Below are 43,366 nucleotides of genomic sequence, written 5' to 3'. Positions count from 1 at the left end.
CATCGACTGAGCTACCAGCTGATCGCTCGTCTCGGGCAGTGCCCCTGCTGCGGAAGGGCGGGCGTAAAGCTACTCTTGTGACACAGTAAGACTAGAATTCGTTGTCGCATGCACGGGTGTCTCGGCCAGCTGCGAATATTTGATTGCCGAGGCCATGTAGAGGAACACCATGTACAAAAACCTCGTGGGCCGCGCCGTTCTGGCGTGGACGACCACCTGTTTTTTCAGTCTTTCATCCCCTGCCTTCGCGCAGAGCCCGGCACCCCAGGTGCCGCTGAAGATCGGCTTCGTCTACGTCACGCCGGTCACCGACGCCGGCTGGGTGCGCCAGCATGAAGACGCCCGCAAGGCCGTCGATGCGGCGCTCGGCGCCCGCGTGAAGACCACCTACGTCGAGAACGTGGCCGAAGGCGCCGACGCCGAGCGCGTGATCCGCGACCTTGCGCAGCAAGGCAACAAGCTCATCTTCACGCCCAGCTTCGGCTACATGGAGCCGACGATGAAGGTGGCCAAGGACTTTCCCGACGTGAAGTTCGAGTCGGTCACCGGTTACAAGCTGGCGCCCAACGTCGCGACCGCCAACGCGCGCTACTACGAGGGCCGCTACCTCGCGGGCATCGCGGCCGGCCGCATGACCAAAACCAACGTGGCGGGCTATGTCGCGGGCTTTCCGATTCCCGAGGTGCTGCAGGGCATCAACGCCTTCACGCTCGGCATGCGCTCGGTGAACCCCAACGCCAAGGTCCGCGTGGTGTGGCTCAACGAGTGGTTCGATCCGCCCAAGGAGCGCGATGCGGCCATGGCGCTGTTCAACCAGAACGCCGACGTGGTGGCCTTCCACACCGGCTCCACGGCCGTGATGGCGGCCGCGCAGGAGCGCGGCAAGATGGCCATTGCCTACCACTCCGACATGCGCAGGATCGCGCCCGACGCCCAGCTCGTGGCCGTCACGCACCAGTGGGGCGGCTACTACACGCAGCGCGCCAAGGCCGTACTCGACGGCAGCTGGAAGAGCGGCAACGTGTGGGGCGGCGTGAAGGAAGGAATGATCCGCGTCGGCGACTTCGGCACCAAGGTGCCCAAGGCCGTGCAGGACGAAGTGCTCGCGCGGCAGAACGACATCGCCGCCGGCAAGCTGCAACCGTTTCGCGCGGTGGCCGCCGACGTGCGCGACAACGAAGGGCACGTGGTGATCGCCAAGGGCGCGCAGCTGAGCGACGAGCAGATCCTGAAGATGAACTGGCTGGTCGAGGGCGTGCAGGGGCGGGTGAGCCGCTAGCCAGCCTGCAGGCGCTGCGGCCGATGACGTCGCCAGCTGCCGCGGTTCAGATCTCGCTGCGCTGCAACAGGTAGCCCAGCCCGCCGACCCTGAACCAGCGGTAGCCGTACGGCTCCAGCAGCATGCAATGCCGGCCCTTCTTGTCGGCCTCGCTGTGCGCCTCGGTCAGCAGGTTGATGAGCCGCGCGCCCTCGGTCCCGATTTCTCGCGCCGGCAACTCGAACTCCAGCGGCTCCTGCGCCAGGTTGTGCACGAACAGCACCGAGTTGTTTCGCCAGTCGTAGCGCATCACCAGCACCTGCGGCGACGGATGCGCAAGCACCTCGAAGTCGCCCCAGCCCACTTCGGGAATCTCCTTGCGCATGCGCAGCGCGCGCTCCATCCAGTTCATCAGCGACTCGGGGTCGCGCCGCTGCGCCGCCACGTTCACGTGCTCGAAGCCGTAGGCGCCGCCGCTGATCACCGGGCGCACCGGCTTGCGCGCCGCGGTGAAGCCGCCGTGCGGCTCGGTCGACCACTGCATGGGCGTGCGCGCGCAGTTGCGCTCGGGCAGGCTCAGGTCGTCGCCCATGCCGATCTCGTCGCCGTAGCGCAGCACCGGCGTGCCGGGCAACGTGAGCATCAGGCTGTAGGCGAGTTCGAGCCGGCGCCGGTCGCTGCCGAGCATGGGTGCGAGGCGGCGGCGGATGCCGCGGTCGTACAGCTGCATGTCCTTGTCGGGCGCGAAGGCGGCGAACACGCGCTCGCGCTGCGCGCGCGTGAGGCGCCCGAGGTCGAGCTCGTCGTGGTTGCGCAGGAACATGCCCCACTGCGACGTGGCGGGGCGCGGCCGCGTGGCCGCCAGCGCCTTGGCCAGCGGCCGGCTGTCGCCGCTGGCCAAGGCGTAGAACAGGTTCTGGTTGACCTGGAAGTTGAACATCATGTGCAGCCGCTCGCCTTCGTCGCCGAAGTACTGCATGTCGGTCTTGGGCAGCACGTTGGCCTCGCCCAGGATGACGGCGTCGCCCTTGCGCCATTGAATCAGCTCGCGGAACTGGCGAAGCATGTCGTACTGCTCGGGCGCGCCCTTGACGTCGGCGCCCTTCCTGGCGATGACGAAGGGCACCGCGTCCATGCGAAAGCCCGACACGCCCAGCTGCGTCCAGAACCCCATGATCTTCAGGATCTCGGCCTGCACCATCGGATGGCTGGTGTTCAGGTCGGGCTGGAAGTCGTAGAAGCGATGAAAGTACCAGCGCCTGGCGAGCTTGTCGTAGGTCCAGGTCGATTTCTGCACGCCCGGAAACACCACGCCGTCGTCCGCGCGCGCCGGCTTGCGGTCTGCCCACACGTACCAGTCGCGGTACTTCGAGCCGGGGTCGCGCCTGGCCTCCTGAAACCACGGATGCTGGTCGGAGGTGTGGTTCACGACCAGGTCGATCAGCACGCGCATGCCGCGCTGCGCCGCGGCGTGGGTGAACTCGACGAAGTCGCCCAAGGTGCCGAAGCGGGGGTCGACGTTGTAGTAGTCCGCCACGTCGTAGCCGTCGTCGCGGCCCGGCGAGGTCTGGAAGGGCATCAGCCAGATGGTGGAGACGCCCAGCCCGTTGAGGTAGTCGAGCCGCCGCGTGAGGCCTTCGAAGTCGCCGCAGCCGTCGCCGTTCGCATCCATGAAGGTCTCGACCGACAGACAGTAGACGACCGCGTTCTTATACCAAAGGTCTTTGATCATGCATTCCTGCTTTCAGGGAAGGACTCGCACATATGGACACCAGACAACAACAACCCGCACCGCCCGACGGCTGGTGGAAGAACGGCATCGTCTATCAGATCTACCCGCGTTCGTTCCAGGACAGCGATGGAGACGGCATCGGCGACTTGCGCGGCATCCGGCAACGGCTCGATTATTTGGTGTCGCTCGGCGTCGACGCTGTCTGGATTTCGCCGATCTACCCCTCACCGATGGCCGACTTCGGGTACGACATTTCCGACTATTGCGGCATCGACGCGCGTTTCGGCACGCTGGCGGACTTCGATGAACTGGTGCGCAGCGCGCATGCGCGCGGCCTGAAGGTCATCCTCGACTTCGTGCCGAACCACACGTCCGAGCGGCACCCCTGGTTCACGCAGAGCCGTTCCTCGCGCCAGGATCCGAAACGCGACTGGTACCTGTGGCGCGACCCCGCGCCCGGCGGCGGCCCGCCGAACAACTGGCTCAGCAACTTCGGCGGCCCGGCCTGGACGCTCGACTCGCGCACCGGCCAGTACTACCTGCACTCCTTCCTGCGCGAGCAGCCCGACCTCAATTGGCGCAACCCCGAGGTGCGGGCCGCCATGTACGAGGCCCTGCGCTTCTGGCTGCGCCGTGGCGTCGACGGTTTTCGCATCGACGTGCTGTACCACCTCGTGAAGGACGCCGCGTTCCGCGACAACCCCGCCAATCCGGCGTTCGTGCCCGGCGGGGACCCGTCGCACAGCCTGCTGCCGCTGTACACGGCAGACCTCCCCGAGGTGCAGGAGATCGTGCGCGAGATGCGCGGCGTGGTCGACGCGTTCAGCGACGCGCAGGGCGACCGCGTGCTGATCGGCGAGCTCTACCTGCCGCTGGCGCGCCTCGTGGCGTACTACGGGCTCGACAGCCAGGGCGTGCTGCAGGGCGTGCAGCTGCCCTTCAACTTCCAGCTCATCGGCGCGCCATGGCAGGCCGGCGTGATCGAACGCCTGGTGCGCGACTACGAAGCCGCGCTGCCGCCCGGCGCGGCGCCCAACTGGGTGCTCGGCAACCACGACAAGCCGCGCATCGCAAGCCGCGTCGGCTCCTTGCACGCCAGGCTCGCGGCGATGCTGCTGCTCACCCTGCGCGGCACGCCGACGCTGTACTACGGCGACGAGATCGGCATGACCGATGCAGTCATTCCGCCCGGCGAAGTGCAGGACCCGTTCGAGAAGAACGAACCGGGCAAGGGCCTCGGCCGCGACCCGCAACGCACGCCGATGCAGTGGAGCGCCGCCCCGCACGCGGGCTTCAGCCAGGGCAAGCCCTGGCTGCGGCTGGGCGACGACTGGGCCACCCGCAATGTCGAACGGCAGCAGGGCGATGCGACGTCGATGCTTGCGCTGTACCGCCGGTTGATCGCGCTGCGGCGCGCCGAGCCGGCGTTGCATGCCGGCGCGTGGGCGCCGCTCGACCTTGGCGCGGACATCCTGGCCTATGCACGCACGCTCGGGCAGCGGCGGCTGATGGTGCTGCTGAACTTCGCGGATGCGCAGAGAGACATCGGCAGCGCGGTGTCGGGTGGGGTGGTCGGCGTGCTCGCGAGCACCCACGAGGGGCGAGAGGGCCTCCAGGCGGAGCCGCTGTCCCTGGCGGCGCTGGAAGGCGTGGTGCTGGCCGTGCAGGGCCCGGCATCGGCGTGAACTGAGGAGCGCCGGCGCCACGGCGGTCGTGGTGATCTTGGCGATCTTGGCGAACGTGCGGTGGCCGACGGTCCCTCCGATCTCCGTCCTTTGAGCGGGCGATCGACCACGCGTCAGCCCGCTGCCTTGGCGCTCCCGTGGACCGGCGCGCGCCTGCTGGTAACCCTAGTACTTTGAGCCTACCTTCGAAACATCGGTTACTCCCCGATGCAGTTCGCGGCTGACGACGTCATCGCGCGCTTTCACGGCCCCACGCTGGTGGAAAGCCATTGCCAAGGCCTGCGTTAGGTACCCGTTATCAGGCATATCGCCAGTTGCTACGCGTGCTTACATTTTTACCTTGCATTTCGCAAATCACGGTATGCGGAGGGCACGCCAGTGCCACCGCATGTGGGCGCCTGCCCGGTCAGGTAACGAAGCAACAGGTAGAGGCGATGAACAAGATCTTTCGGACACTCTGGAATCCCGCGCTCGGCACTTGGGTGGCCGCTCCTGAAACCTCGCGCGGCCACGCGCGCTCATCGTCGAGCACGCGTGCCGGCAGCGGCGTCGGCAGAAGCGCCATCGCGGTCGCCATCGCGGTGGCGCTGCTGTCCGCAGGACCTGCGATGGCGGCCGGCGGCGCGGGCGGCCAGCCGGTGGGCGATCCGCTGCTGCATGCAGGGGCCGGCGGCAGCGACGGCAACGGTGGCAGCGGCGGGCTCAACGACTCGAACCTGGGTGCCAGCGGCGGCAGCGGCGGCGCCTCGACACCCGCCGGCGCGACGGCCGGCAGCGACGCCGCCATCGGCGGCTTCGCAGGCGCCACGCCCGGCACCGGCGGCGCGGCGGGCACCACGAGCAATCTCGTGGGCCCGGGCGCGTTCCGGGGCGACGACGGCCTTGCGGGCCAGTCGCAGACCGGCGGCGCGGGGGCCGGCAACGGCTATGGCGGCGGCGGTGGTGGCGGCTTCCGGGGCGGGGCGATTGCCAACAACGTCAGCGCGTCCAACGAAAGCCGGACCGGCGGCAACGGCGGCGCGGGCGGGCAGGGCTACTGGGCCGCGGGCGGCGGCGGTGCGGGGGGCTACGGCGCGATCCTCGATGGCCCGCTCGGCAACTACACGTCGTTCGCGCCGTCGGTCGGCGGCGCGGGCGGGGCGGGCGGCGACGCTTTCTCGCAGGCCGGCGGTGGCGGCAGCGGCGGGGGCGGCTTCTACCTGAACGCCGTCACGCCGGGGCTGGCCTTCAGCAACATGTGCACGATCACCGGGGGCGCGGGCGGTGCCGGCGGCTCCAGCCTGCTGCCAAGCGAGCTCAACGCCTCGGGCGGCGGCGGCGGTGCGGGCGGCATCGGGCTCACGCTGGTCGGCAGTTCGATTGCCGCGAGCAACGCGGGCGTGATCACGGGCGGCGCCGGGGGCGCGGGCGGCAACGGCGGCGGCGGCGCCACGGGCACGGGCGCACCGGGCGCGGGTGGCGGCGGCGGCGCGGGCGTGTCGTCCACCGGCAGCGCGGCCGGCATCGCGAACACCGGCAGCATCACGGGCGGCGCCGGCGGTGCGGGCGGAGTCAACAACAACGGCGGCGCCAACGGTGCGAACGGCGCCGGCGGTGTCGGCGTCTGGGGCTCGAACCTGGCCGTGACCAACACCGGCACCATCTCGGGCGGGCTGGGCGGCGACGGCGTGACCCGAGCGCCGGCCGTCGAGTTCACCGCCGGCAGCAACAGCCTCACGCTGAACACCGGCGGCGTGCTGATCGGCGCCATTGCCATCGACCCCGGCGCCACCGGCCGCGTGATCGCCGGCGACGACGGCCTGAGCGTGCCCAACGCGCTGATCCTGGGCGGCGCCGGCACCATCGACACCAACGGCCACGACCTGGCCTGGACCGGAACCATCTCCGGCGCCAGCGACCTGGTGAAGGCCGGCGCGGGCGTGCTCACGGTCAGCGGTGCCAACACCAACAGCGGTGCGACCAGCGTCGCGGCGGGCACCTTGCGCGCCGGCGTGGCCAACACCTTCAGCAGCGCGAGCGCCTTCAACGTGGCCGCGGGCGCCACGCTCGACCTGGCCGGCCACAACCAGACCATCGCGTCGATGGCCAACAGCGGCACCGTGTCGCTGCTGGGCACCGTGCCCGGCACCACGCTCACCGTGACTGGCCCGTGGGTCGGCAACGGCGGCACGCTGCGCCTGGGCACCTCGCTGGGCACCAGCGCGAGCGTGAGCGACCGGCTCATCCTGAGCGGCGCCACCGCCATCGCGAGCGGCACGACCAACGTGCAGATCACCAACATGGGCGGCCTTGGCGCGCTCACCGCCGGCAACGGCATCGAGGTGATCAGCGCCATCGGCGGCGCGACCACCACGGCGCAGACCACCAGGAATGCCTTCGTCCTGGCGGGCGGCCACGTCGATGCGGGCGCCTACGAGTACCGGCTGTACGCGGCCGACGCCAGCGGCGCGGGCGAGAACTGGTACCTGCGCTCCACCACCACCACGACTGTCACGCCGCCGGGGGGCGGCACGGGCACCGGAACCGACCCGGGAACAGGCACCGGCACCAGGGACGCCGCAGGCAACGTCGCGGTCACCGCGGGCGCCGGCGCAGCGGCCGTGGGTGCCATCGTCGTGCCCACCTATCGCGCCGAAGTGCCGCTGTACGCGGCGCTGCCCGAGCAGCTGCGCCAGGCCAACCTCGCGATGGTGGGCAACCTGCACCAGCGCGTGGGCGACGACGGCCCCTCGGGTGCCAACATCGCCACGCCCGAGCAGGGCTACCGCCAGGCCTGGGGCCGCATCATCAGCGTCGACCGCACCATCTCGCAGAGCGGTACCGTGAGCCCCACCAGCGAGGGCCGCCTGACCGGCTTCCAGGCTGGCACCGACCTGTGGGCCGACCCCCACTGGCGCGTGGGCGTGTACGTGGGCCAGCTCGACGGCGACATGCGCGTGACCGGCTTCGCCAGCGGTGTGCAGAACCTCGCGGTGGGCACCAACAACCTGAAGAACCAGTACCTGGGCGCCTACGCCACCTGGAAGAACGACGACGGCCTGTACGTCGACAGCGTGCTGCAGGCCGGACGCCACCGCTACACCGTGTCACCCGCGCTGGGCCTGGGCACCTCCGGCAAGGGCAACAGCCTGCTGGCTTCCGTCGAAGTCGGCCAGGCCTTCGCCATCGCGCCCAACTGGACCATCGAGCCGCAGCTGCAACTGGTGCACCAGCGCGTGAACCTGGACGACACCGGCATCGCCGGCGCGCTGGTGCAGCAGAACAGCCACAACGGCTGGCTGGTGCGTGCAGGCGTGCGGGTCAAGGGCGAGATCGCCACCGGCGCCGGCCTGCTGCAGCCCTACGTGCGCTTCAACGTGTACCGCAGCGGCAGCGGCACGGACATCACCCGCTTCGTCGGCCCGGCCGCGTACACCGACATCGCCACGCGCACCGGCGGCACCAGCACCGAGCTGGCCGGCGGCGCCACGCTGCAGCTGACCGAGAGCACGAGCCTGTACGCGGAAGTGGGCAAGCTGTGGGCCTCGGGCGGCGACACGCGCACGAAGGGCGGCGTGCAGGGCAGCGTGGGCATGAAGGTGCGCTGGTGAACTGCCGCTGACCGCCGCGATCGCAGGGGGGCTGACCTGTGGCCTATGTCCTATGGCGCGCGAGGCTGCCCCGCGCGCGTTCCCCTGTTCAGGGGATGACGTGCGGCTTCGATGCGTTCAAGATCGCGGCCCGTGCGGATGCACGCAGAAAGCGAGGCTCCCATGGCGAGTACGACGGCTGTAACCATCCCCGGCGACGACCATCGCGGCTTCCCGGCCATCACGATCGACAGGTTGATCAAGGGCGCCCGCTTCGTCTCCGGCAGCGCGCGGGTGCTCGGCCTGGTGCTCGTCGGCGCCGCGGCGATCCTGCTGCTGATCCAGTCCATGCTGTATGTGCGCACCGGCTGGGGCGTCGAGGACTTTGCGGGCTGGGCCGACGACGGCGCCGCGGGGCCGGCCGCCGCACTGCTCGAGCTGTGGCGCCGCTGCCAGCTGGTCTGGCTGGCCCAGGCCTATTTCGCGCTCGACAGCGCGCTGTTCGTGCCGCTGTATGCCGCGTTCTTCCTGAAGACCGGCCGCGTGATCGCCACCGCATTGGACGAGGACACGGGCCAGGCCAGCGAGGCCGGGCGCCGGTGGTTCGTGCTCTTCTGGGTTCCGGTGCTGATGCTGGTGGCCGTCGACCTGCTGGAAAACATGATGGCGCTCGGCCGCACGGGCGGCTGGGGGCCGAGCATCGGTGTCGGCGTGCTGCTGCTCGGGCTGCTCGGCGTCGGGCGGCTCGCCAACCTGGACGCGTGGCAGGTGCGCGCGCACCCGCGGGCCGTCGCGGTGGGGGTGGTGGCGCTCGTCGCGCTGGTGGCGGCCATGTACTTCAGCGCCGATGCTTGCGCCGCTGCGGAGGGCGCCACATGGCGCGGCCGGCTGGGCTGCGCCGCGCACCAGGCCAAGTGGCCGCTGACCGGTGCCGTGCTGCTGGTGCTGGCGGCCGGCGGCGCCTGCTGGCTGTTCGGCGTGGTGCTGTCGATTCTTCCGGACCGCCCGAACAATGCCCACCGCTGCGAGTTGCGCGCCGACCTGCGGGCAGCGATCTTCGACTGCATCGTGCGCAGCCGCTACGTGCTGGCCGCGCTCGCGCTGCTGGCGGGGCTGACCGTGGTGATGGACCAGTCGCGGGACATCATTGCCTCGACCGCTTCCTTCGTGCCGCGCTTCCTCACGATGGTCCATGTGGACTGGGGCGGCGCGCCGATGCCGCCGCCCGGCACCCCGATCGACTGGGGCGCCGCCGCCTGGCTGCTCGCGGGCTCGGTCACGGTCTTCGCGGTCTCCGTGCTGGCGCTCGCGATGCTCGTGTTCGCCTGCTGGCTGTGGACGCGCAGCGTGTGCCACCTGCGGCGCTCCACCGGCCGCATCCGCCACGACGACGGGCTGGGGTATGTGCCGGTCGGCAAGCGCCACGAAGACTTCTTCGCGCGCGACTGGGCCCGTGTGCTGGCGCTGGTGCCGGTGCTGCTGGTGGTGGTGCTGTGCGCCAACGTGCTGCAGGACCTTTCGAAGGCGCAGGTGGGCACGGCCGCGCACGGCGGCGGCCATGCCGGCTGGCCGAGCTGCCTGGTGCCGAGCCTCGGCGTGGTGGCCTTCGCCGTGCTGGCCGTCTTCGCGGGCGGCGGCTTCATCTGGCGCCGGTCGGAGAAGGCGTCCACCGGCGGCTACTACGACTGCATCGACTGGAAGGAGTGGAGCGAGCGCTTCGGCCTGCTCGACGCAACGCCCAAGGCCCCCGGGCCGGGTGAGCCTTCCTACGAGGCGCCCAGGATCGTGAAGTACAACTTCCTCGGCAAGCTCACGCCGTACCTGCTGCCCCTCGCGGCGCTCGCGCTGGTGCTGGCCTGCCGGCTGGTGGACGTGCTGCCGGGGCGCAGCGGCGATTACTTTCCCTCGATGGCCTTTCCGGTCATCCTGCTGTCGCTGACCTTCTGGCTGTGCGTGTTCGGCTGGCTGTCGCTGCTGGAGGTTCGCACGGCGGTGCCGTGGGTGCTGGTGTTCTTCGCGTGGGTCGGCGTGCTCGGCGTGGCGGGCCTCACCGACAACCACATCGTCTGGCCGGGGCCGTTGCCGGGCGAGTACAGCCGCTGGGGCGGCATCCGCATGCTGGTCTGCACGGCGCTGCTGGCCTGCGTGCTCGCGGTGGCCTACCGGTGGGCCATGGCGCGGGTGCGCGCGTCGACCGGCGCCAGCATGCTCAGGGTGTACTGGCCGCTGATCCTCACCTTGCCTGCATTGGCGATCGTCATCGTGGCCGGCAACCTGCTCGCCACCGCGCGCCGGCCCGGCGATGCGGCGCAGGCGCCCGTCATCGCGGGGGTGGCGCTCGACGCGGCCCTGGCGCAATGGCTGCGCGGCCTTTGCCACGCGCAGAACGACCAGGCCGCGTGCAACCCGCAGTTCCCGGCCAACCCTGCCAGCGGCGGCCAGGACGTGTATTTCGTGTCGACCGAAGGCGGGGGCATCCGCGCGGCGATGTGGACGGCCATGGCCCTGCACAGCCTCGAAGCGCAGGACCCGAGCTTCGCGCAGCGCAGCTTCGCGATCTCCGGTGTCTCCGGCGGCGCGGTGGGCGCGGCGGTGTACCGCGCCTGCGGCGGGCCGCTCGACGCCGCCGCGCGCGAGCGCTGCATCATGCGGTTCGCCCAGACCGATCTGCTCTCGCCGCTGCTGTCTTCGTGGATGTTCGAAGACCTGCTCGGCCGCGTGGTCCCCAGCGGCGTGTGCAAGACGCCGGGGTGCGGCTTCATGTCGCGCGGCGCCTGGTTCGAACAGACCATGGAGGTCGGCGCGCCGCGGCTGCGCAAGGGCATGCGCGAACTGCACCGCGACGACGCGGGCAGCGGCAACGACGTCAGGCACGTGCCCTACCTGCTGCTGAACGCCACCTGGGTCGAGACCGGCGAACGCGCCATCGCCAGCGAGCTGCGCGTGTCGCAGGCCGACTTCCCCGGCAGCAAGGACCAGCTTGGCCTCGTGGGTGCCGACATGCCGCTGGGCGCCGCCGCGCACAACGCGGCGCGCTTTCCCTACGTGAACGCCATCGGCGGGCTCAAGACGCCGGCCTACCTCTGCGACCACCGCGGCGCGGACGTGCCCGCGGTGCCCGACAAGACCTCGCCTGCGGCCGCGACGAAGATCTGCGGCCACCTGGCCGACGGCGGGTACTTCGACAACGGCGGTGCGCAATCGACGGCCGACCTGGTGCGCGCGCTGAGCGCCTGCCTGACCGTCAGCAAGGGCGGACCCGCGGCGTCCTTGGGGCCGTGCGAGGCGATACCGGCCGAGCAGCGCAAATGGCTGCGCGAGAACCTAGTGCCGCGCGTGCTGATGATCCGCAACGAGTCCGACCCGGGCGCCGCGACCGCCAAGGGCTGCGGCGAGACCGGGCCGCCGACGCGCGCGCAGGTCATTCCAGCGGACAACGCCGCCTGCACCACGGCCATCGGCGAGCGCTACCAGCCGGCGCGGCCGGTCTGCGCGCGCGGCAAGACGCCCTACCTCGACCTGATCGGCCCGTTGCTGGCGGTGATCAACACCAGCGGCGTCGGTGCCGGCGGGCGCCTCGCCGAGGCCCGCGAGGGCGACGCCGTCATGCAGGCCCGGCTGGCGATGGGCGGCAAGGCCGCCACGGCCCGCACGGAGCCGGTGACCGCCATCGACCTGCTGCCCAAGGGCGTGCACTTTCCGCTCGGATGGCACCTGTCGCATGCCGCGGTGGACAGCATGAAAGAGCAGGCGGGCATGTGCAGCCTTGCGCTGCCGGCGGCCAAGCCTTGAGCTGAGCGGCAGCGGTCGACGCGGGCAGGCCGCGGTTCTTCAACCCAGCCGCTCCACCACGAAATCCACGAAGGTCCGCAGCTTCGCGCTCGGCCGCGCCTCCGGCATTCGCATGATGTGCACCTGCCGCGTGGGCAGTTCCCATTCAGGCAGCAACTGCACCACCTGGCCCGAGGCCAGCGCGGGCCCGAGCAGCGCGTCGGCCTGCACGATCACGCCCACGCCGGCCATGGCGGCGGCCAGCAGGGCCTGGCCGTTGTTGGTGGTGAGCGGGCCGCGCACCGGCACGTGCACGGTCCGGCCGTTGCGCGTGAAGCGCCACGCGTGGTCCGGGCCCCAGCTGGCGAAGCCGAGCAGCGGGAAGGCCTCGAGCTCGGACGGGTGCTTCGGCTGGCCGTGGCGCGCCACCCATTCGGGGCTGGCCACGGCGAACATGCGCGCCAGCGCGAGCGGCCTGGCAATGAGCCGCTCGTCGACCGCGGCGCCCGAGCGGATGCCGCAGTCAAAGCCTTCCTCGGCGAGGTCGACCACGCGGTCGTTCAGGCTCAGGTCGACCTTCACCTGCGGATAGGCAGCGATGTAGTCGCTGATCACCGGCGTGAGCCGGTGCGCGCCGTAGGCCACGGGCGCGGTGACGCGCAGCACGCCCTGCGGCATGGCGCGCAGCGACTCGGCCACGCCGTCGGCGGTGTGCACGCTGGCCAGCACGTCGCGGCAACGCTCGAGGTAGGCCGCGCCGATCTCGGTGAGCGCATGGCGGCGCGTGGTGCGCTCCAGCAGGCGCGCGCCAAGCTGCGCCTCGAGCTGGCGGATGTGCTTGCCGACCATCACGGCCGACAGGTCGAGCGCCTCGGCGGCAGCGGCGAAGCTGCCCGCGTCCACCGTGGCGACGAAGACTTCCATGGCGCGGAGCTTGTCCATATTAAGAACCAATAGTTTTGAATGAGAGAACTGGATGCCAATTTATCAAACGGAAGGTTCGCAAAACAATGGCCGCTTGTTGAATCCATCCGGAGAGGTTTCTTATGAGAGTTCTGGTTGTGGGCGCCACGGGCGCCGTTGGCAGCGCGGTGGCGCAGGCGCTGGCCGAGCGCGGCCACGAGGTGATTCGCGCGGGCCGCACGCGCGGCGACCATCAGGTCGACATCACGAGCGATGCGAGCGTCGAGGCGCTGTACGCGGCCGTCGGGCGCGTCGATGCGATCGTGTCGGCGGCGGGCGGCCTGTTCTTCGGGCCGGTGAGCGAGATGCGCCCGGCCGACTTCAACACCGGCCTGCAGGACAAGCTGCTCGGCCAGGTGCGCCTGGCGCTGCTGGGGCAGCACGTGCTGGCCGACGGCGGCTCGATCACGCTGACCACCGGCATCGTGGCGCAAGAGCCCATTCGGCAGGGCGCCAACGCGACGGCGGTGAATGCGGCGGTGGAAGGCTTCGTGCGCGGCGCGGCCATCGAACTGCCGCGCGGCCTGCGCATCAACGCGGTGAGCCCGACGGTGCTGACGGAGTCGCTGCCGTCGTACGGGCCGTTCTTTCCGGGCTTCGAATCGGTGCCGGCCGCGCGGGCTGCGCAGGCCTACGTGCGCAGTGTGGAAGGGCCGCAAACGGGGCGGGTGTACCGCGTGTGGCAATGAGCGCGCGGGGCTTGTTCGCGGGTGCGTCGCTGGCGCTGGCTGCGGCCGTGACCGTGGCCGCGCCGCCCGCGGTCCAGCTGCTGCCCGAGGACTGGTATCCGGAAAGCGTCGCCATCGGGCCGGACGGCGCGTTCTACGTGGGCAGCTGGCGCCAGGGGGCGGTTGCGCGCCTGAAGCCGGCAAAGTCGGCTGGGGCACCGAAGGCCGAGGTGCTGGTGAAGCCCGGCGCCAACGGGCTGGCCAACGGGCAGGGCGTGCTGGTCGATGCGACGCATGCAGCGCTCTGGGTCTGCTCGGGCAGCAGCGGGTTCACCACGGTGCCGCAGACACCGAGCGCGCTCAAGCGCTACGACCTCGCCACGGGCGCGCCGCGCGCGAGCTACGCGATGCCCGACGACGGCTACTGCAACGACCTTGCGCAGGACGCGCACGGCAATCTCTACGTGACCGACTCGTATCACCCGCGCGTGCTGAAGCTCGCGCCGGGCGCCAAGGCGCTCACGGTGTGGAAGGAAGACGAGGCCCTGGCAGGCGCCGGCCCGTACAAGGGGCTGAACGGCATCGCCATCGACGGGCAGCGCGTCTATGTGAGCCTGGTGGCGGCAGCGCCGTACCTGCTGCGCATCGGGCTTGGCGCCGACGGCCGGGCCGGTGACGCGGTGCGCATCGAGGCGCCGCGCGTGCTGAAGAACGTCGACGCGATCCGCGCGTGGAAGCCCGGTCGGCTCGTGCTGTTCGAGAGCAATGCCTTCGGCGACGGGCCCTGCGGCGGGCAGATCACCGTGGCACGCACAGGCAGCAACACGCTGGGGCTGCAGACCGTGGTGACGGGGCTGAACGATCCGTCGTCCGGCGCGGTGCTGGGCGACCGCGTCTACTTCATCGAGTCGAAGTACGGGCTGCTCACCAAGCGCAAGGACACCGGCGGGCCGGTGCCCACCGGCGTGCCCTTCGACATCCAGTCGCGCGCGTTGCCGCATTGAGGCCAGGGGGCAAGGGGGCGCAGGCAGAGGGGGTGCGCAAGGCATATAGCACTCATATGCGCATGGAAATTGCGGGGCGGCAGGGCTGGATTACCCTCCGCATCCACGATGAAAAAAGCCTACCGCGCCTCCCTCCTGCGATTCGACGCCGCCGGCCAGCCCGTTTTCGATGAAGACGGCCTGCTGGTGATCGCGCCCGACAGCACCGGCCGCCAGCGCGTGCTCGATGCCGGCAGCCATGCCGCCGTTGCGCCGCGCCATGCCGACGCCGAAGTGACCCACCTGCCCGGGCGCATCCTCGCGCCGGGCTTCGTGGACATGCACATCCACTTTCCGCAGACCGACATCATCGGTTCACCCTCGCCGGGGCTGCTGCCCTGGCTCGAGAACTACACCTTTCCGGCCGAAAGCAAGTTCGCCGACCCCGCGCATTCGAACGAAGTGGCCGGCGTGTTCTTCGACGAACTGCTGCGCAACGGCGTCACCACCTCGCTGACCTTCGCCACCTCGCACGTGGCCTCGGTCGATGCCTTCTTCGAGGGTGCCCAGCGCCGCGGGCTTCGCATGATCACCGGCAAGGTGCTGCAGGACCGCAATTCGCCCGACGGCGTGCGCGACCAGACCGAGCAGAGCCTGGTCGACACCGAGGCGCTGATCCGCAAGTGGCACAACGTCGACCGGCTGGGCTATGCCATCACGCCGCGCTTCGCACCCGCGAGCACCGACGCGCAGATGCGCGGCGCGGGCGAGCTGGCCGCGAAGTACGCCGACACCTGGATCCAGTCGCACGTGGCGGAAAACCGCGACGAGGTGGCGTGGGTGCGCGAGCTGTATCCGCAGTCGCGCTCGTACCTCGACGTTTACGCCGGCTTCGGCCTGATGCGCGAGCGCGCCGTCTACGCGCACTGCATCTACCTGGACGACACCGACCGCGCGCTGCTGCGCGACACCAAGACGGCGGCGGCCGTCAGCCCGACCAGCAACCTGTTCCTGGGCAGCGGCTTCTTCGACTTCGGCGCGGCCGACCGCACGGGCTATCCCTACGGCCTGGCCAGCGATGTGGGCGGCGGCACCAGCTTCAGCCCCTTCCACACCATGATGGCGGCGTACTACGTGGGCCGCGAGGGCCAGACCAAGGCCGGCCTGAGCATCGCGCCTTCGGAACTCTGGTGGCGCCACACCGGCGGCGCGGCGCGCGCGCTGGGGCTCGACGGCGTGGTCGGCAACCTGCAGCCGGGCTGCGAGGCCGACTTTCTGGTGCTCGATCCGGCGGCCACGCCGCTGCTGGCGCGCAAGACGAAGCTGGCGAACACGCTGGAGGAAATGCTGTTCGCGATGATCGTGCTGGGCGACGACCGGCTGGTCGAGCGGACGGTGATCTCGCAGGCGGGCTGAACCGCGCCCGGGGGAGGGTGCAGGGGCGCCCATGCCACAATTCGCCCCCGATTCCCCCGCAGCAGCAGCGAGCGCATATGAGCATCAAGAGCGACAAATGGATCCGGCGCATGGCCGAAAACGAAGGAATGATCGAGCCCTTCGAACCGGGCCAGGTGCGCGAATCCGCGGGCCACAAGATCATCAGCTACGGCACCTCGAGCTACGGCTACGACATCCGGTGCGCGCCTGAGTTCAAGGTCTTCACCAACATCCACAGCACCGTGGTCGACCCGAAGAATTTCGACGAGAAGAGCTTCGTCGACATGCACGGCGACTACTGCATCATTCCGCCGAACAGCTTCGCGCTGGCGCGCACCGTGGAGTACTTCCGCATCCCGCGCAACGTGCTGACCATCTGCCTGGGCAAGAGCACGTACGCGCGCTGCGGCATCATCGTCAACGTGACGCCCTTCGAGCCCGAGTGGGAAGGCTACGTGACGCTGGAGTTCAGCAACACCACGCCGCTGCCCGCCAAGATCTACGCGGGCGAAGGCTGCGCGCAGGTGCTGTTCTTCGAGAGCGACGAGGTCTGCGAGACCAGCTACAAGGACCGCGGCGGCAAGTACCAGGGCCAGCGCGGCGTCACTCTGCCGAAAACCTGACGGATCCGCGGGCCGGCCGCTGACGGGCGCTGACGCCCGGTTACCCCGGGCGGGCGCCGGGGCAAGTACCATCCTGCGAACACCGGCCAATACTCCTGCAAACAGGCCGGCAAGGAGAGCGCGATGAGATGGGAAGGCAACGAACAATCGGACAACGTCGAAGACCGCCGCGGTGAAGGCGGTGGCGGCGGTGGTGGTGGCGGCTTCATCGGCGGTCGCGGCATCGGCATCGGCACCATCGCGGTCGCGCTGATCGCGGGCTGGGTCTTCGGCATCAACCCGCTCACCGTGCTGAGCCTGTTGAGCGGCGGCGGTGGCCCCGCGCAGGTGCAGCAACAGCAGCAAGGCCCGGCGCCCAAGCCGCCGTCGGGCGACCGCGAGGCGGCCTTCGTCTCCACGGTGCTCAAGAACACCGAAGTGGTCTGGACGGGCATCTTCAAGCAGAACGGCGGCACGTACCACGCACCGCGCCTGGTGCTGTTCCGCAATGCCACGCCCACGGCCTGCGGCACGGGCCAATCGGCCATGGGGCCGTTCTACTGCCCGGGCGACCAGAAGGTCTACATCGACCTGGGCTTCTACGACACCCTGAAGAACCAGCTCGGCGCGCCGGGCGAGTTCGCGCAGGCCTACGTCATCGCGCACGAGGTCGGCCATCACGTGCAGGACGAGCTCGGCATCACCGCCAAGGTCGACGGCATGCGCAACCGGCTGAGCCAGACGCAGAACAACGCGATGAGCGTTCGCGTCGAGCTGCAGGCCGACTGCTTCGCGGGCATCTGGGCCCACCATTCGCAGGAGTCGAAGAAGTGGCTCGACCCGGGCGACATCGAGGCCGCGATGAACGCCGCGCAGAAGATCGGCGACGACGCGCTGCAGCGTTCCGCGGGCCGTGCCGTGGTGCCCGACAGCTTCACCCACGGCTCGAGCGCGCAGCGCCAACGGTGGTTCGGCGCGGGGTATCAAAGCGGCGACATCAAGTCGTGCGACACCTTCAATGCACGCAGCCTTTGAGCTGCGTGGCCTTGAAGCGCGCATGAGCGCTGCGTTCGATGCTATTGAATAAATAGCAATTCCGCCATCGCGGACGTTGTCACGCCGCAGTCACTGCCATTTTTTGCGGCAGTGCGACAATAGCGGGCTCAATGACAAGCTCCTTCTCCAATCTGATGCTGGCGGAACCGCTGGCGCGCGCCGTGGCCGAAATGGGCTACGAGACCATGACACCCATCCAGGAGCAGGCCATTCCGGTCGTGCTTTCGGGCCAGGATGTGATGGGCGCCGCCCAGACCGGTACCGGCAAGACGGCGGCGTTCTCGCTTCCGTTGCTCCAGCGCATGCTCAAGCACGAAAACGCCTCCACCTCGCCCGCGCGGCACCCGGTCCGGGCCCTGGTGCTGCTGCCCACGCGCGAACTGGCCGACCAGGTCGCCCAACAGGTCAAGCTGTATGCCAAGTACACCAACCTGCGCAGCACGGTCGTGTTCGGCGGCATCGACATGAAGCCGCAGACGCTGGAACTGAAGAAGGGCGTCGAAGTGCTGGTCGCCACGCCGGGCCGGCTGCTCGATCACATCGAAGCCAAGAACGCGGTGCTCAACCAGGTCGAATACGTCGTGCTCGACGAAGCCGACCGCATGCTGGACATCGGCTTCCTGCCCGACCTGCAGCGCATCCTGAGCTACCTGCCCAAGCAGCGCACCACGCTGCTGTTCTCGGCCACGTTCTCGCCCGAAATCAAGCGCCTCGCCGGCAGCTACCTGCAGAACCCGGTCACCATTGAAGTGGCGCGCCCGAACGAAACGGCCTCCACCGTCGAGCAACGCTTCTTCAGCGTGAGCGACGACGACAAGCGCCGCGCACTCTCCCAGATCGTGAAGCAGCGCGGCATCACGCAGGCCTTCGTGTTCGTCAACAGCAAGCTGGGCTGCGCCCGCCTTGCGCGCTCGCTCGAACGCGACGGCCACCGCACCACCGCACTGCACGGCGACAAGAGCCAGGACGAACGCCTGAAGGCGCTCGCCGCCTTCAAGGCCGGCGAGGTCGACCTGCTGGTGTGCACCGACGTTGCGGCCCGCGGCCTCGACATCAAGGACGTGCCCGCGGTCTTCAACTTCGACATTCCGTTCAACGCCGAAGACTACGTGCACCGCATCGGCCGCACGGGCCGTGCCGGCGCCTCCGGCCTGGCCGTGAGCTTCGCCAGCGGCGGCAACGACGCGCGCCTGGTGGCCGACATCGAGAAGCTGATCAAGAAGAAGATCGAGCTCGAGCCGGTCGAGTTCGAGGAAGACCGCCCGCGCGGCCGCATCAACGACGGACGCCGCCACTGGCGTGAAGAAGGCGAAGCCGGCGACGCACGCGACGTGCTCGACCAGCCGCGCGAACGCAGCAGCAGCCTGAGCGGCAGCGACGCCCGCCGCGGCGGTGGCGGACGCCCGCACCGCGCGCCTTCGGCGCCGCGCGACCCGTTCTTCGACAAGCCTTACGAGCCGGGTGCGCCGGCCGACGCCACGCCGGCGTGGGAAGCCACCGCAAAGGCAGCGCCCGCACGCGGCGTGTCGAGCAACATCAAGAGCAAGCGCAAGGTCGCTGCGCTGTTCAAGAGCGCCGAGCCGAGCTGATCTGCCCGGTGAACCGCGGCGTCATGCGCCGCAGTTCTCAAGCTCTAGGCATTACCTCCAGCCGCGGTGCCAGCCGGACTGGGGGTGACGCCAGCCCCACCCGAATCGCGGGTGATAGGCCCACACGAACCCGACACCCGGTGACACATAGGTAGGCGCCACGTAGGCCACGCCGGGCGGCGCTGCGTACACCGGTTGGGCCGGTGCAACCACGCAGCCGGTCAGGGTCGCCGCCAGCGCGGCGGCGGACAAGGCGAGAAGCAGAGGGGATCTCATGGCGAAGCTCCTGGGAGTTGTTGTCGGTATGCACAACCAACGCCCCGCCTGCCTGCCGGATGACGCCCTTTACCCGCGCGCAACAGTGTGACCGGCCCGTTGCAAGCGGGCACGCTGCGCAGCCTTTCAGGCGGCTTTCACCGACCGGCTTTCGCCCACCGCGCCCACCGCGCCCACCGCGCCCGCTATGCGGCGGGCAGCGCCACCTGATCGACCTTGTAGTCGAAGAGCCAGTCATACCGCTCGCGGATGCGCGCTTCGCTCCACTCCTTGTCGACATACGCGACCGCGCCTTCCGCCGATGCCAGCGCCGGGTTGTGAAAGCGCCGCGCGTTCTCCGAAGAGCCGCGCACGATGCGCGAAGTGCGTTCGGTCCGGGCCTGCTCGTAGCGCACCAGGGCCCGCTCGACATCGGCCGCGCCGGCATCGATGCATCGCGCGAGCATTGCGCCGTCCTCGATCGCCATGGCCGCACCCTGCGCGAGGAACGGCAGCGTGGGGTGGCACGCATCCCCCAGCAGCGTGACCCGACCGACCGACCACCGGTTCATGGGCTCGCGCTGCATCAACGCCCATTTGTACGGCGTCTCGATGCTGCGGATGAGCGTCTGCACGTCTTCATGCCAGCCCGCGAAATCGCCGGCGCACTCGGCCACGGTGCCCGCGGTGGTCCACGACTCCTGGGTCCAGTCGCCGCGCTCGACGATGCCCACGAAGTTCACGAGTTCGCCGCGCCGCAGCGGGTAGTGAATGACGTGCCCGCCGGGCCCGATCCAGTTGGTGGCCACGGGCCGGCGCAGCCGCTCGGGCAACCGCTGCGCCGGAATGACGCCGCGCCATGCCAGGCAGCCGGAGAACGCGGGCGCATCGCCGCCGAAGAGCTGCGCGCGAATGCGCGAATGCACACCGTCCGCGCCGACCAGCAGGTCGCCTTCGATGCGCCGGCCACCGGCAAGCTGTAGCGCCACGCCCGTGCTGGTGCCGGTACTGGTGCTCTCGAAACCTTCACAGCGCGCACCGAGCACGATGGCGCCGGGCTGGGCGCTTGTCACCGCGTCGACGAGCACCTGGTGCAGGTCCGGGCGGTACATCGTGTAGTAGGGGTGCCCGTATTGCGCGATGGATTCCGCGCCCAGGTCGAACAGCTTCCAGGTCTGCCCGGTGTTCCACAGCCTCACTTCCTTGCCCGCGGGTTCGCTGGCCCGCTCGCGCAGTGCCTGCGCCACGCCCAGGTCGGCGAAGATGCGCGTTGCGTTGGCGCTGAGCTGCAGACCCGCGCCCACTTCGCCCAGCGCCTGGGCCTGCTCGAACACGTGCACCTCGTGGCCGCGGCGGATCAATGCCAGCGCCGCGGTCAGGCCGCCGAGCCCCGCGCCGGCGATCAGGATCTTTTGCTTCATGGTCTTGCCCTCGGTGCCCATGTCAGTCGTCCGCGCGCACGTTGGCGCGCGTGATCAGGGCGGACCACTTGGCAAAGTCCGCCCCGATGACCTTGGCAAATTCCGCCGCGCCGGCCACGCCGGGCTCCACGCCCGTGGCGGCCAGTTCGCGCCGCACCTCGTCCGACTGCGCCGCCTTGGCAAAGGCCTGCGACAGCTTCTGCACCACCGGCGCGGGCGTGTTCGCGGGGGCCACCAGCCCGAACCACGAATAGGCCTCGTAGCCGTCGACGGCCGATTTCATCAGCGCAACCTGCGGCAGCGGCGCATAGGGCTGCGCGCCCGTCACCGCGTAGGCCTTGAGCTTTCCGCTCTTGATATAGGGCGCGAGCGCCGCCGCCGTGTCGAACACCAGGTCGATCTGCCCGCCCAGCGCATCGGTGATGGCAGGGCTGCCGCCGCGGTACGGCACGTGGGTCAGCGGAATGTGCGCGCGCTCCTTCAGGTACTCGGTGGCCAGGTGCCCGATGGAGCCGTTGCCGGCGCTGCCCACGGTCAGGGCCTGGTCCTTCGCGTACTTGAGCAGCTCGGGCAGCGTGTTGGGCGCCAGGCCTTGCCGGCCCGCCAGCATGAGCGGGCCACGCAGCGCCATGCCCACCGGAATGAACGACTTGGCGTCGTACTTCAGGTTCTTGTAGAGCTTGGGCGCGACGGCCAGCGTGCTGGTGCCGCCCCAGAGCAGCGTGTAGCCGTCCGCGCCGGCGCGCGCCACCCAGGCGCTGCCGACAGTGCCGGCCGCGCCCGCGCGGTTGTCCACGACGATCGGCTGGCCCAGGTTGTCGCCCATGGCGCGCGCGAACAGCCGCGCGCTGGCGTCGGTCGGCCCGCCGGCGGGAAAGGGCACGACGACGGTGATCGGCTTGTCGGGAAAGTCGGTGGGTGCCGCGTTGGCTGCCGCGCTGAAGCCGAGGGTGGCGAAGGCGGTCAATGCAAGGCCAAGGCGCGTCAGCGCGCGCGGTGCGCACTGCGCGAAGGGTGTATGTCTCATCTGGTGTCCCGTTTGTCCTGAGGTGTGCGGCAGGCCTTTGCCTGATGCCCGCATTCCAGCGCGTTCCCATCAATTAGTAAAATCTGAAAACCATCTGAACTGACAAGCAGAGGTTATTAATTGGGGACCAACGACCGATGAACCTGTCCCAGCGCCAGATCAGGGCCTTCCTGGCCATCGCGCGGCTGCAGAGCTTCACGCGCGCGGCCGAGCAACTTCACATCACGCAGGCCGGCCTGAGCAGCATGCTGCGCGACGTCGAGGCGCAGCTCGATTGCCGGCTCTTCGACCGGACCACCCGGGCGGTCTCGCTCACGCCGGCGGGCCGCGCCTTCGTGCCCGTGGCCACGCGCGTGCTGGCGGAGCTCGACGGCGCGGCCGCGGCGCTGGGGCGTCTTTCGGAATCGCGCCAGCAGACGCTGTCGGTCGGCGCCACGCCGCTGGTGGCGTCCTGCCTGCTGCCCGCCGCGTGCGAGGCGTTTGCCCGCACGCACCCCGGCGTGATGGTCGAGGTGCACGACCTGGACCGCGCGCAGATCCAGGACCGCGTGCAAGAGGCGCAGATCGACGTGGGCTACGGCGTGTTCCTGCAGGCGGCCAGCGGCATCCGCCGGCAGCCGCTGCTGAAGACCGATCTCGTGCTCGTGAGCCGAAAGGCCACGCGGGTGACCAAGACCGCGAAGGCCACCCGGACCCCGAAAGCCGCCGCCTCTCGCACACCACGCGGCGTGGCCTGGCGCGACCTGGACGGCGTGGCGCTCGTGTGCCTGCCCATCGACAACCCGATCCAGCAGCTGGTCGACTCCCACCTCACCGCCATCGGGCGCGGCAACGAGCCGCGCAGGGCCTTCAACCATCTGCACACCGTGCTTGCGATGGTGGAGGCGGGCGCGGGCAGTGCCATCCTGCCGTCCTTCGTGGCGGCGGCCGCGTCCCGCTATGCGCTGAACCTCGTGCCGCTTGCGGACCCGCTCGTTTCGTTGGAGTTCTTCGAGATCACCAAGAAGGGCGGCGAGGTGATGCCAGCCACGCAGGCCTTCAGCCAGTGCGTGGTCGCGGCGATGGCGCAGCGCGCCTGACGGTGCCAGCTAAATCACGTTGAAGTGATGCGTGCCGTCGCGCCCCAGCTGCGCGACCAGGCCGAATTCCCAGTCCAGGTAAGCCTGCATCGCTTCGGTGGGCGCATCGGTGCCCTCGTAGGGCCGGCGATAGCGGTCGGTGCGCGGCGTGCCCAGCCGTGTCTCGCCGGTCTCCGCTTCGAGGCCCGCGGCAAACCATGCCGTGTTGCCGCCGGTGAGCACCAGCACCTCCACATCTCGTTGGCCGCGCGCATCGAGCAACGCGCGCAGGTCGGCCGCGGCATAGCGCGCGAGCAGGCTGCTGCCGCAGGTCAGCACGTAGCGCCGCGACGCGGGAATGACGGCATCCACCGCATGCGGCAACTGCGCGCGAATCACGAACCAGGCACCCGGAATGTGGCGCTTCACGTAGTTGACGCCGGTGGTCACGTCGATCAACGCCGTGCCCTCCTGCTTCAGCAGCGCAGCCAGTTCGGCCGGCGTGACTTCTCCCACGACGGCCGCGACCGGCGGGTGCGCAGTGGCGGGCGTCGCCGTTTCGGTGAGGTCCGCCAGCGTCGGCACGGCATCGGGCACGTACACCTCCCACCCCATCTGCGCGAGCCACGATGCGCTCATCGACGCGCGCACGCCGTCGTCGTCCGCCAGCACGATGCGCGCGCCACGCACCGGCACCTGGTGGTCGGTTTCCTGCACCAGCTGCCCGCCGGGCGCGCTGGCAAAGCCGGACAGGTGGCCCGCCGCGTACTCCTCGGGCGTTCGCACGTCGAAGCGGTACACGGTGCGCCCCGGCGCTTCGAGCGTGTGCAACGCGTCGAGCGCGGTGCGGCGCACGCCGGCCAGGTCGGCCACGCGCCGCGCATCGGCCTGCGCCTGGGCGCGGTGCGCTTCGGAAACGGTGGCAGGCGCCTGGCGCGTGGCGCCGTGGTCCAGCACCTGCCCCGCGAGCTTCCAGCCGATCGTGCCGTTGCGCAGCGCCGCCACCGGGTTCGGAATGCCCGCGTTCACCAATGACTGCGTGCCGATGATGCTGCGCGTGCGGCCCGCGCAATTCACGATGACCTGCGTGGCCGGGTCGGGCGCCAGCTCGCGCACGCGCAGCACCAGCTCGGCGCCGGGCACGCTGGTGGCCGACGGAATGCTCATCGTCCGGTATTCGTCGAAGCGGCGCGCGTCGAGCACCACCACATCGGCCTTGCCCTCGACCAGCGCCTTCACCTCGGGCGCGGAGAGCGAGGGCGTGTGCCGTTCGTGCTCGACCAGTTCGCCGAAGGACTTGCTCGGCACGTTCACGTCGCGGAACAGTTCGCCGCCGGCCCGGCGCCAGCCTTCGAGGCCGCCTTCGAGCAGGTGCACGCTCGTGTAGCCCAGCGTGGCGAAGGTCTTCGCGGCCAGCGGCGCCAGGTCGGTGCCGTCGTGTTCGCCGTACAGCACGATCAGCGTGTCGCGCCGCGGAATGCGACGCCAGGCTTCGATCTCGGTGCGCGACAGCGGCAGGTTCGCGGCCCACAGCGGGTGTTCCTGCGCGAAGGGGTCTTCCTCGCGCACGTCGAGCAGGGCGATTTCGTCGCGCGCGATGAGGCGCTCGCGCACCGCGGCGAAGGACAGAACGGAAAAGGCGGAAGTCGTCATGCGAGTGTGGCGCTGGATCTGAGTTCGGCGCTGCGGTCCCACAGGTTGGGCAGCAGCGTGTTGGAGTATCCGGAGACGAAGGGCTTGCGGCCACCCTCCGTCGGGTAAGTATGCCGCCGCACGGCGCCGATGTTGGCGCCGTAGACATGGATGCTGATCGACACGCGGTCGGCGTGCGCGTTGTGCACGCGGTGCAGGTCGCCGACGGTGGGCGACACGGCCTCCACGTCGCCCGCGTCGAGCCGCACCGCCTCGCCCCGGGGCTGCGCGTGGCCTTCGGGGTCGAACACGAAGCCCTGGCTGTACTCCGCCCCGCGCAGCATGCCGATCAGCCCCCACACCGTGTGGTCGTGCACCGGCGTGGCCTGCCCCGGCCCCCACACGAAGCTCACGACCGAGAAGCGCTCGGTGCTGTCCGCGTGCAGCAGGAATTGCTGGTAGCGCGCCGGGTCGGGCTGCGCGAAGGCATCGGGCAGCCAGTCGTCGCGCGCCACCAGCGTGCGCAGCAGCGCGCCGCCTTCCGAGAGGATGCGGGGCTCGTCGGGCGCGCCGTCGAGCAGCCGGCCGAAGGCGCCGACGAATTCGCGCAGCGGCGCGATCGAAGAAGGCCCCGTCACGCCGGGCGCTTCCACACGGTCGTGTCGGTGATCGCGCGCACGTCCACCCGCACCGGCAGGATGCCGTCGCGCGCCGAGCGGTCGGCCACGGCCTGCAGTGCGACGATGTCCGCCTCGCTCACCGGCCGGCCCGCCACCGACGCGCGCGCGGTGATGAGGCGCGACGACTCGATGGGCAGCCGCGTGAGCTGGCTGTAGGCCTGCGCATAGGCTTCGGGGTTGGCCAGGGCCCAGTCGCCGGCACGGCCGAGCCGCTCGAGAAACTGCACGATGGCCGCGCGCCTGGCCGGGTCGGCCAGCGACGACTCGGTGGCGGTGATGAAGCCCAGCGCCGTGTTGATGCCGCGCCCGTCGCGCAGGATGCGGCCGCCCTGCTGCAGCGCGATCGTGTAGTACGGATCGAACACGGCCCATGCGTCGATCTGCTTCGACGCGAACGCGGCGGCCGCGTCGGTCGGCAGCACGAACTTCACCGTCACCTCCTCGCGCTTCACGCCGGCCTCTTCGAGCGCACCGTACAGCTGGTACTGCGAGATGCTGCCGCGCGCCGACGAGACGATCACGGTCTGTCCGCGCAGGTCGGCCACGCTGCGCAGCCTGGAGCCGGGCTGCACCACGATGCCCAGCGAATCGGCCTTGCCGACGCGCGTGGCGACGATCTTCAGCGGCGTCTTGCCGACGGCCGCGGCCAGCACGGGCAGGTCGCCCGCCATGGCCGTGTCGACGGCCGAGCTGCGCTGCGCCTCGAAGAGCGGCGCAGCGCCCTGGAAGTTGGCCCAGCGGTAGGCGAAGGGAGCGCCTTCGAGCGCCTTCGATGCCTCGAACAGCGAGCGAAGGCCGCCCGCCTGGTCGCCGAGCACCAGCGTGGTCTGCGGCTGCGCGAACGCGCGCAGCGAACCGGCGGCGCCAACGGCACCCAGCGAGAGCGCCACGCCTTGCTTGAGCCAGTGGCGGCGCGAGGCCGCGGAGAACAGCAGCGAGGTCATGCAGCAGCTCCCGAAGCCAGCAGCGCGCGCTTGCCCGCCGCCACCAGGATCGCGTCGTTCTGCGGCGTGTGGATGCGGCTGCACAGCACATCGCGGTAGTGCCGCTCCAGCGGGTTCGCGCGCGTGAGGCCGTGGTTGCCGCTGAGCTGCAGCGCCAGTTCGACCGCGCGAATGGCGTTGCCCGTCACGCTGTACTTGAGCAGGCCGCTGTCGGCGGCGGGTTGTGCATGGCCGCCGTCGACCGCCGCCGTGGCGTCGTCGAGCAGCACGCGGTTGGTTCGCAGCAGCGCCTCGATCTCGCCCACGTGCTCCTGCACGCGCGCCAGGCTGGCCAGCGGCGCGCCCAGGCTGCCCGGTGCGCGCTGGTTCAAAAAGCCCGCCAGCCAGTCGCGCGCGGCCGTGGCCACGGCGTCGTAGAGGCTGCCGAGCAGCACCGTCATCCAGGCCTGCTGCGTGGCGTGCGCGTCGATGTCGGTCTGGCTGCCCGCATCGGGCGCCCAGTCGGCCGGTGCGCGCAGGTCGACGGCATGGTCGAGGTCGACGGCGACGTTCTCGAACACCACCTCGTGGCTGCCCGAGGCGCGCAGGCCCAGGTGGTCCCAGCTCGCGATCACGCGCACGCCGGGTGCGTTGCGCGGCACCAGGAACACGCCGGTGCGCGGCGTGGCCTCGTCCGTGCGGGCCCACACCGCGAGCCAGCCCAGGCCTTCGATGCCGGTGGTGTAGAGCTTGTGGCCGTCGATCTTCCAACTCTTGCCCTGGCCTTCGCGCACTTGGCGCGCCACGGTGCCCGGCAGGCCACCGCGGGCCGGCGAGCCCAGCGCGGGCTCCACGCGCAGGGCGTTGATCAACGCGCCGTGCTCGACTGCATCGCGCGTCACCTGTTCACGCAAATGCGCGGGCCAGCGGCTGTCGGGGCGCGTCAGCGCGTGGTGCTGCAGGTAGCTCATGGTGAGGATCAGCGCCGTGGCGGGCTCGCCGCGCGCCACCGCTGCAATCACGCGCCGCGCGGTCGCCAGCGTGGCACCGCCGCCGCCGTGTTCGGCGGGCGCGACCAGGCCGATGAGCCCGTGCGCCTGCAGCGCATGGAAGTTCTCGCGCGGAAAGGCGCCGCTGCGGTCGTGGTCGGCCGCGGTGGAGGCGAACCGGGCCGTCAGCCGGGCCAGCACGGCGGCGTCCACCGTGGCGGGCACGGCAGGTGGCGAAGGAAGGATGTCAGGCGTTGCCGGCGCGCGGCGCAAGGGGAGTGCACTCATGGTGCCTGCACGGTAGCGGGCGGCCCCGCGCCGGAAAACGATGCATCCCGCATATGCAAACTCGTTTTTCTGCGTTCGCTTGCGGCCCCCGGCTCGGTACGGTTCGGTCCATGAAACCAGATTTCCCCTTGGACCGGCGGCGCCTGCTGCAAGCCGCCGCGGCACTCGCCGCCACCGGCACCGCCGCGTGGTCGCAGGCCGCGGCGCCTTCGCGCGACCTGTCGGGCGTCACGCTGCGCGTGGGCACCTACAAGGGCCTGTGGCGGCCGCTGCTCACGGCCTCGGGGCAGGCCGGCACGCCCTACAAGATCGACTGGCGCGAGCTGAACAACGGCGTGCTGCACATCGAGGCGATCAACGGCGACGCGCTCGACCTGGGCTCGGGCAGCGAGATCCCGCCGGTGTTCGCCGCGCGCCAGAAGTCCAGCGTGAAGCTGGTGGCCGTGACGCATGAAGACCTGAACAACCAGGCCACGCTGGCGCGCAAGGACGCGCCCATCCGCACCATTGCCGACCTCAAGGGCAAGCGCGTGGGCTACGTGCGCGCCACCACCTCGCATTACTACCTGGCCAGGCAGCTGGCCGAGGCGGGCCTGTCGTTCAGCGACATCCAGGCCGTGAGCCTCACGCCGTCGGACGGCCTCTCGGCCTTCGCGCGCGGCGACCTCGATGCCTGGGCCATCTACGGCTACAACGGCCAGCTGGCGCGCACCCAGTACGGCGCGCGCACCATCAAGACCGGCGTGGGCTACCTGTCGGGCAACTTCCCCATCTACGCCAACCCGCGCGCGCTGGACGACAGCCTGCGCCGCGCCGCACTGGCCGACCTGCTGCAGCGCCTGCAGCGCGCCTTCACCTGGATCAACGGCAACTTCCTGGCCTACGCCCGTGCGCAGTCGGCGGAAACGCGCGTGCCCGTCGGCGACATCGTCGAGCTCTTCAACGGCCGCAGCGGCGACTACAGCCTGGGCCCCGTGAGCGACGCGGTCGTGCGCAGCCACCAGGAGGTGGCCGACACCTTTCTGAAGATCGGCGTGCTCGACGGGCCCGCCGATGTGAAGCCCCTGTGGGACCGCAGCTTCGAGAACGTGCTGCGCCTGCCGGCCGCTTGATCCGCCTGATTCGCCTGATACGCCAGACCCCACCTCCCACTCGAAAAGGACAACACCATGAGCCAGCAACAACCGGACGGCGTCGAATTCATCGGCATGATCCAGGGCCAGAAGGTCTCGGAGATCCACGCGGCCAAGGGCCCCTCGCTCGACCGCGACTACGTGCGCGCCTTCGCGCAGGCCCACGAGCAGGCCGGCTTCGACCGCGTGCTGGTGCCGCACCATTCGACCAGCCCCGACGCCACCCTCACCGTGGCCTACGCCGCCTCGGTGACCGAGCGCATCCACTTCATGCTGGCGCACCGCCCCGGCTTCGTGGCGCCCACGCTGGCCGCGCGGCAGTTCGCCTCGCTCGACCAGTTCAGCGGCGGGCGTCTTGGCGTGCACTACATCTCGGGCGGCTCCGACGAAGAGCAGCGCCGCGACGGCGACTGGCTCGGCCACGACCAGCGCTACGCCCGCACCGACGAGTACCTCGAGGTGCTGCACAAGGTGTGGACGGCCGAGAAGCCGTTCGACCACGAAGGCGCGCACTACCGGTTCCAGAACGCGTTCTCCGAGGTGAAGCCGCTGCAGACGCGCAACGGCAAGCCGCACGTGCCGGTGTACTTCGGCGGTGCTTCCGAGGCCGCGATTCCCGTGGCGGGCAGGTACGCCGATGTGTATGCGCTGTGGGGCGAGTCGCTCGACCAGGCACGCGAGCTCACCACGCGCGTGCGCGCCGAAGCGGCCAGGCATGGGCGCAGCGTGCGCTTCTCGGTGTCGTTCCGCCCGATCGTGGCGCAGACCGAGGAAGCCGCGTGGGCGCGTGCCGAAAGCATCCTCGCGGAGACCAAGCGCCTGCGCGTGGTGCAGGGCTACAACCGCGGCGGCCCGCAGCAGAGCGAAGGCGCCAAGCGCCTGCTGGCCGCGGCCGACAAGGGCCCGCGCGTGGACAAGCGCCTGTGGACCGCGGTGGCGCAGGAGATCGGCGGGCGCTCGAACAGCACCGCGCTGGTCGGCACGCCCGAGCAGGTGGCCGATGCGCTGCTCGACTACTACGACCTGGGCGTGACGACCTTCCTGATCCGTGGCTTCGATCCGCTGGAGGACGCGCTGGACTACGGGCGCGAGCTGATTCCGCGCACGCGCGAGTTGGTGGCGCAACGCGCGGCCTCCGTGCGCAAAGCCGCCTGACCCCGTCTTTCTCCCTCCCCTCCCGGGGGAGGGCGGGGGTGGGGGCTGACGGCCTCCAGCACCGTCATGGCCCTGAAGCCGTCGTGCCCCCATCCCCGCCTTCCCCCGGAAGGGGAAGGAGCAACACCGAATACCGAACAACCGGAGTCCCCATGAGTGCCGTTCTTTCCATCGACCGCCACGCGTCGTTGAAGCTCAACCCGAACCCCCAGCAGAAGTTCTGGTTCGACCCCGTCCCGCCGCGCCCCACCGTGCAGGCCGAGCGTCGCCACCGCCAGGAGCGCCTGGCCGGTGCCTTCCGCCTGTTCGCGCGCTTCGGCTTCGCGCAGGGCTTGGCGGGCCACATCACCGCGCGCGACCCCGAACTCACCGATCACTTCTGGGTCAACCCGCTCGGCATTCATTTCTCGCGCATCAAGGTCTCCGACCTGCTGCTCGTGAACGCCAAGGGCGAGACCGTCATCGGCGACAGGCCGCTCAACAAGGCCGCCTTCGCGATCCACGCGGCGATCCACGAGCACAACCCGAAGATCGTTGCCGCCGCCCACACGCACTCGACCTACGGCAAGGCCTGGTCCACGCTGGGCCGCAAGCTCGACACCCTCACGCAGGACGCCTGCGTGTTCCACGGCGACGTGGCGCTGTTCGACGACTTCACCGGCATGGTGGTCGACAACAGCGAGGGCGACCGCATCGCGCAGGCACTCGGCGACAAGAAGGGCGCCATCCTCAAGAACCACGGCATCCTGACGGCCGGCCCCACCGTGGAAGCCGCCGCCTGGTGGTACATCGCGCTGGACAACGCCTGCCACACGCAGTTGCTGGCCGAAGCCGCCGGCAAGCCGCAACCCATCGACGAAGAAACCGCGCGCCACACGCACGGCCAGATCGGCGGACCCGAAGGCGCCATCCATTCCTTCGACAGCCTCTACGAAGGCCTGGTCGAGGCCGAACCCGAGCTGCTGCTGTGAACCGACCCTTCTCCCGGCGCAGCGTGCTGCGCGCAGGCGGCGCCGCCGCCTTGGTCGCCTCGGGCGGCCTGATCGCCTCGCAGGCTTTCTCGCAGTCGTCGCGCAAGCTCACCTTCGCCTGGAACGCCGCGGCGTTCTGCCTGTCGCCCGTGGTGGTTGCGCAGGAGCGCGGCTACTTCGAGCGCAACGGGCTGCAGGTGGAGCTCATCAACTACACGGGGTCGACCGACCAGCTGCTGGAGTCGCTGGCCACCGCCAAGGCCGATGCGGCCGTGGGCATGATCCACCGCTGGCTCAAGCCGCTGGAGTCGGGCTTCGACGTGAAGATCGTCGGCAGCTCGCACGGCGGCTGCGTGCGGCTCGTGGGCGCGAAGAGCGCGGGCGTCACCAACCTGGCGAGCCTGAAGGGCAAGACCATCGGCGTGTCGGACATCACGAGCCCGGGCAAGAACTTCTTCTCGATCCTGCTCACCAAGAACGGCATCGACGCCGACAAGGACGTCACCTGGCGCCAGTACCCGGCCGACCTGCTCGACATTGCGGTGAAGAAGGGCGAGATCCAGGCCATTGCCGACGGCGACCCGAACATCTACCTGATCGAGAAGCGCAACCAGGGCGTCTACGTCGAGGTGGCGAGCAACCTCACCGGCGAATACAAGGACAAGGTCTGCTGCATCGTCGGCGCGCGCGGCGAGCTCGTGCGCAAGGACAAGGCCACCGTCGCCTCGCTGGTGCGCGCCATTGCGCAGGCCTCCGACTACGTGGCCGAGAACCCGAACGAGTCGGCCAGGCTGTTCGCCAGGTACTCGCCCAACGTGCCGGTCGAAGACCTGCGCGCCTTGCTCGGCACGCTCACGCACAACCACCACCCGCTGGGCAAGAGCCTGCGCGACGAGGTCGAGTTCTACGCGCGCGACTTCCGCGGCGTGGGCGTGCTCAAGAAGAGCACCGACCCGGCGCGGTTCGCCGAACACGTGTCCTTCGATCCCCTGGCATGAACCACAAGAATTCCATGACGCTCCATCGTTCACGCCGCCGGTTTCTCGTTCAAGGCGCTTCGGTCGCCGCCGCCGTCGCGCTGCCGGGCGCGGTTGCCGCACAGGGCCGGCCGGTGCTCAAGGCCGGTGACCAGAAGGGCGGCCTGCGCGCGCTGCTCGAAGCCGCGGGCGGGCTCGAAGGCCTGGGCTACGACATCCAGTGGTCGGAGTTTCCGGCCGCCGCGCCGCTGGCCGAGGCGCTCAATGCCGCCGCGGTCGACTCGGGCCCCATCGGCGACGCACCGCTCATCTTCGCGCTGGCCGCGGGCACGCGCGTGAAGGCCATCGGCGCGAACCGCTCCGACTCCTACGGCACCGCGGTGCTGGTGCGGCCCGACTCACCGCTGAAGACCGCCGCCGACCTCAAGGGCAAGAGCATCGCGACGAACCGCGGCTCCATCGGCCACTACGTCACGCTCAAGGCCATCACCACGGCGGGCCTCAAGCCCGAGGACGTGAACATCCGCTTCCTGGCCCCGGCCGACGCCAAACTCGCGCTCACGCAGGGCTCGGTCGACGCCTGGGCCACCTGGGAGCCCTACACCGCGCTGGCCGAGGTCAGCCACCATGCGCGCGTGCTGGTCAGCGGGCGCGGCCTGCTGCCGGGGCTGAGCTACCTCGCGGCAACCGACGGCGCCATCGCGGCCAAGCGGCCGGTGCTGCAAGACTTCCTGCAGCGCGTGGTGAAGGCGCAGCTCTGGTCGTACCGCAACGTCGACGCCTACTCGGCCGCGCTGGCACGCATCATCGGCATTCCGCCCGAGGCGGCCAGGCTGCAGTTCGAGCGCCGCCAGCAGAAGTGGGTGGCCATCGACGCGCAGGTCATTGCCGACCAGCAGGGCACGGCCGACTTCTACCGGCAGGTCGGGCTCATCAAGCAGCCGCTGGATGTGAAGGGCACCTTCGACACCGGCTTCGGCGTGGCTGGATGACGACGCACCGAAAACGTAGCTGAGTCCAAGACTCGCGTAGATGCGTCCGCCGGGCGCGGGGTGGCGCTGGCTAAAGTCATTGCATGACTACCGCCGACGCCACCACCTACGCCATTTCGCCTGCACCCGTTCACTCTCTCCCCATCCAGGGCGAACGCGCGCGCTTCCCGGTCAACCGCATCTTCTGCGTGGGCCGCAACTACTCCGAGCATGCGCGCGAGATGGGCCACAACCCCGACCGCGAACCGCCGTTCTTCTTCATGAAGCCGGCCAACGCCATCGTGGCCGACGGCGGCGAGTTCGCCTACCCCTCGCTGTCGAGCGACGTGCACCACGAGATCGAGCTCGTGGTCGCGCTGAAGACCGGCGGCGCGAACATCGCCGCACCGGATGCGCTTGCGCACGTCTACGGCTACGCCGTCGGCCTCGACATGACGCGCCGCGACCTGCAGGGCGAGGCCAAGAAAATGGGCCGCCCCTGGGACACCGGCAAGGCCTTCGACGGCTCCGCTCCCTGCGGCGAGCTGGTGCCCGTGGTCAAGGCCGGCCACCCGGCCGCCGGCGAGATCCGCCTCGAGGTGAACGGCGCGCAACGCCAGGTCGGCGACCTCGCCGACATGATCTGGAACGTGCCCGACACCATCGCCTACCTGTCGACGCTGTTCACACTGCAGCCCGGCGACCTGATCTTCACGGGCACGCCGGCCGGCGTGGCGGCCGTGCAGCGAGGCGACCGCATGCGCGGCACCGTGGCGGGCGTGGGCGCGCTCGAGGTCGTGGTCGTCTGAGCCTGAAGGGCGCCCGCGCGGCGGACCTGCCGGGCTTCGCTGGGGCACGCGATGCCACCACACCACGGCACGCCACGCCAAGGCATGCGACGCGGGGCCGCGCAAGTTGGCGTACCCTCGCGGGCAGACGCCAGCCGACCCGACCGCCCCGATGCGCCCCTCTCCCTCCACGTCCGTTCGCACCTACGGCATGCACGAGCGTGCCGACCACCTCGACTTCGACATCCGCTTCCAGGGTGCGCGCAACGAGCTCACGCTGCCGCACCGGCATGCGTATTTCCAGATCCAGGTCGGCATCGAGGGCAGCTCCCAGCAGGCCATCGGCGGCGAGGTGCGGCCCTTCGGCCCGCGCCATCTGAGCTTCGTGCTGCCGTACCGGGTGCACGTCATTCCGCACCCGCCCGACGCGCTGTACTGCATCGTCAACTTCGACCAGCGCTTTTTGTGGCCCGAGCTCGAGGTCGATGCGCTCGACCTCGACGACGTGTCGCTCGCGCGCTACCCCGACCTCGCGCCTTTCCTGTTCCAGGAGTACGTCGACTTCGCCTTCGACGAGGCCGACTTCGCGCGCGTGCGAGGCTGGCTCGACGAGCTGCACGGGCTGAACACCGGCCGCAACTTCGGCGCCAAGATCGCGATGCGCGGCATCGTGCAGCAGATCATCGGGCTGGCCTGCATGCGGCAGGAGCAGGCGCTGATGCGGCTTTCGCTGCAGCACAACGGCAAGACCTCGCAGCGCGACGCGTTGCAGCGCGTGGTGCGCTACGTGCGCGACAACCTCGACAAGCCGCTGTCGTTGACGGATGCGGCGGCCGCCGCGTTTCTCTCGCCCAACTACCTGGCGAACCTGCTGCGCAAGGAGACCGACCGCACGTTCACCGACCTGGTGACCGAGCGGCGCATCGAGCGGGCGAAGGAGCTGTTGTCGTCGACCTCGCTGCTGGTGCGGGAGATTGCGCACCAGTGCGGGTTCACGGACGAGGCGTATTTCAATCGGCGGTTTCGGCAGTGGGTGGGGAGCACGCCGAGAAACTTCCGGCGCGAGCATGTGGTGAACGCACGCGGCTAGCTAGCGCAAGCCGAGGCGAATCAGTTTCTTGATCAGCCCGACCCGGGAAATTCCAAGTCGGCGCGCCGCCTCCGATTGATTGCCGCTTGTTGCCACCATCGTGTCCCGCACCAGCCGCAGCTCCAGTTCGTTCATTGCCGAGTCGAGAAGACCCGTGCCGGCCGCCGACAGGGCCGCCTCCGGCCGTAAGACCTCCGCGACATCGCCGCTGGCCAACCGCAAGAGGTCTGCGTCGACCTCGCGCTGCTCCGGCAACAGCAGGGCACCGGCCGATTCGACGACGGCCTTCAGCTCGCGCACGTTGCCGGGCCATTCACGCGCCGTGAGCCAGGCCAGGGCGCCCGCGGACAGGCCGGCACCCGGCGCCACGCGGTGCAGGAAGCGCGTGGCCAGAAGAGGAATGTCCGCCGGCCGTTCGGCCACCGCGGGGGTGCGCAGCACCACGCCTTTCAGGCGATAGAAAAGATCTTCTCGAAACGTTCCTTCGCGCACCATGGCTTCGAGGTCGCGGTGCGTCGCCGCGACGACGCGCGTTTCGGCGTGCTTCTGCGTCCTGCCGCCGACCGGCACGAAGGCTCCTTCCTGCAGGAAGCGCAGCAACTTGACCTGCATGGGCGGCGGCATTTCGCCGACCTCGTCGAGAAACAGCGTGCCGCCATGCGCGGCCTCCACCAGGCCTGGCTGGTCGCGGTAGGCACCGGTGAAGCTGCCCTTCACGTGGCCGAACAGCTCGCTTTCCAGCAGCTCTGCCGAGAGTGCCCCGCAATGGATGGCGACAAAGGGCCCGGCACTGCGCGCGCTGCATGCGTGAAGCGCGCGCGCGACCAGTTCCTTGCCGGTGCCGGTCGGGCCCAGCACGAGCACGCTGACGGCCGTGCGCGCCACGCGGCGTACCAGCGTGCGCAACTGCGCGGTGGCGGGCGCCTGGCCGACCATGCCGAGGTCGTCGGTGGCCTGGTCCGCGCGCAGTGCCAGGAGTTCGGCATCCAGGCGCGCCTTTCGCAATGCGCGGGCCACCACGAAGCGCAGCATGTCCGGATCGATCGGCTTGGTCAGGAAGTCCCAGGCGCCCAGCTCGGTCGCACGCAGCGCGAGCTCGTGTTCGCCATGCCCCGTGAGCACGATCACCGGTACGCGCGCAAAACGCGGTATCAGCTCCAGGCCGATCTCGGGGTCCATGTGCGGTGGCATGGCCAGGTCGAGCAGCACCAGATCGGGCCGCTGCTTGTCGAAGGCCGCCAGCGCCTGCTCCCCGTCGCCGGCAAGCGTGACCTCGTGGCCGATGTCGCGCAGGAACGCGCCGCCCAGCCGCTGGAACGCCGCCTCGTCGTCGACGAGCAGCACGCGACCGGTTTCAGAAATGTCGTTCATGGTGTCAGGGGAAAACTCAGCGTGAAGCAGGTGCGCCAGGGTGGGCGGGCGCCCAGGGCGACCGAGCCGCCATGGGCGTTCATGATGCGTGCGACGATCGCCAGGCCAAGGCCGGTGCCGCCAGCACTGCGCGAGGCGAAGGGCTCGAACAGGCGCTCGCGGATCTCCGCCGGTACACCCGGGCCGTTGTCGCAGACGTGCAGCAGCAGCGTGCGGTCGACCGTCTCGGCGTCGATGTGGACGCGGCTGTCCTTGTCCTGTCTTGCCAGGTTGGCTTCGCCCGATGCCCCGGCGTCGACAGCGGTGCGCGCATTCTCGAAAAGGTTGGTGAGCGCCTGCTCGACGCGCCGCGCGTCGGCGTTCGCCATCAGCTCACGCTCGAGGCCGGCGCCAAGGCTCACGTCGGGCAGCCGCATGGCGCATGCGCGCACCAGCGCCGCGATGTCGAGTTGCGTGGTCGCGAGCTTCCATGGCTTGGCGTAGTCCAGCAGGTCGCGGGTCAGGTGCGAGATGCGGGCCACCTGGTCGGCGACCTCCCGGCGGGTTTCGCTTGGCGCGCCGGCGACGGCCATGGCGATGATGTTCAGCGGGTTTCGGATGTCGTGCGCCACCGTTGCCGCCAGCGAACCGAGTTCGGCCAGCCGCGCTTGCAACTGGCGTTCGCGCTCGCGTGCGGCGCTCTGCTGCAGTTGCTCGGCGCGCGCGGCCGAGTCCGACACGACCGTGCCGAACAGTTCCGCTACCTGGCGCAGCCCCGGCGGCGCGGCCTCCCAGCCCTCGAGCACCGCGCTCCAGCCTTCGCCTTCACTCTCGCTCCCGTCGTCACGTGAGCAGACCAGGCGAGGGACGCCGTGGCTTGCTGGAAGCGGATCGCCGATGCGGACCTCTACCTGCGTTCCGATGCGTTCGCTGAGCAGCGCGGAAGCTTGCAGTGCCAGCGCTTGCGGTGTTTCGGCCGACTGCAATACACGGCGCCAGTTGCCAAGGTCTGCCACCGAGACCTCGCCGCCGGGGTAGATCAACCGTTCCGCGAACCGGCGCACCGGTCCGTTCAGCGCGAGGCAACTGGCCGCGACTGCAAGGCCGCCGATCCAGCGCGATTCGATGGGCAGCAGCGGCGTCAACGCCACGATGGCGGCGCCCAGGGCGAGCAACAGCGCCCAGACCAGCGCACGGCGTGCCCATGCGTTGGCGACGAAGACGCCATAGCGCAGGATGCCGTAGACCAGGATCAGCGGGTAGAACGGCAGTCCCAGCAATGGAAACGGATAGACCGGCAAGTCGAGCACGGCAATCCCGTAGCCGGTGAGGCACAGCATGCCCCAGAGGCACGAGGCGGTGACGGCGGCAATCTGGCTGAATGCCGGCCGGCGCGCACGTGCCAGCGCGGTGAGAAGCACGCAGACGCCAGCGATGCCAAGGACGACCCACGCCATGCTCGCCGCAAAACCGACCGGGCCGGCCACCGCCAGCCAGCCGATGTCGCGGTGTTCGACGATGTAGCCGGGTGTGAAGACCATTGCCGCGAGCGAGGCCCCGGCGCCGAGCGCATAGGCGCACGTGATCCCGATGCGGCCGATGTCGACACGACAGAACACGGTGCAGAAATGGAAGAAGAACGACGAGGTCAGCGGTGCCGTGGCCAGCAGCAACATCATTGCGTGCTCGGCGCCGGGGCCGAACCAGTTGGGCAGCTCGTTGCCCGTGATCCAGATCGAGATGCCGGTCAGGAACGCGGCCAGCAAACGGGCGCCATTGACGCGATCCGCCCACACCAGCAACACGCCGCTGAGGGCCAGCGTTTCGAACAAGGCGAAGGCGAGAACGACGTGGATCAGCATCGGGGCAGAGGGGGGCTGTAAGAAGGCGGCGGCACAAGCTTGCCTGTCAACGAAGTTGACGATTCAGGCTCGGCGAACTGTATCCGAAGTATGCAGGTCAGAACACAATTTTCAATTGAATCAACGACTTATGAGGTACGCCTGGCTTGGCTCGGTTTTCGCAATAAGGAGTTCATCAGCCACTCCGACAAGCCGCCATGTTTGCCCTGTCGTCTCTCTTTTCTTCGCGCCCGCGCCGCTCCTCCACGCGCAGCGCCGCGCCGCCGGACCTCCCCGCGCTGGACCTTCCGGCGTTGGTGGGTGCCGCCGGGTGGGCCCGGTTGCCGCGCGCCGTGCAGCGCCGCTTCGGCGTCGCTCATGCGGACACCACCTACAGCGGCCGCATGGACTTGCGCTGCTCGCCCGTCGGCCGCTTTCACGCTTGGCTTGCGGGCCTTTTCGGCGGGCCCCTGACCCGTGCGAACGAGCAATCGGTCGCGACCAGCGTGCGCGTGTACGCCAATGGCCACGGCGGCGTCGTCTGGGAGCGGCGCTTCCATCGTTGCGCGGGGGGCGGTGAGCGCGTCGTTCGTTCGACCAAGGAAATCGGCACCGATGGCGGCTTGCTGGAGCGCACCGACGGCGGCCTGAGCATGTCGCTCGATGTGTTCGAGGAAGACGGCACGCTGGTCTTTCTGAGCCGCCGCTTTCATCTGATGCGGGGCCGTCTTCGCGTGGGCGTGCCGGCCTTGCTGACACCCGGCGTGTGCCGCGTGACGCACACCGACCTGGGCCACGGCCTCTTCCGTTTCACGCTGACGATGGCGCACCCGCTGTGGGGCGAGACCTTCCATCAGTCCGGCGTCTTCATCGATCCATTTTGTGAAAGTGCCTCATGACCACCGTTTTCATCCTGCTTTCGATCCAGGCTTTCCTGGGTGCCTTCGACAACCTGTGGCATCACGAACTCGAGGCCAAGCTGCCGCAGCGCGTGGCGGCGCGCCACGAACTCACGCTCCACGCCGCGCGCGAGGCGATCTACGGCGTGGTCTTCATCGGGCTGGGGTGGTTCGCCTGGGGCGGCGGCTTTGCCGTGCTTCTGGGCGCGCTGCTGGTCGTCGAGCTCTTCATCACGCTGGCCGACTTCCTGGAAGAAGACCGCACGCGTTGCCTGCCGCCGTTCGAGCGCGTGCTGCACACGCTGCTGACGATCAGCTACGGCTTGTTCATCGGTGTCTTCGCGCCGGTGCTGGCCGGTTGGTCGCGCATGCCCACGTCGATGTCGTTGACGCCGCACGGGTGGGTTTCATGGCTGTTCACTCTGTACGGGGTCGGCGTGCTGGCCTGGAGCGTGCGCAACGCGCTGGCCGTGGTGCGACTGCATCGCCTCGCGAAGCTCAGCGGCGCGCGAACGGTGCTGCAGCACGCGCGCATCGTTGCACCCGCGGTGCTGGTCACCGGTGCGACCGGCTTCGTCGGCGGTGCGCTGATGGCCGACCTGCAGCGCGAGGGACGTCGCGTGATCGTGCTGTCGCGTGACGCGAGGCAGGCGCGCGCCACGTTCGGGCCGGGCGTCTGGGTGGTCGAGAGCCTCGACGCGATTCCTTCGGAGACGCGCATCGACGCCATCGTCAACCTGGCCGGCGCCCGCGTGCTGGGCATGCCATGGACGGGCCGGCGCCGGCGCGACCTGCTCGCCAGCCGTGTAGCGGTGACCACGGCGGTGGTGGACCTCATGCGGCGACTGCAGCAGGCGCCGCGCGTGCTCGTGAGCGCGTCGGCGGTGGGCTTCTACGGCGCGTCGCCGCAGGCTTCGTTCGAGCCGCGCGACGAGGCGAGTCCGGCCCGGCCGGGCGAATTCCAGTCGGATCTTTGCTGTGCGATCGAGCACGAGGCACGTCGCGCCGAGGCCCTGGGCGTGCGCGTTGTGCGGATGCGTTTCGGCGTGGTGCTCGGCCGCGGCGATGGTGCCTATCCGATGCTTGCGCTCAGCGCGCGCCTGGGGCTCGGTGCCGTGCTTGGCTCCGGGCGCCAGCCGGCACCCTGGATTCACCTGGACGACGCCGTTGGAATGCTGCGCTTCGCAATGGCGCATGGCAGCCTGGACGGCCCGGTCAACGCCGTTGCGCCAGACACGCCGCCACAGGCGCGGTTCGCACAGGCAGTGGCGGCTTCGTTCGGCCGGCGCGTGCGGCTGCGCATGCTTGACGCGCCGCTGCGCATGCTGGCCGGCGAGATGTCGACCCTGCTGCTGGACGGGCAGAACGCCGTGCCGCGCGCCGCACTCGCGGCCGGCTACGCCTTTCGCCACGCGGGGCTCGACGAGGCGCTGGCAGACCTGGCACGAAGCCGCGATGCATTGCCGCACGAGCCATCGGCAAACGCCGGTGCTGGCCGGCCGTCAATGCGCTGATGCAGGCGGCGTGCCGTGCTGCGCCGCGCGCGCCAGCTGCGACAAGCGCTTCACCAGCGGCTCGAACAACTCCGCCGCCGTGTTCCCATACCCCAGCACCAGCCCGTTGTCCCTTTCCGTCGGCTGCATCGCAAACCCCGAGAGCGGCGACGGCGCGATGCGATGGCGCAGCGCTTCGGCCGCGATCTTCCAGTCGTCGAAGCGCGCGGGAAGCCGCACGGTCAGGTGCAGGCCGCAGTAGCCGCCGTCGATTTCGTGCGGCACCTTCAGGTGCTTGTGCAGCGCGAGGCGCAGCGCCTGCTGGCGGTCGCGGTACAGGCGGCGCATGCGGCCCAGGTGGCGGCTGAACTGGCCGCTCTCGATGAAGTCGGCCATGGCCAGCTGTTCGTAGCGGTGGCCGCCGCGCAGCATCTCCTCGAGCGGCGCCTGCACGGCCGGAACCAGTTGCCGGGGCAGCACCAGGAAACCCAGCCGCAGCGAGGGAAACATCGTCTTGCTGAAAATGCCCACGTAGAGCACGGGCGCGTCGCTCACCAGCCCCTGCATCGCGCCGATGGGTTCGCCGGTGTGGCGGAACTCGCTGTCGTAGTCGTCCTCGATGATCCATGCGCCGTGTTTGCGCGCCTGCGCGATCAGGTCGAGCCGGCGCGCGATGCTCAGCACCGCGCCCACCGGGTACTGGTGCGAGGGCGTGGCGTAGACCAGCCGGGGCGGGTGTTTCTGCCAGTCGGCCGCGCTGGCGCACAGCCCTTCGGCATCGACGCGCACGGGCACGATGCGCATGTCGCCCGCGTGCATGGCGGCCTTCACGCCGCGGTAGCCCGGGTCTTCGACCCAGCCGGTGTCGCCGGGGTTCGACAGCAGGCGCACGCACAGCGAGATGGCCTCCTGCGCGCCCTCGGCGATGACGACCTGGCCGGGCTCGCAGCGTACCCCGCGCGCCACCGACAGGTGGCCGGCGATGGCCGCGCGCAACCGCGGCTCGCCCAGCGGGTCGCCGTAGCCCAGCGCGGCCGGGCCCGCGCCGCGGATGGCGCGGTCGAGCGCACCGCGCCATGCGGCGAACGGAAAATGCGAGAGGGCGGGCACACCGGGGCGCAGCGCCGCGTCCGTCTCGGCGCGCGACGCGAGTGGCCTGATCTTCGCGAGACGCTGCGCGGTGGCCGGCGTGCCGGGGGGCCTGGCCGTGCGCTTGGCCGGCGCCGGCGACGACAGCGCGGTCACGCGCGTGCCCTGGCGGTCGGGCTGCACGTAGCCTTCGGCCGCCAGGTGCTCGTAGGTGGCGGCGACGGTGTTGCGCGAGATGCCGAGCGCCTCGGCGAGCGCGCGCGAGCCCGGCAGGCGGCTGCCCGGCGCGAGGCTGCCGTCGAGGATGGCGCGCTTGAGCCGGTCGTGGAGCTGGCGCTGCATCGAGCCCGCGTCGCGGTTCCTGTCGAGCGGGGATTCGAGCAGGGCAGTGGGGGAAAGGTCGAGGCGTGGCACCATGAAATTGTCGAGTCGTGGCGCTTTCATTGGAGCCACGTTGCGGGTACTTTACGTCCTCCGGCCTTGCCGTTCCAGCCTTTGCAAAAAAGACCTCCATGACACTCCGCCTCAATGAATTCGGCCAGTCCATCGGCCCCGACGTTCCCGGTTGGACGCCCCGCGTCCTGCCGCCGCGCAGGGCCGTCGAGGGCCACTTCTGCACGCTCGAGCCGCTCGACGCGGCGCGGCATGCCGACGACCTGCACGCCGCCTATGCGCAGGCACCCGACGGGCGCGACTGGACCTACCTGGGCACCGAGCGGCCAGCCGACCTCGACGGCACCCGTGCGCATGCCGAGCGCGCCGCGCGCAGCACCGATCCGATGCACTTCGCGGTCATCGACAGGTCCAGCGGCCGCGCCGTCGGCACGCTCGCGCTGATGCGCATCGATCCGACGCACGGCGTGATCGAGGTCGGCAGCGTCAACTTCTCGCCGTTGCTCAAGCAGACGCCGATGTCCACCGAGGCGCAGTACCTGTTGATGAAGTTCGCCTTCGACGAACTGGGCTACCGCCGCTATGAGTGGAAGTGCGACAACTTCAACGAACCGTCGAAGCAGGCGGCGCGGCGGCTGGGCTTCCAGTACGAAGGCCTGTTCAGGCAGGCGGTGGTCTACAAGGGGCGCACCCGCGACACGGCGTGGTTCTCGATCGTTGCGGCCGAATGGCCCGCGCTGCGCACCGCCTTCGAGCGCTGGCTGTCGCCCGCGAACTTCGACGCGCAGGGCCGCCAGCGCATGTCGCTCGACAAGTTCCGGCTGCCGTCCTGAGACCGAAGCGGCGTCGCTACTGCGCGGCAGGCGCGGGCAGCGCCTCGCACAGGAAGTCGAGAAAGGCCCGCACCACCTCGGGCAGGGTGCGCCCGGCCAGCGTCTGCAGCTCGACCGAGCGTTCGCGCATGCCGCGCTCGCGGATCTCCGCGGCATGCAGCTCGCCGCGCCGCACCCGTTCGCGCACCGAAATCTCGCCCGCAATCGCGAGCCCGCCGCCGAGCAGCACGAAGTTGGCCAGCGCCTCGAACCGGTTGCTCACCAGCACCGGCTCGAACACCAGGCCGCGGTTGCTGCAGGCCACGTCGAACAGCTGGCGCACCGTGGTGTCGGGGCCCGGCAGGCCGATGGGAAACGGCAGCATCTGCGCCAGCGTCACGCTGCGCAACTTCGCCAGCGCATGGTCGGGCCGCATCACCGCGAACACCGAGGCGCGCTGCCGGTGCGCCACGCGCACGCCCTGCACCGCGGCGCGGCTGTAGGTCAGGCCGATGTCGGCATCGCCGAGCAGCACGGCGTTGGTGACGTCCGTGGGGTCGCAGGCCTGCAGGTCGAACTGGATGCCCGGGTGCAGCGTGCGGAACGCGACGATGGCCTGCGGCAGGAACTCGTTCGCGAAGCCCGACGAGCAGGCGATGCGCACGTGCCCGCGCCGCAACCCCTGCAGCCCCTGGATGTCCGACACCACGCGCTCGGCCTCCAGCGCACCGCGCCGGGCGTGCGCGGCCAGCAGTTCCCCGGCCGCGCTGGGCACCATGCCGCGCGGCCGGCGCTCGAACAGCGGCACGCCCAGCAGC

At 70.0% G+C, this 43,366-nt stretch carries 34 protein-coding genes (1 of these 34 cut by a window edge); 21 read left to right on the top strand and 13 right to left on the bottom strand.

The annotated features are described in order from the left end of the window. Nucleotides 1-169: 169 nt before the first annotated feature. On the top strand, nucleotides 170-1,279 hold the full coding sequence (locus BM004_RS35160) for a BMP family ABC transporter substrate-binding protein (RefSeq protein WP_093220612.1): 1,110 nt from the start codon (nucleotides 170-172) through the stop codon (nucleotides 1,277-1,279). Nucleotides 1,280-1,325: 46 nt separating this feature from the next. Here the strand turns inward: BM004_RS35160 and BM004_RS35155 are convergent, their stop codons facing one another. Then, complete coding sequence (locus BM004_RS35155) at nucleotides 1,326-2,990, bottom strand: alpha-amylase family protein (protein WP_093129434.1); 1,665 nt, start codon at nucleotides 2,988-2,990, stop codon at nucleotides 1,326-1,328. Between the two features lie 32 nt (nucleotides 2,991-3,022). On the opposite strand from BM004_RS35155, the gene BM004_RS35150 reads away from it, so the two are divergent. From BM004_RS35150 to BM004_RS35140, 3 genes are all read left to right on the top strand, one after another. Continuing rightward, nucleotides 3,023-4,675, top strand: a complete 1,653-nt coding sequence (locus BM004_RS35150; RefSeq protein WP_093220609.1) for an alpha-amylase family glycosyl hydrolase — start codon at nucleotides 3,023-3,025, stop codon at nucleotides 4,673-4,675. 434 nt (nucleotides 4,676-5,109) lie between these two features. Continuing rightward, nucleotides 5,110-8,265 carry an autotransporter outer membrane beta-barrel domain-containing protein gene (locus BM004_RS35145; RefSeq protein ID WP_093220608.1) on the top strand — a complete coding sequence of 1,052 codons (3,156 nt, stop codon included), beginning with the start codon at nucleotides 5,110-5,112 and terminating at the stop codon, nucleotides 8,263-8,265. A 162-nt stretch (nucleotides 8,266-8,427) separates the two neighbouring features. Further along, a complete protein-coding gene (locus BM004_RS35140; protein WP_143072617.1) occupies nucleotides 8,428-12,036 on the top strand; it encodes a hypothetical protein in 3,609 nt (1,202 codons plus the stop codon). Nucleotides 12,037-12,075: 39 nt separating this feature from the next. Here BM004_RS35140 and BM004_RS35135 read toward each other — a convergent pair whose 3' ends face one another. Next, on the bottom strand, nucleotides 12,076-12,939 hold the full coding sequence (locus BM004_RS35135) for a LysR family transcriptional regulator (RefSeq protein WP_256220193.1): 864 nt from the start codon (nucleotides 12,937-12,939) through the stop codon (nucleotides 12,076-12,078). Between the two features lie 122 nt (nucleotides 12,940-13,061). Between BM004_RS35135 and BM004_RS35130 the strand changes: the two genes are divergently transcribed. The 6 genes from BM004_RS35130 to BM004_RS35105 all read left to right on the top strand — a co-directional run bounded on the left by BM004_RS35130 (nucleotide 13,062) and on the right by BM004_RS35105 (nucleotide 19,313). Continuing rightward, nucleotides 13,062-13,667, top strand: a complete 606-nt coding sequence (locus BM004_RS35130) for a short chain dehydrogenase (protein WP_093129457.1) — start codon at nucleotides 13,062-13,064, stop codon at nucleotides 13,665-13,667. Next, entirely contained in the window at nucleotides 13,664-14,650 is a 987-nt protein-coding gene (locus BM004_RS35125) for an SMP-30/gluconolactonase/LRE family protein (RefSeq protein ID WP_093220600.1), read from the top strand. The genes BM004_RS35130 and BM004_RS35125 overlap by 4 nt, the downstream gene beginning before the upstream one ends. 108 nt (nucleotides 14,651-14,758) lie before the next feature. Beyond that, on the top strand, nucleotides 14,759-16,045 hold the full coding sequence (gene guaD / locus BM004_RS35120) for a guanine deaminase (protein WP_093220598.1): 1,287 nt from the start codon (nucleotides 14,759-14,761) through the stop codon (nucleotides 16,043-16,045). 77 nt (nucleotides 16,046-16,122) lie between these two features. Further along, nucleotides 16,123-16,689, top strand: a complete 567-nt coding sequence (gene dcd, locus BM004_RS35115; protein WP_093129460.1) for a dCTP deaminase — start codon at nucleotides 16,123-16,125, stop codon at nucleotides 16,687-16,689. Nucleotides 16,690-16,812: 123 nt separating this feature from the next. Next, on the top strand, nucleotides 16,813-17,703 hold the full coding sequence (locus tag BM004_RS35110; protein WP_093129461.1) for a KPN_02809 family neutral zinc metallopeptidase: 891 nt from the start codon (nucleotides 16,813-16,815) through the stop codon (nucleotides 17,701-17,703). A gap of 131 nt (nucleotides 17,704-17,834) precedes the next feature. Then, nucleotides 17,835-19,313, top strand: a complete 1,479-nt coding sequence (locus tag BM004_RS35105) for a DEAD/DEAH box helicase (protein ID WP_093129462.1) — start codon at nucleotides 17,835-17,837, stop codon at nucleotides 19,311-19,313. 51 nt (nucleotides 19,314-19,364) lie between these two features. Here BM004_RS35105 and BM004_RS35100 read toward each other — a convergent pair whose 3' ends face one another. The 3 genes from BM004_RS35100 to BM004_RS35090 all read right to left on the bottom strand — a co-directional run bounded on the left by BM004_RS35100 (nucleotide 19,365) and on the right by BM004_RS35090 (nucleotide 22,016). Next, nucleotides 19,365-19,589 carry a hypothetical protein gene (locus tag BM004_RS35100; protein WP_093129463.1) on the bottom strand — a complete coding sequence of 75 codons (225 nt, stop codon included), beginning with the start codon at nucleotides 19,587-19,589 and terminating at the stop codon, nucleotides 19,365-19,367. Between the two features lie 185 nt (nucleotides 19,590-19,774). Further along, complete coding sequence (locus BM004_RS35095) at nucleotides 19,775-20,989, bottom strand: FAD-dependent monooxygenase (protein ID WP_093220627.1); 1,215 nt, start codon at nucleotides 20,987-20,989, stop codon at nucleotides 19,775-19,777. A 22-nt stretch (nucleotides 20,990-21,011) separates the two neighbouring features. Then, nucleotides 21,012-22,016: a Bug family tripartite tricarboxylate transporter substrate binding protein gene (locus tag BM004_RS35090; protein ID WP_093220595.1), complete on the bottom strand. Its 1,005-nt coding sequence runs from the start codon at nucleotides 22,014-22,016 to the stop codon at nucleotides 21,012-21,014. A 137-nt stretch (nucleotides 22,017-22,153) separates the two neighbouring features. Between BM004_RS35090 and BM004_RS35085 the strand changes: the two genes are divergently transcribed. Continuing rightward, complete coding sequence (locus BM004_RS35085; RefSeq protein WP_093220593.1) at nucleotides 22,154-23,095, top strand: LysR family transcriptional regulator; 942 nt, start codon at nucleotides 22,154-22,156, stop codon at nucleotides 23,093-23,095. Nucleotides 23,096-23,104: 9 nt separating this feature from the next. On the opposite strand, the gene BM004_RS35080 is transcribed toward BM004_RS35085, so the two are convergent. From BM004_RS35080 to BM004_RS35065, 4 genes are read right to left on the bottom strand one after another with little or no spacing between them, the layout of a single operon-like run. Next, nucleotides 23,105-24,727 (bottom strand): rhodanese-related sulfurtransferase, encoded by a 1,623-nt coding sequence (locus BM004_RS35080; protein ID WP_093220590.1) that lies wholly within the window; start codon nucleotides 24,725-24,727, stop codon nucleotides 23,105-23,107. Then, nucleotides 24,724-25,344, bottom strand: coding sequence for a cysteine dioxygenase family protein (locus BM004_RS35075; protein ID WP_093220625.1), 621 nt, complete (start codon nucleotides 25,342-25,344; stop codon nucleotides 24,724-24,726). The genes BM004_RS35080 and BM004_RS35075 overlap by 4 nt, the downstream gene beginning before the upstream one ends. Further along, complete coding sequence (locus tag BM004_RS35070; RefSeq protein ID WP_093220588.1) at nucleotides 25,341-26,330, bottom strand: ABC transporter substrate-binding protein; 990 nt, start codon at nucleotides 26,328-26,330, stop codon at nucleotides 25,341-25,343. Before BM004_RS35070 ends, BM004_RS35075 begins: the two co-directional genes overlap by 4 nt. Then, on the bottom strand, nucleotides 26,327-27,586 hold the full coding sequence (locus BM004_RS35065; RefSeq protein WP_093220585.1) for an acyl-CoA dehydrogenase family protein: 1,260 nt from the start codon (nucleotides 27,584-27,586) through the stop codon (nucleotides 26,327-26,329). Before BM004_RS35065 ends, BM004_RS35070 begins: the two co-directional genes overlap by 4 nt. Before the next feature lie 110 nt (nucleotides 27,587-27,696). Between BM004_RS35065 and BM004_RS35060 the strand changes: the two genes are divergently transcribed. From BM004_RS35060 to BM004_RS35030, 7 genes are all read left to right on the top strand, one after another. Continuing rightward, nucleotides 27,697-28,698: an ABC transporter substrate-binding protein gene (locus tag BM004_RS35060; RefSeq protein ID WP_093220583.1), complete on the top strand. Its 1,002-nt coding sequence runs from the start codon at nucleotides 27,697-27,699 to the stop codon at nucleotides 28,696-28,698. A gap of 57 nt (nucleotides 28,699-28,755) precedes the next feature. Further along, nucleotides 28,756-29,874, top strand: coding sequence for an LLM class flavin-dependent oxidoreductase (locus BM004_RS35055; protein ID WP_093220581.1), 1,119 nt, complete (start codon nucleotides 28,756-28,758; stop codon nucleotides 29,872-29,874). Nucleotides 29,875-30,026: 152 nt separating this feature from the next. Further along, nucleotides 30,027-30,845: a class II aldolase/adducin family protein gene (locus BM004_RS35050; RefSeq protein WP_093129472.1), complete on the top strand. Its 819-nt coding sequence runs from the start codon at nucleotides 30,027-30,029 to the stop codon at nucleotides 30,843-30,845. Further along, complete coding sequence (locus BM004_RS35045; protein ID WP_093220578.1) at nucleotides 30,842-31,843, top strand: ABC transporter substrate-binding protein; 1,002 nt, start codon at nucleotides 30,842-30,844, stop codon at nucleotides 31,841-31,843. Before BM004_RS35050 ends, BM004_RS35045 begins: the two co-directional genes overlap by 4 nt. A gap of 14 nt (nucleotides 31,844-31,857) precedes the next feature. After that, nucleotides 31,858-32,814 carry an ABC transporter substrate-binding protein gene (locus BM004_RS35040; protein ID WP_093220622.1) on the top strand — a complete coding sequence of 319 codons (957 nt, stop codon included), beginning with the start codon at nucleotides 31,858-31,860 and terminating at the stop codon, nucleotides 32,812-32,814. An 83-nt stretch (nucleotides 32,815-32,897) separates the two neighbouring features. Next, nucleotides 32,898-33,602: a fumarylacetoacetate hydrolase family protein gene (locus BM004_RS35035; RefSeq protein WP_093220576.1), complete on the top strand. Its 705-nt coding sequence runs from the start codon at nucleotides 32,898-32,900 to the stop codon at nucleotides 33,600-33,602. A gap of 151 nt (nucleotides 33,603-33,753) precedes the next feature. Next, nucleotides 33,754-34,671 (top strand): helix-turn-helix transcriptional regulator, encoded by a 918-nt coding sequence (locus BM004_RS35030; RefSeq protein ID WP_093220573.1) that lies wholly within the window; start codon nucleotides 33,754-33,756, stop codon nucleotides 34,669-34,671. Here the strand turns inward: BM004_RS35030 and BM004_RS35025 are convergent, their stop codons facing one another. Both BM004_RS35025 and BM004_RS35020 read right to left on the bottom strand, forming a co-directional pair. Next, nucleotides 34,672-36,015: a sigma-54-dependent transcriptional regulator gene (locus BM004_RS35025; protein WP_256220192.1), complete on the bottom strand. Its 1,344-nt coding sequence runs from the start codon at nucleotides 36,013-36,015 to the stop codon at nucleotides 34,672-34,674. A gap of 23 nt (nucleotides 36,016-36,038) precedes the next feature. Then, nucleotides 36,039-37,883: a sensor histidine kinase gene (locus BM004_RS35020; protein ID WP_093220568.1), complete on the bottom strand. Its 1,845-nt coding sequence runs from the start codon at nucleotides 37,881-37,883 to the stop codon at nucleotides 36,039-36,041. Nucleotides 37,884-38,080: 197 nt separating this feature from the next. Between BM004_RS35020 and BM004_RS35015 the strand changes: the two genes are divergently transcribed. Both BM004_RS35015 and BM004_RS35010 read left to right on the top strand, forming a co-directional pair. Next, entirely contained in the window at nucleotides 38,081-38,761 is a 681-nt protein-coding gene (locus tag BM004_RS35015) for a DUF4166 domain-containing protein (protein WP_093129479.1), read from the top strand. After that, entirely contained in the window at nucleotides 38,758-40,275 is a 1,518-nt protein-coding gene (locus BM004_RS35010; protein ID WP_093220566.1) for a TIGR01777 family oxidoreductase, read from the top strand. Before BM004_RS35015 ends, BM004_RS35010 begins: the two co-directional genes overlap by 4 nt. Here the strand turns inward: BM004_RS35010 and BM004_RS35005 are convergent. Continuing rightward, on the bottom strand, nucleotides 40,264-41,760 hold the full coding sequence (locus BM004_RS35005) for a MocR-like pyridoxine biosynthesis transcription factor PdxR (RefSeq protein ID WP_093220563.1): 1,497 nt from the start codon (nucleotides 41,758-41,760) through the stop codon (nucleotides 40,264-40,266). The genes BM004_RS35010 and BM004_RS35005 overlap by 12 nt on opposite strands. A gap of 95 nt (nucleotides 41,761-41,855) precedes the next feature. Here BM004_RS35005 and BM004_RS35000 point away from each other — a divergent pair, with 95 nt between their 5' ends. Then, entirely contained in the window at nucleotides 41,856-42,569 is a 714-nt protein-coding gene (locus BM004_RS35000) for a GNAT family N-acetyltransferase (RefSeq protein ID WP_093220561.1), read from the top strand. Nucleotides 42,570-42,585: 16 nt separating this feature from the next. Here the strand turns inward: BM004_RS35000 and BM004_RS34995 are convergent, their stop codons facing one another. Continuing rightward, nucleotides 42,586-43,366: the 3' portion of a LysR family transcriptional regulator gene (locus tag BM004_RS34995; protein ID WP_093220558.1), read on the bottom strand. Its footprint extends 137 nt past the window's final position; 781 of the gene's 918 nt are visible here — the last part of the coding sequence; its start codon lies off the right edge, out of view; the stop codon is at nucleotides 42,586-42,588.

Origin of the sequence: Variovorax sp. OK212, assembly GCF_900112425.1 — a bacterium.
Lineage (GTDB): Bacteria > Pseudomonadota > Gammaproteobacteria > Burkholderiales > Burkholderiaceae_C > Variovorax.
The sequence above is the reverse complement of the archived record's forward strand: the minus strand, read 5'-3'. Positions and strand labels throughout refer to the sequence as shown.

Coding starts and splice junctions, on each gene's coding strand:
- BM004_RS35160 (WP_093220612.1), top strand. CDS start 170: ATGTACAAAAACCTCGTGGGCCGCGCCGTTCTGGCGTGGACGACCACC.
- BM004_RS35155 (WP_093129434.1), bottom strand. CDS start 2,990: ATGATCAAAGACCTTTGGTATAAGAACGCGGTCGTCTACTGTCTGTCG.
- BM004_RS35150 (WP_093220609.1), top strand. CDS start 3,023: ATGGACACCAGACAACAACAACCCGCACCGCCCGACGGCTGGTGGAAG.
- BM004_RS35145 (WP_093220608.1), top strand. CDS start 5,110: ATGAACAAGATCTTTCGGACACTCTGGAATCCCGCGCTCGGCACTTGG.
- BM004_RS35140 (WP_143072617.1), top strand. CDS start 8,428: ATGGCGAGTACGACGGCTGTAACCATCCCCGGCGACGACCATCGCGGC.
- BM004_RS35135 (WP_256220193.1), bottom strand. CDS start 12,939: ATGGAAGTCTTCGTCGCCACGGTGGACGCGGGCAGCTTCGCCGCTGCC.
- BM004_RS35130 (WP_093129457.1), top strand. CDS start 13,062: ATGAGAGTTCTGGTTGTGGGCGCCACGGGCGCCGTTGGCAGCGCGGTG.
- BM004_RS35125 (WP_093220600.1), top strand. CDS start 13,664: ATGAGCGCGCGGGGCTTGTTCGCGGGTGCGTCGCTGGCGCTGGCTGCG.
- guaD (WP_093220598.1), top strand. CDS start 14,759: ATGAAAAAAGCCTACCGCGCCTCCCTCCTGCGATTCGACGCCGCCGGC.
- dcd (WP_093129460.1), top strand. CDS start 16,123: ATGAGCATCAAGAGCGACAAATGGATCCGGCGCATGGCCGAAAACGAA.
- BM004_RS35110 (WP_093129461.1), top strand. CDS start 16,813: ATGAGATGGGAAGGCAACGAACAATCGGACAACGTCGAAGACCGCCGC.
- BM004_RS35105 (WP_093129462.1), top strand. CDS start 17,835: ATGACAAGCTCCTTCTCCAATCTGATGCTGGCGGAACCGCTGGCGCGC.
- BM004_RS35100 (WP_093129463.1), bottom strand. CDS start 19,589: ATGAGATCCCCTCTGCTTCTCGCCTTGTCCGCCGCCGCGCTGGCGGCG.
- BM004_RS35095 (WP_093220627.1), bottom strand. CDS start 20,989: ATGAAGCAAAAGATCCTGATCGCCGGCGCGGGGCTCGGCGGCCTGACC.
- BM004_RS35090 (WP_093220595.1), bottom strand. CDS start 22,016: ATGAGACATACACCCTTCGCGCAGTGCGCACCGCGCGCGCTGACGCGC.
- BM004_RS35085 (WP_093220593.1), top strand. CDS start 22,154: ATGAACCTGTCCCAGCGCCAGATCAGGGCCTTCCTGGCCATCGCGCGG.
- BM004_RS35080 (WP_093220590.1), bottom strand. CDS start 24,727: ATGACGACTTCCGCCTTTTCCGTTCTGTCCTTCGCCGCGGTGCGCGAG.
- BM004_RS35070 (WP_093220588.1), bottom strand. CDS start 26,330: ATGACCTCGCTGCTGTTCTCCGCGGCCTCGCGCCGCCACTGGCTCAAG.
- BM004_RS35065 (WP_093220585.1), bottom strand. CDS start 27,586: ATGAGTGCACTCCCCTTGCGCCGCGCGCCGGCAACGCCTGACATCCTT.
- BM004_RS35060 (WP_093220583.1), top strand. CDS start 27,697: ATGAAACCAGATTTCCCCTTGGACCGGCGGCGCCTGCTGCAAGCCGCC.
- BM004_RS35055 (WP_093220581.1), top strand. CDS start 28,756: ATGAGCCAGCAACAACCGGACGGCGTCGAATTCATCGGCATGATCCAG.
- BM004_RS35050 (WP_093129472.1), top strand. CDS start 30,027: ATGAGTGCCGTTCTTTCCATCGACCGCCACGCGTCGTTGAAGCTCAAC.
- BM004_RS35040 (WP_093220622.1), top strand. CDS start 31,858: ATGACGCTCCATCGTTCACGCCGCCGGTTTCTCGTTCAAGGCGCTTCG.
- BM004_RS35035 (WP_093220576.1), top strand. CDS start 32,898: ATGACTACCGCCGACGCCACCACCTACGCCATTTCGCCTGCACCCGTT.
- BM004_RS35030 (WP_093220573.1), top strand. CDS start 33,754: ATGCGCCCCTCTCCCTCCACGTCCGTTCGCACCTACGGCATGCACGAG.
- BM004_RS35020 (WP_093220568.1), bottom strand. CDS start 37,883: ATGCTGATCCACGTCGTTCTCGCCTTCGCCTTGTTCGAAACGCTGGCC.
- BM004_RS35015 (WP_093129479.1), top strand. CDS start 38,081: ATGTTTGCCCTGTCGTCTCTCTTTTCTTCGCGCCCGCGCCGCTCCTCC.
- BM004_RS35010 (WP_093220566.1), top strand. CDS start 38,758: ATGACCACCGTTTTCATCCTGCTTTCGATCCAGGCTTTCCTGGGTGCC.
- BM004_RS35005 (WP_093220563.1), bottom strand. CDS start 41,760: ATGGTGCCACGCCTCGACCTTTCCCCCACTGCCCTGCTCGAATCCCCG.
- BM004_RS35000 (WP_093220561.1), top strand. CDS start 41,856: ATGACACTCCGCCTCAATGAATTCGGCCAGTCCATCGGCCCCGACGTT.